47 protein-coding genes, 8 tRNA genes, 3 rRNA genes and 1 riboswitch (2 of these 59 only partly in view) are annotated in these 57671 nt (G+C 55.3%); of the genes, 44 read left to right on the top strand and 14 right to left on the bottom strand.

The genetic code is table 11. The features are described from left to right. Positions 1-278, bottom strand: partial view of a tRNA (uridine(54)-C5)-methyltransferase TrmA gene (gene trmA / locus FNY10_RS25125; protein WP_100685397.1) — the beginning only. The gene continues 823 nt to the left of window position 1, outside the view; 278 of the gene's 1101 nt are visible here — the first part of the coding sequence; the start codon lies at positions 276-278; the stop codon falls past the left edge of the window. Positions 279-393: 115 nt separating this feature from the next. Continuing rightward, positions 394-575: riboswitch (cobalamin riboswitch) on the top strand. A 65-nt stretch (positions 576-640) separates the two neighbouring features. On the opposite strand from trmA, the gene btuB reads away from it, so the two are divergent. From btuB to FNY10_RS25170, 9 genes are all read left to right on the top strand, one after another. Continuing rightward, positions 641-2497: a TonB-dependent vitamin B12 receptor BtuB gene (gene btuB / locus FNY10_RS25130; RefSeq protein WP_160704108.1), complete on the top strand. Its 1857-nt coding sequence runs from the start codon at positions 641-643 to the stop codon at positions 2495-2497. Next, positions 2442-3293 carry a glutamate racemase gene (gene murI / locus FNY10_RS25135; protein WP_160704106.1) on the top strand — a complete coding sequence of 284 codons (852 nt, stop codon included), beginning with the start codon at positions 2442-2444 and terminating at the stop codon, positions 3291-3293. The genes btuB and murI overlap by 56 nt, the downstream gene beginning before the upstream one ends. Before the next feature lie 382 nt (positions 3294-3675). After that, positions 3676-5215: ribosomal RNA gene (locus tag FNY10_RS25140) — 16S ribosomal RNA — on the top strand. A gap of 69 nt (positions 5216-5284) precedes the next feature. After that, positions 5285-5361 (top strand) — tRNA-Ile (locus FNY10_RS25145). A 109-nt stretch (positions 5362-5470) separates the two neighbouring features. Then, positions 5471-5546, top strand: a tRNA-Ala gene (locus FNY10_RS25150). A 206-nt stretch (positions 5547-5752) separates the two neighbouring features. Then, positions 5753-8658 (top strand): 23S ribosomal RNA (locus FNY10_RS25155). A 200-nt stretch (positions 8659-8858) separates the two neighbouring features. Beyond that, a 5S ribosomal RNA gene (rrf, locus tag FNY10_RS25160) occupies positions 8859-8974 on the top strand. Together the 16S, 23S and 5S rRNA genes with 4 tRNA genes alongside form the textbook arrangement of a ribosomal RNA operon. Positions 8975-9072: 98 nt before the next feature. Then, positions 9073-9149, top strand: a tRNA-Asp gene (locus tag FNY10_RS25165). Between the two features lie 55 nt (positions 9150-9204). After that, a tRNA-Trp gene (locus FNY10_RS25170) sits at positions 9205-9280 on the top strand. Between the two features lie 93 nt (positions 9281-9373). Here FNY10_RS25170 and hdfR read toward each other — a convergent pair. After that, positions 9374-10195, bottom strand: coding sequence for an HTH-type transcriptional regulator HdfR (gene hdfR, locus FNY10_RS25175; RefSeq protein WP_100686165.1), 822 nt, complete (start codon positions 10193-10195; stop codon positions 9374-9376). A 118-nt stretch (positions 10196-10313) separates the two neighbouring features. On the opposite strand from hdfR, the gene FNY10_RS25180 reads away from it, so the two are divergent. Next, positions 10314-10652 (top strand): DUF413 domain-containing protein, encoded by a 339-nt coding sequence (locus FNY10_RS25180; protein WP_004869479.1) that lies wholly within the window; start codon positions 10314-10316, stop codon positions 10650-10652. A gap of 23 nt (positions 10653-10675) precedes the next feature. Here the strand turns inward: FNY10_RS25180 and FNY10_RS25185 are convergent, their stop codons facing one another. Together FNY10_RS25185 and FNY10_RS25190 are read right to left on the bottom strand one after the other, a co-directional pair. Then, a complete protein-coding gene (locus FNY10_RS25185) occupies positions 10676-12196 on the bottom strand; it encodes a YifB family Mg chelatase-like AAA ATPase (protein WP_160704104.1) in 1521 nt (506 codons plus the stop codon). Positions 12197-12217: 21 nt separating this feature from the next. After that, the gene (locus tag FNY10_RS25190; protein ID WP_131050020.1) at positions 12218-12412 is read right to left on the bottom strand and encodes a hypothetical protein; all 195 of its coding nucleotides are present in this window, start codon (positions 12410-12412) and stop codon (positions 12218-12220) included. 148 nt (positions 12413-12560) lie between these two features. Here FNY10_RS25190 and ilvL point away from each other — a divergent pair, with 148 nt between their 5' ends. The 6 genes from ilvL (at position 12561) to ilvA (ending at position 19121) form a co-directional block, all read left to right on the top strand. Then, the gene (gene ilvL, locus FNY10_RS25195; protein WP_071996002.1) at positions 12561-12659 is read left to right on the top strand and encodes an ilv operon leader peptide; all 99 of its coding nucleotides are present in this window, start codon (positions 12561-12563) and stop codon (positions 12657-12659) included. A gap of 140 nt (positions 12660-12799) precedes the next feature. Further along, entirely contained in the window at positions 12800-14446 is a 1647-nt protein-coding gene (gene ilvG, locus FNY10_RS25200; protein WP_160704102.1) for an acetolactate synthase 2 catalytic subunit, read from the top strand. Further along, positions 14443-14700 (top strand): acetolactate synthase 2 small subunit, encoded by a 258-nt coding sequence (gene ilvM / locus FNY10_RS25205; RefSeq protein WP_100686169.1) that lies wholly within the window; start codon positions 14443-14445, stop codon positions 14698-14700. The genes ilvG and ilvM overlap by 4 nt, the downstream gene beginning before the upstream one ends. A gap of 16 nt (positions 14701-14716) precedes the next feature. Beyond that, positions 14717-15646: a branched-chain-amino-acid transaminase gene (gene ilvE / locus FNY10_RS25210; RefSeq protein ID WP_100686170.1), complete on the top strand. Its 930-nt coding sequence runs from the start codon at positions 14717-14719 to the stop codon at positions 15644-15646. Between the two features lie 77 nt (positions 15647-15723). Further along, positions 15724-17574: a dihydroxy-acid dehydratase gene (gene ilvD, locus FNY10_RS25215; RefSeq protein WP_100686171.1), complete on the top strand. Its 1851-nt coding sequence runs from the start codon at positions 15724-15726 to the stop codon at positions 17572-17574. Positions 17575-17576: 2 nt separating this feature from the next. Continuing rightward, positions 17577-19121, top strand: a complete 1545-nt coding sequence (gene ilvA, locus FNY10_RS25220; protein ID WP_100686190.1) for a threonine ammonia-lyase, biosynthetic — start codon at positions 17577-17579, stop codon at positions 19119-19121. 82 nt (positions 19122-19203) lie between these two features. Here the strand turns inward: ilvA and ilvY are convergent, their stop codons facing one another. Continuing rightward, positions 19204-20094: an HTH-type transcriptional activator IlvY gene (gene ilvY, locus FNY10_RS25225; protein WP_004869503.1), complete on the bottom strand. Its 891-nt coding sequence runs from the start codon at positions 20092-20094 to the stop codon at positions 19204-19206. A gap of 150 nt (positions 20095-20244) precedes the next feature. On the opposite strand from ilvY, the gene ilvC reads away from it, so the two are divergent. Then, entirely contained in the window at positions 20245-21720 is a 1476-nt protein-coding gene (gene ilvC, locus FNY10_RS25230) for a ketol-acid reductoisomerase (RefSeq protein WP_100686172.1), read from the top strand. 125 nt (positions 21721-21845) lie between these two features. Here ilvC and ppiC (FNY10_RS25235) read toward each other — a convergent pair whose 3' ends face one another. Further along, positions 21846-22127, bottom strand: a complete 282-nt coding sequence (gene ppiC, locus FNY10_RS25235; protein ID WP_004869510.1) for a peptidylprolyl isomerase PpiC — start codon at positions 22125-22127, stop codon at positions 21846-21848. A gap of 50 nt (positions 22128-22177) precedes the next feature. Beyond that, positions 22178-22459 (bottom strand): peptidylprolyl isomerase PpiC, encoded by a 282-nt coding sequence (gene ppiC, locus FNY10_RS25240; RefSeq protein ID WP_100686173.1) that lies wholly within the window; start codon positions 22457-22459, stop codon positions 22178-22180. A 112-nt stretch (positions 22460-22571) separates the two neighbouring features. Between ppiC (FNY10_RS25240) and rep the strand changes: the two genes are divergently transcribed. Then, positions 22572-24593: a DNA helicase Rep gene (gene rep / locus FNY10_RS25245; protein ID WP_160704100.1), complete on the top strand. Its 2022-nt coding sequence runs from the start codon at positions 22572-22574 to the stop codon at positions 24591-24593. A 62-nt stretch (positions 24594-24655) separates the two neighbouring features. On the opposite strand, the gene gppA is transcribed toward rep, so the two are convergent. Beyond that, the gene (gppA, locus tag FNY10_RS25250; protein ID WP_100686175.1) at positions 24656-26140 is read right to left on the bottom strand and encodes a guanosine-5'-triphosphate,3'-diphosphate diphosphatase; all 1485 of its coding nucleotides are present in this window, start codon (positions 26138-26140) and stop codon (positions 24656-24658) included. A gap of 8 nt (positions 26141-26148) precedes the next feature. Next, positions 26149-27414, bottom strand: coding sequence for an ATP-dependent RNA helicase RhlB (gene rhlB, locus FNY10_RS25255; protein ID WP_100686176.1), 1266 nt, complete (start codon positions 27412-27414; stop codon positions 26149-26151). A gap of 355 nt (positions 27415-27769) precedes the next feature. Here rhlB and trxA point away from each other — a divergent pair, with 355 nt between their 5' ends. The 17 genes from trxA to FNY10_RS25340 all read left to right on the top strand — a co-directional run bounded on the left by trxA (position 27770) and on the right by FNY10_RS25340 (position 43130). After that, the gene (gene trxA, locus FNY10_RS25260; RefSeq protein ID WP_004869525.1) at positions 27770-28099 is read left to right on the top strand and encodes a thioredoxin TrxA; all 330 of its coding nucleotides are present in this window, start codon (positions 27770-27772) and stop codon (positions 28097-28099) included. A 333-nt stretch (positions 28100-28432) separates the two neighbouring features. After that, positions 28433-29692, top strand: a complete 1260-nt coding sequence (gene rho / locus FNY10_RS25265) for a transcription termination factor Rho (RefSeq protein ID WP_002883293.1) — start codon at positions 28433-28435, stop codon at positions 29690-29692. Between the two features lie 240 nt (positions 29693-29932). After that, on the top strand, positions 29933-31036 hold the full coding sequence (gene wecA, locus FNY10_RS25270) for a UDP-N-acetylglucosamine--undecaprenyl-phosphate N-acetylglucosaminephosphotransferase (protein WP_100686178.1): 1104 nt from the start codon (positions 29933-29935) through the stop codon (positions 31034-31036). Positions 31037-31049: 13 nt separating this feature from the next. After that, positions 31050-32096 (top strand): ECA polysaccharide chain length modulation protein, encoded by a 1047-nt coding sequence (gene wzzE, locus FNY10_RS25275; protein WP_100686179.1) that lies wholly within the window; start codon positions 31050-31052, stop codon positions 32094-32096. Positions 32097-32152: 56 nt separating this feature from the next. Further along, positions 32153-33283: a non-hydrolyzing UDP-N-acetylglucosamine 2-epimerase gene (wecB, locus tag FNY10_RS25280; protein ID WP_100686180.1), complete on the top strand. Its 1131-nt coding sequence runs from the start codon at positions 32153-32155 to the stop codon at positions 33281-33283. Next, on the top strand, positions 33280-34542 hold the full coding sequence (gene wecC, locus FNY10_RS25285; RefSeq protein ID WP_160704097.1) for a UDP-N-acetyl-D-mannosamine dehydrogenase: 1263 nt from the start codon (positions 33280-33282) through the stop codon (positions 34540-34542). Before wecB ends, wecC begins: the two co-directional genes overlap by 4 nt. A 78-nt stretch (positions 34543-34620) precedes the next feature. Next, a complete protein-coding gene (gene rffC / locus FNY10_RS25290; RefSeq protein ID WP_160704095.1) occupies positions 34621-35295 on the top strand; it encodes a dTDP-4-amino-4,6-dideoxy-D-galactose acyltransferase in 675 nt (224 codons plus the stop codon). A gap of 4 nt (positions 35296-35299) precedes the next feature. Beyond that, a complete protein-coding gene (gene rffA / locus FNY10_RS25295; RefSeq protein ID WP_100686191.1) occupies positions 35300-36430 on the top strand; it encodes a dTDP-4-amino-4,6-dideoxygalactose transaminase in 1131 nt (376 codons plus the stop codon). Position 36431: 1 nt separating this feature from the next. After that, positions 36432-37682 carry a lipid III flippase WzxE gene (gene wzxE / locus FNY10_RS25300; RefSeq protein WP_142255784.1) on the top strand — a complete coding sequence of 417 codons (1251 nt, stop codon included), beginning with the start codon at positions 36432-36434 and terminating at the stop codon, positions 37680-37682. Further along, a complete protein-coding gene (locus tag FNY10_RS25305; protein WP_160704093.1) occupies positions 37679-38758 on the top strand; it encodes a TDP-N-acetylfucosamine:lipid II N-acetylfucosaminyltransferase in 1080 nt (359 codons plus the stop codon). The genes wzxE and FNY10_RS25305 overlap by 4 nt, the downstream gene beginning before the upstream one ends. Continuing rightward, the gene (gene wzyE, locus FNY10_RS25310) at positions 38755-40101 is read left to right on the top strand and encodes an ECA oligosaccharide polymerase (protein ID WP_160704091.1); all 1347 of its coding nucleotides are present in this window, start codon (positions 38755-38757) and stop codon (positions 40099-40101) included. The genes FNY10_RS25305 and wzyE overlap by 4 nt, the downstream gene beginning before the upstream one ends. 11 nt (positions 40102-40112) lie before the next feature. Next, a complete protein-coding gene (gene wecG / locus FNY10_RS25315) occupies positions 40113-40853 on the top strand; it encodes a lipopolysaccharide N-acetylmannosaminouronosyltransferase (RefSeq protein ID WP_131050029.1) in 741 nt (246 codons plus the stop codon). A 340-nt stretch (positions 40854-41193) separates the two neighbouring features. Continuing rightward, complete coding sequence (gene thrP, locus FNY10_RS25320; protein WP_100686189.1) at positions 41194-42579, top strand: bifunctional threonine/serine APC transporter ThrP; 1386 nt, start codon at positions 41194-41196, stop codon at positions 42577-42579. Positions 42580-42681: 102 nt separating this feature from the next. Continuing rightward, a tRNA-Arg gene (locus FNY10_RS25325) sits at positions 42682-42758 on the top strand. A 67-nt stretch (positions 42759-42825) separates the two neighbouring features. Next, a tRNA-His gene (locus FNY10_RS25330) sits at positions 42826-42901 on the top strand. Positions 42902-42922: 21 nt separating this feature from the next. Further along, positions 42923-43008: transfer RNA gene (locus FNY10_RS25335), tRNA-Leu, on the top strand. 45 nt (positions 43009-43053) lie between these two features. Then, positions 43054-43130 (top strand) — tRNA-Pro (locus FNY10_RS25340). Between the two features lie 528 nt (positions 43131-43658). Here FNY10_RS25340 and hemY read toward each other — a convergent pair. The 4 genes from hemY to hemC are packed head-to-tail and all read right to left on the bottom strand — an operon-like array spanning position 43659 to position 47746. Next, positions 43659-44855: a protoheme IX biogenesis protein HemY gene (gene hemY, locus FNY10_RS25345; RefSeq protein WP_100685948.1), complete on the bottom strand. Its 1197-nt coding sequence runs from the start codon at positions 44853-44855 to the stop codon at positions 43659-43661. A 3-nt stretch (positions 44856-44858) separates the two neighbouring features. Then, positions 44859-46046 (bottom strand): uroporphyrinogen-III C-methyltransferase, encoded by a 1188-nt coding sequence (gene hemX, locus FNY10_RS25350; RefSeq protein ID WP_160704089.1) that lies wholly within the window; start codon positions 46044-46046, stop codon positions 44859-44861. 21 nt (positions 46047-46067) lie between these two features. Next, positions 46068-46808, bottom strand: coding sequence for a uroporphyrinogen-III synthase (gene hemD, locus FNY10_RS25355; protein ID WP_142255779.1), 741 nt, complete (start codon positions 46806-46808; stop codon positions 46068-46070). Continuing rightward, positions 46805-47746 (bottom strand): hydroxymethylbilane synthase, encoded by a 942-nt coding sequence (gene hemC, locus FNY10_RS25360; protein ID WP_100685951.1) that lies wholly within the window; start codon positions 47744-47746, stop codon positions 46805-46807. The genes hemD and hemC overlap by 4 nt, the downstream gene beginning before the upstream one ends. Positions 47747-48093: 347 nt before the next feature. Between hemC and cyaA the strand changes: the two genes are divergently transcribed. Continuing rightward, on the top strand, positions 48094-50646 hold the full coding sequence (cyaA, locus tag FNY10_RS25365; protein WP_100685952.1) for a class I adenylate cyclase: 2553 nt from the start codon (positions 48094-48096) through the stop codon (positions 50644-50646). Between the two features lie 76 nt (positions 50647-50722). On the opposite strand, the gene cyaY is transcribed toward cyaA, so the two are convergent. Further along, entirely contained in the window at positions 50723-51043 is a 321-nt protein-coding gene (gene cyaY / locus FNY10_RS25370) for an iron donor protein CyaY (RefSeq protein WP_004869588.1), read from the bottom strand. A 138-nt stretch (positions 51044-51181) separates the two neighbouring features. Here cyaY and lptM point away from each other — a divergent pair, with 138 nt between their 5' ends. From lptM to corA, 8 genes are all read left to right on the top strand, one after another. Further along, complete coding sequence (gene lptM / locus FNY10_RS25375) at positions 51182-51385, top strand: LPS translocon maturation chaperone LptM (RefSeq protein ID WP_100685954.1); 204 nt, start codon at positions 51182-51184, stop codon at positions 51383-51385. A 35-nt stretch (positions 51386-51420) separates the two neighbouring features. Further along, on the top strand, positions 51421-52245 hold the full coding sequence (gene dapF / locus FNY10_RS25380) for a diaminopimelate epimerase (protein WP_100685955.1): 825 nt from the start codon (positions 51421-51423) through the stop codon (positions 52243-52245). Further along, positions 52242-52949 (top strand): DUF484 domain-containing protein, encoded by a 708-nt coding sequence (locus FNY10_RS25385; protein WP_004869595.1) that lies wholly within the window; start codon positions 52242-52244, stop codon positions 52947-52949. The genes dapF and FNY10_RS25385 overlap by 4 nt, the downstream gene beginning before the upstream one ends. Further along, on the top strand, positions 52946-53848 hold the full coding sequence (gene xerC, locus FNY10_RS25390) for a tyrosine recombinase XerC (protein ID WP_160704087.1): 903 nt from the start codon (positions 52946-52948) through the stop codon (positions 53846-53848). Before FNY10_RS25385 ends, xerC begins: the two co-directional genes overlap by 4 nt. Next, positions 53848-54564: a 5-amino-6-(5-phospho-D-ribitylamino)uracil phosphatase YigB gene (gene yigB, locus FNY10_RS25395; protein WP_160704085.1), complete on the top strand. Its 717-nt coding sequence runs from the start codon at positions 53848-53850 to the stop codon at positions 54562-54564. The genes xerC and yigB overlap by 1 nt, the downstream gene beginning before the upstream one ends. 78 nt (positions 54565-54642) lie before the next feature. After that, the gene (uvrD, locus tag FNY10_RS25400) at positions 54643-56805 is read left to right on the top strand and encodes a DNA helicase II (protein WP_131050035.1); all 2163 of its coding nucleotides are present in this window, start codon (positions 54643-54645) and stop codon (positions 56803-56805) included. A 148-nt stretch (positions 56806-56953) separates the two neighbouring features. Next, positions 56954-57010, top strand: a complete 57-nt coding sequence (gene ysgD / locus FNY10_RS27395; RefSeq protein WP_407081267.1) for a YsgD/CorL family protein — start codon at positions 56954-56956, stop codon at positions 57008-57010. A 148-nt stretch (positions 57011-57158) separates the two neighbouring features. Further along, positions 57159-57671, top strand: the 5' portion of a protein-coding gene (gene corA / locus FNY10_RS25405; RefSeq protein WP_100685959.1) for a magnesium/cobalt transporter CorA. 438 nt of this gene lie beyond the right edge of the window; 513 of the gene's 951 nt are visible here — the first part of the coding sequence; the start codon lies at positions 57159-57161; its stop codon lies off the right edge, out of view.

A 57671-nucleotide genomic window follows, 5' to 3' on the forward strand; every position in this document is an offset into this window, starting at 1 on the left:
TCAAGAATCTCGATCATCAGTTGATTGATGAGTTCGCTTGCCGCCGGGAAGCTATCGACGCGAATCCGGGATTTGGTCTGCTGGTCGAACATGATGTGGTACAGGTCGTCACCGTCATGCCACAAGCGGAATTCAGCACGCATACGATAATGACTCACCGGCGAACGAAACACCTCCGGAACCGGCGCGGCAAAAGGCACCATCATTTTTTGCAGACGGACGACTTTTTCTGCCAGCTGCGCTTCATATTGTTCGGTCGGAAGGTGTTCTGGGGTCATGATGCATCCTGAATAAAATAAGTACGCGGGGATTGTAGGGAAAGCGCAGGCGATGTCCAGCCCGGAGAAGAGATCAAATATAATTATAGAAGTCTGGACATCTATATGTTTCTAATTATAGCATTGTGTAACCGGTCCTGTGAGTTAAAAGGGAACCCAGTGTAAATCTGGGGCTGACGCGCAGCGGTAAGGAAGGTGGGATGAACGCATTGTGCAGACACTGCCGATATCTGGTGGGAAGTCCTCATCCATAACACGCCCCAAGCCCGAAGACCTGCCGGAATACGTCGCATTTGGTTTCTATCATCGCGTGCTACTGATGAAACCAGCGGCATCCTTTATATGTTACGGATGCTTTTACAATGATTAAAAAAGCTTCGCTGATGACGGCTCTCTCCGTCACGGCATTTTCTGGCTGGGCGCAAGACAGCAATTCAGACACGTTAGTGGTGACAGCAAATCGTTTTCAACAGCCGGTGAATACGGTTCTTGCACCGACCGATGTGGTAACCCGGGAAGATATCGATCGCTGGCAGGCGAAGGATTTAAATGACGTTATGCGTCGGCTGCCGGGGGTGGATATTTCGCAGACCGGTGGTATAGGGAAGAGTTCCTCCCTGTATGTGCGTGGTACCGAAGCGCGCCATGTGCTGGTGCTTATTGACGGTGTACCGATGGCGCGACCGGGAATTTCCAATGGTATTGATATTGGGCAGATTCCGGTATCGTTGGTTCAACGTGTCGAATATATCCGCGGACCACGCTCTGCGGTTTATGGTTCCGGTGCGATTGGCGGCGTGGTGAACATTATCACGATGAGTGACGACGAGCGTGCGCAGATTAATGCAGGGATAGGGACGGATAGTTACCAGACTTATGACGGTGCCATTAATAAACGTTTTGGCGATACGATGGTAACGGCCGCTGGCGCTTATCAAACGACTAAAGGCTTTAACGTTAAGCCTGATTCGACCTATCCTGGCGACAGCGATCGTGACGGTTATCGTAACAAGTTGTTCTGGGGCGGTGTGCAGCATAAGTTTGACGACAATCTCTCTGGTTTCTTCCGTGGCTACGGATATACCGCAAATACCGACTACGACCAGGGGTCGTATGGTTATGCTGGCGGTAATGATGAAGGTCAGAACTACACTCAGTCCTGGGATACTGGTTTGCGTTACAACTCTGGTATCTATTCCTCTCAGTTGATTGCTAACTATCAGCATCTTAAAAATTACAACTATAGCAACGATCTTGGCCGCTATGCGGGAGATGCTACGCTGGATAACATGGAACAGCGTTATATCCAGTGGGGTAATAACGTTGAAGTTGGGCATGGAGCGATTAGCGGCGGTGTTGACTGGAAACAGGAAAAGCTGACTTCCAGCAGCACGACAAAGGCGGATGCTTATAAGCGCGACACTACCGGGCTTTACCTGACAGGCCAGCAGCAGATCGACAGCGTAACGTTGGAAGCATCTGGTCGTGAAGACCATGATCAGCAGTTCGGCTGGCACGGCACGTGGCAGACTGCCGCAGGTTGGGAGTTTGTTGATGGCTATCAGGCAACGCTCTCCTACGGAACCGGTTTTCTGGCACCGTCTCTTGGCCAGCAGTTCGGTGCGACGCGTTATGCCTCAGCTTATTTCCCTGGGATCGCCGCCAACCCGAATCTGAAGCCGGAAGAGTCTAAACAGTGGGAAGCAGGGATTAATGGGCTTACGGGGTCGCTGGACTGGCGTCTCTCCGCTTATCGTTATGAGATTCAAAACCTGATTAGCTATAAAAATAGTCAGTATGTCAACGTGAAGTCGGCCACTATCAAAGGCCTGGAATGGACGGGGAATATCACGACCGGCCCGGTAGAACATCACCTGACGATGCAGTATGTCGATCCGCGGGATGATGAAACGGACAAAGTACTTTACCGCCGCGCCAAACAACAGGTGAAGTATGAACTGACCGGACAGGTCTATGATATCGGCTGGAACGTGATGTATCAGTACCTTGGTCAGCGTTACGATAACGATTATGACAACAATCGTGATGTAAAAATGGGTGGTCTGAGCTTGTGGGATGTCGGATTGTCATATCCGTTCACCTCGCACCTGACAGTTCGTGGTAAAATAGCCAACCTGTTCGATAAAGATTACGAGACAGCTTATGGCTACCCAACTGCAGGACGAGAATACACCTTGTCTGGCAGCTACACCTTCTGATCCACGTCCCACCGTGCTGGTGTTTGACTCCGGCGTCGGTGGGTTGTCGGTTTATCATGAGATTCGGCAGCTTCTGCCGAATCTGCATTACATCTACGCTTTCGATAACGTTGCTTTTCCTTACGGGGAGAAGAGTGAAGAATTTATCGTTGAACGCGTGCTCGAAATTATCACTGCCGTTCAACAACGTTATCCGCTGGCGCTGGCCGTCATCGCCTGCAACACCGCCAGCACGGTCTCTCTTCCCGCCCTTCGTGAAAAATTCGCCTTTCCTGTTGTGGGCGTCGTCCCGGCGATTAAACCTGCGGCGCGTTTGACGGCGAACGGTGTCGTTGGTCTGCTGGCGACGCGTGGAACGGTCAAACGTCCCTACACGCGCGAGTTGATAAGCCGCTTTGCGAATGAATGTAAGATAGAAATGCTGGGTTCCGCTGAACTCGTTGAACTGGCGGAAGCGAAGCTGCACGGCGAACCGGTCCCGCTGGAAGAGTTACGGCGTATTCTGCGCCCGTGGTTGCGAATGGCGGAGCCGCCGGATACGGTGGTGCTGGGCTGCACGCATTTCCCTCTCTTACAGGAAGAACTGCAACAGGTGCTGCCGGAAGGGACACGGATGATCGATTCAGGCGCTGCGATTGCTCGTCGTACCGTCTGGTTGCTGGAACATGAGGCACCAGATGCGAAATCCAGTGACCCAAATATTGCTTATTGCATGGCGCTGACGGCTGAAACTGAACAACTTTTGCCCGTTTTACGACGTTATGGCTTTGCGACGCTGGAAAAACTGCCACTTTAATCGCGTTTTGCACAAAAAAGAGACGGTTGAAAAGTTTTTTTAAAACAGGGCTTGTCAACGTCTCAGAACTCCCTATAATGCGCCTCCACTGACACGGAACAACGGCAGACAAGCCGCCGGGTCAGCAGGGTTTATGCGAAAATTCTGCCAGAGAAAAGCAAAAATAAATGCTTGACTCTGAATGAGGAAAACGTATTATACGGGACCTCGCGACAGAGCGCTAAGCGCCGTCGCAACTGCTCTTTAACAATTTATCAGACAATCTGTGTGGGCACTCAAAGTGACATGGATTCTTAACGTCCTCGGACGAAAAATGAATACCAAGTCTCAAAGAGTGAACACGTAATTCATTACGAAGTTTAATTCTAAGAGCATCAAACTTAAATTGAAGAGTTTGATCATGGCTCAGATTGAACGCTGGCGGCAGGCCTAACACATGCAAGTCGAACGGTAGCACAGAGAGCTTGCTCTCAGGTGACGAGTGGCGGACGGGTGAGTAATGTCTGGGAAACTGCCTGATGGAGGGGGATAACTACTGGAAACGGTAGCTAATACCGCATAACGTCGCAAGACCAAAGTGGGGGACCTTCGGGCCTCATGCCATCAGATGTGCCCAGATGGGATTAGCTAGTAGGTGGGGTAATGGCTCACCTAGGCGACGATCCCTAGCTGGTCTGAGAGGATGACCAGCCACACTGGAACTGAGACACGGTCCAGACTCCTACGGGAGGCAGCAGTGGGGAATATTGCACAATGGGCGCAAGCCTGATGCAGCCATGCCGCGTGTATGAAGAAGGCCTTCGGGTTGTAAAGTACTTTCAGCGAGGAGGAAGGCGGTGAGGTTAATAACCTCATCGATTGACGTTACTCGCAGAAGAAGCACCGGCTAACTCCGTGCCAGCAGCCGCGGTAATACGGAGGGTGCAAGCGTTAATCGGAATTACTGGGCGTAAAGCGCACGCAGGCGGTCTGTTAAGTCAGATGTGAAATCCCCGGGCTCAACCTGGGAACTGCATTTGAAACTGGCAGGCTTGAGTCTTGTAGAGGGGGGTAGAATTCCAGGTGTAGCGGTGAAATGCGTAGAGATCTGGAGGAATACCGGTGGCGAAGGCGGCCCCCTGGACAAAGACTGACGCTCAGGTGCGAAAGCGTGGGGAGCAAACAGGATTAGATACCCTGGTAGTCCACGCTGTAAACGATGTCGACTTGGAGGTTGTTCCCTTGAGGAGTGGCTTCCGGAGCTAACGCGTTAAGTCGACCGCCTGGGGAGTACGGCCGCAAGGTTAAAACTCAAATGAATTGACGGGGGCCCGCACAAGCGGTGGAGCATGTGGTTTAATTCGATGCAACGCGAAGAACCTTACCTACTCTTGACATCCAGAGAACTTAGCAGAGATGCTTTGGTGCCTTCGGGAACTCTGAGACAGGTGCTGCATGGCTGTCGTCAGCTCGTGTTGTGAAATGTTGGGTTAAGTCCCGCAACGAGCGCAACCCTTATCCTTTGTTGCCAGCGGTCCGGCCGGGAACTCAAAGGAGACTGCCAGTGATAAACTGGAGGAAGGTGGGGATGACGTCAAGTCATCATGGCCCTTACGAGTAGGGCTACACACGTGCTACAATGGCATATACAAAGAGAAGCGACCTCGCGAGAGCAAGCGGACCTCATAAAGTATGTCGTAGTCCGGATTGGAGTCTGCAACTCGACTCCATGAAGTCGGAATCGCTAGTAATCGTAGATCAGAATGCTACGGTGAATACGTTCCCGGGCCTTGTACACACCGCCCGTCACACCATGGGAGTGGGTTGCAAAAGAAGTAGGTAGCTTAACCTTCGGGAGGGCGCTTACCACTTTGTGATTCATGACTGGGGTGAAGTCGTAACAAGGTAACCGTAGGGGAACCTGCGGTTGGATCACCTCCTTACCTGAAGAACCTGCCTTTGTAGTGCTCACACAGATTGTCTGATGAAAAAGTAGCAGTAAAAATCTCTGCAGGCTTGTAGCTCAGGTGGTTAGAGCGCACCCCTGATAAGGGTGAGGTCGGTGGTTCAAGTCCACTCAGGCCTACCAAATTCACCTCCGTGCTGTGTTACGGCGATGCTCGCATACTTCAGTATGCTTCGCACCACCGCGCCTTGCCCGGAAACGAATTAGGATACAGAGATTAGCATTTTACGATGGGGTTATAGCTCAGCTGGGAGAGCGCCTGCCTTGCACGCAGGAGGTCTGCGGTTCGATCCCGCATAGCTCCACCATCCTTTACTGCTGCACAACAAGAAAACTTCAGAGTGTACCTGAAAAGGTATGCTGCGAAGTTTTGCTCTTTAAAAATCTGGATCAAGCTGAAAATTGAAACGACACACTGTTTCCTTTCTCCGTAATAAGAAAGGAAAAGCGGTGTGTCTGAGTCTCTCAAATTTTCGCAACACGAACCGTTTTACGAAACAGTTTCGGGTTGTGAGGTTAAGCGACTAAGCGTACACGGTGGATGCCCTGGCAGTCAGAGGCGATGAAGGACGTGCTAATCTGCGATAAGCGTCGGTAAGGTGATATGAACCGTTATAACCGGCGATTTCCGAATGGGGAAACCCAGTGTGTTTCGACACACTATCGTTAAGTGAATACATAGCTTAACGAAGCGAACCGGGGGAACTGAAACATCTAAGTACCCCGAGGAAAAGAAATCAACCGAGATTCCCCCAGTAGCGGCGAGCGAACGGGGAGCAGCCCAGAACCTGAATCAGTTTGTGTGTTAGTGGAAGCGTCTGGAAAGTCGCAGGGTACAGGGTGATACTCCCGTACACTAAAATGCACAGGCTGTGAGTTCGAAGAGTAGGGCGGGACACGTGGTATCCTGTCTGAATATGGGGGGACCATCCTCCAAGGCTAAATACTCCTGACTGACCGATAGTGAACCAGTACCGTGAGGGAAAGGCGAAAAGAACCCCGGCGAGGGGAGTGAAAAAGAACCTGAAACCGTGTACGTACAAGCAGTGGGAGCCTACTTGTTAGGTGACTGCGTACCTTTTGTATAATGGGTCAGCGACTTATATTCTGTAGCAAGGTTAACCGAATAGGGGAGCCGCAGGGAAACCGAGTCTTAACTGGGCGTTAAGTTGCAGGGTATAGACCCGAAACCCGGTGATCTAGCCATGGGCAGGTTGAAGGTTGGGTAACACTAACTGGAGGACCGAACCGACTAATGTTGAAAAATTAGCGGATGACTTGTGGCTGGGGGTGAAAGGCCAATCAAACCGGGAGATAGCTGGTTCTCCCCGAAAGCTATTTAGGTAGCGCCTCGTGAACTCATCTTCGGGGGTAGAGCACTGTTTCGGCTAGGGGGTCATCCCGACTTACCAACCCGATGCAAACTACGAATACCGAAGAATGTTATCACGGGAGACACACGGCGGGTGCTAACGTCCGTCGTGAAGAGGGAAACAACCCAGACCGCCAGCTAAGGTCCCAAAGTCATGGTTAAGTGGGAAACGATGTGGGAAGGCACAGACAGCCAGGATGTTGGCTTAGAAGCAGCCATCATTTAAAGAAAGCGTAATAGCTCACTGGTCGAGTCGGCCTGCGCGGAAGATGTAACGGGGCTAAACCATGCACCGAAGCTGCGGCAGCGACACGATGTGTTGTTGGGTAGGGGAGCGTTCTGTAAGCCGTTGAAGGTGGCCTGTGAGGGTTGCTGGAGGTATCAGAAGTGCGAATGCTGACATAAGTAACGATAAAGCGGGTGAAAAGCCCGCTCGCCGGAAGACCAAGGGTTCCTGTCCAACGTTAATCGGGGCAGGGTGAGTCGACCCCTAAGGCGAGGCCGAAAGGCGTAGTCGATGGGAAACAGGTTAATATTCCTGTACTCGGTGTTACTGCGAAGGGGGGACGGAGAAGGCTATGTTGGCCGGGCGACGGTTGTCCCGGTTTAAGCATGTAGGCGGAGGTTCCAGGTAAATCCGGTACCTTATTAACGCTGAGGTGTGATGACGAGGCACTACGGTGCTGAAGTGACAAATGCCCTGCTTCCAGGAAAAGCCTCTAAGCATCAGGTAACAACGAATCGTACCCCAAACCGACACAGGTGGTCAGGTAGAGAATACCAAGGCGCTTGAGAGAACTCGGGTGAAGGAACTAGGCAAAATGGTGCCGTAACTTCGGGAGAAGGCACGCTGATGGTAAGTGAAGCGACTTGCTCGTGGAGCTGAACTCAGTCGAAGATACCAGCTGGCTGCAACTGTTTATTAAAAACACAGCACTGTGCAAACACGAAAGTGGACGTATACGGTGTGACGCCTGCCCGGTGCCGGAAGGTTAATTGATGGGGTTATCCGTAAGGAGAAGCTCTTGATCGAAGCCCCGGTAAACGGCGGCCGTAACTATAACGGTCCTAAGGTAGCGAAATTCCTTGTCGGGTAAGTTCCGACCTGCACGAATGGCGTAATGATGGCCAGGCTGTCTCCACCCGAGACTCAGTGAAATTGAACTCGCTGTGAAGATGCAGTGTACCCGCGGCAAGACGGAAAGACCCCGTGAACCTTTACTATAGCTTGACACTGAACACTGGTCCTTGATGTGTAGGATAGGTGGGAGGCTTTGAAGTGTGGACGCCAGTCTGCATGGAGCCAACCTTGAAATACCACCCTTTAATGGCTGGTGTTCTAACGTAGACCCGTCATCCGGGTTGCGGACAGTGTCTGGTGGGTAGTTTGACTGGGGCGGTCTCCTCCCAAAGAGTAACGGAGGAGCACGAAGGTTAGCTAATCCTGGTCGGACATCAGGAGGTTAGTGCAATGGCATAAGCTAGCTTGACTGCGAGCGTGACGGCGCGAGCAGGTGCGAAAGCAGGTCATAGTGATCCGGTGGTTCTGAATGGAAGGGCCATCGCTCAACGGATAAAAGGTACTCCGGGGATAACAGGCTGATACCGCCCAAGAGTTCATATCGACGGCGGTGTTTGGCACCTCGATGTCGGCTCATCACATCCTGGGGCTGAAGTAGGTCCCAAGGGTATGGCTGTTCGCCATTTAAAGTGGTACGCGAGCTGGGTTTAGAACGTCGTGAGACAGTTCGGTCCCTATCTGCCGTGGGCGCTGGAGAATTGAGGGGGGCTGCTCCTAGTACGAGAGGACCGGAGTGGACGCATCACTGGTGTTCGGGTTGTCATGCCAATGGCATTGCCCGGTAGCTAAATGCGGAAGAGATAAGTGCTGAAAGCATCTAAGCACGAAACTTGCCCCGAGATGAGTTCTCCCTGACTCTTTGAGAGTCCTGAAGGAACGTTGAAGACGACGACGTTGATAGGTCGGGTGTGTAAGCGTAGCGATACGTTGAGCTAACCGATACTAATGAACCGTGAGGCTTAACCTTACAACGCCGAAGCTGTTTTGGCGGATTTGAGAGAAGATTTTCAGCTTAGATTCAGGGTTGAGTACGCAATAATTTGCGCAGCAGCAAGGCGACAAGCGAAGTAAAGGAAGGAGCATACTGAAGTATGTGACTGACTTTACGAGCGCAGCAGCAACACGGCTGATGCGATAAAGAATTGCGTACTGAGCACCAAGAATTTGCCTGGCGGCACTAGCGCGGTGGTCCCACCTGACCCCATGCCGAACTCAGAAGTGAAACGCCGTAGCGCCGATGGTAGTGTGGGGTCTCCCCATGTGAGAGTAGGGAACTGCCAGGCATCAAATTAAGAACGCAATCACAGCGATGTTGTGAGTGGTTCGACAGTTAAAGTAGTCAACCGGGGTGACAAGCGGTAGCAGTAAAACAGAATTCGGTGGAGCGGTAGTTCAGTCGGTTAGAATACCTGCCTGTCACGCAGGGGGTCGCGGGTTCGAGTCCCGTCCGTTCCGCCACTTATTAAAAGTTAAGCCTGCTAAGTCAATTAGCGGGCTTAATAGTAGGAAATTTAGGGGCGTAGCTCAGTTGGTAGAGCACCGGTCTCCAAAACCGGGTGTCGCGAGTTCGAGTCTCTCCGCCCCTGCCATATATAATCCTTTGCCCAGGCAAAGGATTTTTTTTTGTCCGTTATTTTCCATCTCCAGAATTTCCCGGCATCCTCCGTCCCCGGAGGCGTGCATTATTCCAGTATGTTTGTCTTCAGTATTTCGCGGATCTGTACCTGTTTATCGCTGTTTTGTAGCCAGATAGCGTACAGAGGCCGAGATAGCGTTGTACTGTCCGTCACCGTATGCAGGCCGCTTTTATCCTTCGCCCAGCGTGTCGGCAGCCATGTGCAGCCATTTAGCGCGGCGAGTTGCTGACAGGCCAGTTCAGCAGAACTGGTTGTCAGCAGCGGAACATCATCACCGCCAATCAGTCCGACTTCATTTTGTTGGAAATCCGGGCCCCATTCCAGGCGCAAATAATTCAATTCATTCTTCGTCTTAAATGGCGAGGCGCAGTAGAGTGCCAGGGTAAAATTACCGAGTAACTGGCTGCTTAATTCGTCCATTTTCGGCGATTCTGTTGTGATCAGTAGATCAAGCTGTCGTTCATGTAACTGTTTAACAAGCGATTGTCGCTGCGCAATCCGCGCTTCAAACTGCAGGTTACAGGGCTCTTTGTAGAGCTTCCCCAGCCATCCGTTAAGCATGCATTCCCACAAAGATGCGCTGCCGCCAATTGAGAATTCATTATGCCGGGAAGCGTTTGCAACCTCTTTTCGTGCCGCCTGCCAGGTGTTCATCAGGGTTTCGGCATACGGCAGGAGTTTATCGCCGGCTGACGTCAGGCGGATGTTATTGCGATGGCGGGTAAAAAGGTTAACGCCGAGCTGGTTTTCCAGCTGACGAATACGAAAGCTGACGGCCGACTGCGTCAGATAAAGCGCCTCTGCTGCTCGTCCAAAGTGGCGAGTTCTGCTCACCTCAAGGAAAGTTTTGAGCAATTCCGTATCCACACTCTTCTCCGCAAAATTATTTGTCGTAATGATTTAAATCTTTTGTTTTACACTCTGTCAAGCGTAACTAATACTCCGCGCCATAAATAGCTCGGCCAAAGAATCAGGAGCGTGTAGGATGGCGGAAAGCTTTATGACGACTAATCGTTTTTTCGATAATAAACATTATCCGCGCGGGTTTTCCCGTCATGGTGATTTCACCATCAAAGAGGCACAACTGCTGGAACAGCATGGTTATGCCCTGAACGAACTGGAACTGGGTAAACGCGAACCTGTCACCGAAGATGAAAAACAATTTGTTTCGGTATGTCGTGGTGAGCGTGAGCCAGCCACGGAAATGGAACGCGTCTGGATTAAGTATATGGCGCGTATTAAGCGGCCTAAGCGTTTTCATACGCTGTCCGGGGGGAAACCGCAGGTTGAAGGCGCTGAAGATTACACCGAAAGCGATGATTAAGAAAAAGGGCGTAAGCCCTTTTTTTACGCCATGAGTTTTTGCAGATGGTTCAGCATTCTGTCTATCGCTCGATAGCCAAGGGCCTCCTGCAGGTGGCGGCGCTCAATACGGGATTCACCTCCTATGTCGGCGATGGTCCGGGCGACTTTCAGCAGACGCTGCCAGGCGCGGATAGAAAGCCCCAGCTGCGATAGCACCTGTTCCAGCCAGATAGCATCCTCTTTACTGAGCGGACACCAGATTTTCATTTCATTACTCTCCAGGTCGGCATTGAGTTTCTCCTGCCGGGCCAGTTGTTTGTCTCGGGCGGCGAGAACCCGCTTCCTCACGCTGGCGCTATTTTCCACGCCAGCGACGGCCTGGCTGAGCACGCCTGGAGGCGGGAGCGGAATTTCCAGCGAGAGATCGAACCGGTCGAGAAACGGCCCGGACAGGCGCCCCAGATAGCGTAAGGTTTGTTCCGGTGATGCACGATTATGATGACCCTGGTAATGCCCGGTTGGGCTGGGATTCATGGCCGCGATAAGCTGAAAATGTGCCGGGTAGTCAATTTTCGCACGCGTTCGTGAAATATGTATTTTCCCGGACTCTATCGGCTCCCGCAAAGCATCCAACACCCGACGTTCAAACTCCGGTAGTTCATCCAGAAATAGCACCCCGTTGTGTGCCAGCGAGATCTCTCCGGGGATCGGGATTGAACCGCCTCCCACCATGGCTGCGAGAGACGCGCTGTGATGTGGGCTGCGAAACGGCCTCCTGCGCCACTGTTTAGTGGCATGATGGCGATTCAACAGACTAAGGATGGCGGCGCTTTCGAGCGCCTCCTGATTGCTTAATGGCGGCAGAAGACCTGGCAGTCGGCTGGCAAGCATGGTTTTTCCTGTACCGGGAGGGCCAATCAACAGCAGGTTGTGACCCCCTGCGGCAACGATTTCCAACGCACGTTTTCCTTGCTGCTGGCCAATAACATCGCTCAGGTCAGGCAGAGGGTCATCAGGATGTTCTTCCTCCGGCAGGGAAGGGGTGAGCGCATGGCGTCCCTCGAGAAAAGCACACACTTCCTGAAGATGCCTGGCGACAAGGCACTCATGGCCCTCAATGAGCCCCACTTCCGCGGCGTTATCCTCGGCGACGATAATTTGTCGTCCGGCTTTTATCGCCTCCATTGCGCTGGAGATAGCGCCAGGAACGCCACGTAGCGCCCCTGTGAGCGCGAGCTCGCCGATAAACTCATATTGATTCAACCTGGACGCATCTAGCTGCTCTGAGGCGACCAGAAGCGCGAGAGCGATGGGGAGATCATATCGCCCGCCTTCTTTTGGCAAATCGGCAGGAGCCAGATTGATGGTGATCTTTTTGGCCGGGAACGTATAGCCGCTGTTAATTATTGCGCTGCGTACCCGGTCGCGAGCCTCTCTTACCGTGGTTTCAGGAAGCCCTACCATGGTTAACCCGGGAAGCCCGTTGCTGATATGAATTTCGATCGTAATAAGCGGGGCACTGATACCGAAAGCAGCCCGTGTGTAAATAATCGCGAGTGACATAATGCCTCCTGAGTACGGGCATTATGTCGGTTGAATAATGGTCAGTAAGCAGTAAAAAATATATTCTGCGCGGCATGTTCCAGCGAATATCGCCGGATAGCGTGACATTTCACTCATGGTGGAATCGGCATCGCAGGCGGTCAACATAGTGAAATAGGGTATTGGGGAAACTGCCGCATCGCCATAAAAAAGATCGATAAATTGAATTTTTTTCATTTTATATTTTTTCTATTAAAAACAAATGTTTTACAAAAAATTGTTAGCGCGATCAGTAAGTAATGTATAAAAAAACCTTGTGTTTATTGTCATATCTGTGGTAACTCTTTAGGCATTCCTTCGAACAAGAAGCCAGAAAGTACAGAAAATGACAGCCCTTCTACGAGTGATTAGCCTGGTCGTGATTAGCGTGGTGGTGATTATTATCCCACCGTGCGGGGCTGCACTTGGACGAGAAAAGGCTTAGAAATCAAGCCTTAACGAACTAAGACCCCCGCACCGAAAGGTCCGGGGGTTTTTTTATAACTTAAAAATGATAAGCGAGGAGCAGAGAATGACGAGTAGCATAAAATTCTGTTTCTCCCGAACTATGACGGGGAACTAACTATGAATGGGGCGCAGTGGGTAGTACATGCTTTGCGGACACAGGGGGTCGACACGGTTTTTGGCTATCCTGGTGGCGCGATTATGCCGGTTTACGATGCATTGTATGACGGCGGCGTGGAACACCTGTTGTGCCGCCACGAGCAAGGGGCGGCGATGGCCGCCATCGGCTATGCTCGTGCCACCGGCAAAACCGGCGTGTGTATCGCCACATCAGGTCCAGGCGCGACGAACCTGATCACCGGCCTGGCTGACGCGTTACTGGACTCTATCCCGGTTGTCGCCATCACCGGTCAGGTCGCGGCGCCGTTTATCGGTACCGATGCTTTCCAGGAAGTGGACGTCCTTGGTTTGTCTCTGGCTTGTACGAAACATAGTTTCCTCGTGCAGTCGCTGGAAGAACTGCCGCAAGTGATCGCTGAAGCTTTCCAGGTCGCAAACTCTGGCCGCCCAGGCCCGGTTCTGGTTGATATCCCAAAAGATATCCAGCTGGCGAAGGGCGAACTTGAACCGTATTTCTCAACGGTTGATAACGATGTTGCCTTCCCTCACGCAGAAGTTGAGCAGGCGCTGCAGATGTTAGCCACCGCGCAAAAACCGATGCTGTACGTCGGCGGTGGTGTGGGCATGGCGCAGGCGGTTCCTGCTTTACGCGAATTTATCGCCGTGACACAAATGCCGGCTACCTGCACGCTGAAGGGTCTGGGGGCTGTTGATGCGGGCTATCCGTACTATCTGGGAATGCTGGGGATGCACGGCACCAAAGCGGCCAACCTGGCGGTACAGGAATGTGACCTGCTGATCGCCGTCGGCGCACGCTTCGATGACCGTGTCACCGGGAAACTGAACACCTTTGCTCCGCACGCCAGGGTTATCCATCTGGATATCGATCCGGCGGAGCTGAACAAGCTGCGTCAGGCGCATGTCGCCCTGGTGGGCGATCTGAATACGTTGCTGCCAGCGCTGCAGAAACCGCTGACTATCGACGCCTGGCGCCAGCATAATCAGGCGCTGCGTGACGAGCACGCATGGCGCTATGACCATCCGGGTGAGGGCATTTACGCGCCGCTGCTGCTCAAACAGCTCTCCGACCGTAAGCCGGTCGATAGCGTTGTCACAACCGACGTGGGTCAACATCAAATGTGGTCAGCGCAGCATATGACCTATACACGCCCTGAGAATTTTATTACCTCCAGCGGTTTGGGCACGATGGGTTTTGGCCTGCCTGCTGCGGTTGGCGCTCAGGTTGCCCGTCCGAACGATACCGTTATCTGCGTCTCCGGCGATGGCTCGTTCATGATGAACGTGCAGGAGCTGGGTACGGTGAAACGTAAACAGCTGCCGTTGAAGATCCTGTTACTGGATAACCAGCGTTTGGGCATGGTGCGTCAGTGGCAGCAGCTGTTTTTCGAGGAGCGCTATAGCGAAACCACCCTCACCGATAACCCCGATTTTGTCACGCTGGCCAGCGCCTTTGGCATTCCTGGTCAGCACATCACCCGTAAAGACCAGGTTGAAGCGGCTCTCGACACCATGCTTTCGAGCCAGGGGCCATACCTGCTTCATGTCTCAATCGATGAACTTGAGAACGTCTGGCCGTTGGTACCGCCCGGTGCCAGTAATGCAGAAATGCTGGAGAAATTATCATGATGCAACATCAGGTCGCTTTACAGGCTCGTTTCAACCCGGAAACCTTAGAACGCGTGCTGCGCGTGGTACGCCACCGCGGCTTTCAGGTTTGTTCCATGAATATGGAAACCACGGCAGATGCCGGCAACATAAATATTGAATTGACCGTTGCCAGTCAGCGGCCCGTCGAATTACTGTTTAGTCAATTAAGTAAGCTGGTCGACGTCGCCTGCGTCGAGATCCAGCAACCAACATCACAACAAATCCGCGCATAAGCGCAAGGGAAGAAAAATGACGACGAAAAAAGCTGATTACATTTGGTTCAACGGCGAGATGGTTCCGTGGGGAGAGGCGAAGGTTCACGTGATGTCTCACGCGCTTCACTACGGCACTTCCGTGTTTGAAGGCATCCGTTGCTACGACTCGCATAAAGGACCCGTGGTGTTCCGTCATCGCGAACATATGCAGCGTCTGCATGACTCAGCCAAAATCTATCGTTTCCCGGTCTCTCAAAGCATTGATGAGCTGATGGAAGCCTGCCGCGAAGTTATCCGCAAAAATAACCTGACCAGCGCTTATATTCGTCCACTGATCTTTGTTGGCGACGTCGGCATGGGCGTTAACCCGCCTGCGGGATACAGTACTGACGTGATCATCGCGGCGTTCCCGTGGGGAGCTTATCTTGGCGCTGAAGCGCTGGATCAGGGGATCGATGCGATGGTTTCTTCCTGGAACCGTGCCGCGCCCAACACCATCCCGACCGCCGCAAAAGCCGGTGGTAACTACCTCTCTTCCCTGCTGGTTGGCAGCGAAGCGCGCCGCCATGGTTATCAGGAAGGGATCGCGCTGGACGTCAACGGCTATATCTCCGAGGGCGCGGGTGAAAACCTGTTTGAAGTGAAAGATGGCGTGTTGTTCACTCCGCCATTTACCTCTTCTGCGCTGCCGGGCATTACCCGCGACGCGATCATTAAACTGGCAAAAGATCTGGATATTGAAGTCCGCGAGCAGGTGCTGTCCCGCGAATCTCTGTATCTGGCGGATGAAGTCTTTATGTCTGGTACTGCTGCGGAAATCACCCCGGTGCGCAGCGTTGACGGTATTCAGGTTGGCGAAGGTCGCTGCGGCCCGGTCACCAAACGTATTCAGCAAGCTTTCTTTGGCCTCTTCACCGGTGAAACCGAAGATAAATGGGGCTGGTTGGATCAGGTTAACCCGTAAATATATTCAAGCATAAGCATAAAAAAATGGGGCGGCACGCAGCGCCCCATGTCACAGAGACTGGGAGTAACTAAAGCATGCCTAAGTACCGTTCCGCCACCACCACTCATGGCCGTAATATGGCGGGTGCCCGCGCGCTGTGGCGCGCAACCGGGATGACCGATGCCGATTTCGGTAAGCCGATTATCGCCGTTGTTAACTCCTTCACCCAGTTCGTGCCGGGTCACGTACATCTGCGCGATCTGGGTAAGCTGGTTGCTGAGCAGATTGAAGCCTCAGGCGGCGTTGCCAAAGAATTCAACACCATCGCGGTGGATGATGGGATCGCTATGGGGCATGGGGGTATGCTTTATTCACTGCCATCCCGTGAACTGATCGCCGACTCGGTTGAGTACATGGTTAACGCGCACTGCGCCGATGCCATGGTCTGCATTTCCAACTGCGACAAAATCACCCCGGGGATGCTGATGGCGTCCTTACGCCTGAATATTCCGGTGATTTTTGTTTCCGGTGGCCCAATGGAAGCCGGGAAAACCAAGCTTTCTGACAAAATCATCAAACTCGACCTCGTCGATGCGATGATTCAGGGGGCGGATCCAAAAGTCTCCGACGAACAGAGCGATCGGGTCGAGCGTTCCGCATGTCCGACCTGCGGTTCCTGTTCGGGGATGTTTACCGCTAACTCAATGAACTGCCTGACCGAAGCGCTGGGTCTGTCCCAGCCGGGTAACGGCTCTCTGCTGGCGACTCACGCCGACCGTAAGGAGCTGTTCCTTAACGCAGGGAAACGCATCGTTGAGCTGACTAAACGCTATTACGAGCAGGATGATGCGTCAGCGTTGCCGCGCAACATCGCCAGCAAAGCGGCGTTTGAAAACGCCATGACCCTGGATATCGCCATGGGCGGTTCGACGAATACCGTTCTGCACCTGTTAGCCGCTGCGCAGGAAGCGGAAATCGACTTCACTATGAGTGATATCGATAAGCTGTCCCGCAAGGTTCCGCAGCTGTGTAAGGTGGCGCCGAGCACGCAGAAGTACCATATGGAAGATGTGCACCGTGCGGGCGGCGTGCTGGGGATTCTTGGCGAGCTCGATCGCGCCGGGCTGCTGAACCGCGATGTGAAAAACATTCTCGGCCTGACGCTGCCGCAAACGCTTGAGCAATATGATGTCATGCTGACCAAAGATGACGCGGTGAAAAAAATGTTCCGCGCTGGCCCGGCGGGTATCCGGACGACCCAGGCTTTCTCGCAAGACTGCCGCTGGGATACGCTGGATGACGATCGTGCCGAAGGGTGTATCCGTTCGCTGGAGCATGCTTACAGCAAAGACGGCGGCCTGGCGGTTCTGTACGGCAACTTTGCGGAAAACGGTTGTATCGTTAAAACCGCAGGGGTGGATGACAGTATTCTGAAATTCACCGGCCCGGCGAAAGTTTACGAAAGCCAGGACGATGCGGTTGAGGCTATCCTCGGCGGTAAAATCGTTGCAGGCGACGTGGTGGTGATTCGCTATGAGGGGCCGAAAGGCGGGCCGGGGATGCAGGAAATGCTTTATCCGACCAGCTTCCTGAAGTCGATGGGCCTGGGTAAAGCCTGTGCGCTGATAACAGACGGCCGTTTCTCCGGCGGCACCTCGGGCCTGTCGATTGGTCACGTCTCACCGGAAGCGGCCAGCGGCGGCAATATTGCGATCATTGAAGACGGCGATATGATTGCCATTGATATTCCGAACCGGGGTATTCATCTGCAGCTGAGCGATGCCGAAATCGCCGCGCGTCGCGAAGCACAAGAGGCCCGCGGCGATCGCGCCTGGACGCCGAAAGCGCGTGAACGTCAGGTTTCCTTTGCACTCCGTGCGTATGCCAGCCTGGCAACCAGCGCCGATAAAGGCGCGGTGCGCGATAAATCGAAACTGGGGGGTTAATGATGGCTGAATCGCAACCCCTGTCTGCCGCCCCCGAAGGGGCGGAATATCTCAGGGCGGTGCTACGCGCGCCGGTCTATGAAGCGGCGCAGATTACGCCGTTGCAAAAAATGGAAAAAATCTCGTCGCGTCTTGATAACGTGATTCTGGTGAAGCGCGAAGATCGCCAGCCGGTTCATAGCTTCAAGCTGCGCGGGGCCTACGCAATGATGGCAGGCCTGACGGAAGAGCAAAAAGCGCAGGGGGTGATTACCGCTTCTGCGGGCAACCACGCCCAGGGAGTGGCGTTCTCGGCATCGCGTCTTGGCGTGAAGGCGCTGATCGTGATGCCGGTTGCCACGGCGGATATCAAAGTGGATGCCGTGCGTAACTTTGGCGGCGAGGTACTGCTGCACGGCGCTAATTTCGATGAAGCGAAAGCGAAAGCTATCGAGCTGGCGCAACAGCAGAACTTCACCTGGGTCCCGCCGTTTGATCACCCGATGGTGATTGCCGGGCAAGGCACCCTGGCGCTGGAGCTGCTACAGCAGGATGCGCACCTGGATCGCGTGTTTGTCCCGGTGGGTGGCGGTGGGCTTGCCGCAGGCGTAGCGGTGTTGATCAAGCAGCTGATGCCGCAGATCAAAGTGATCGCGGTGGAAGCGGAGGACTCCGCCTGTCTGAAAGCGGCGCTGGACGCCGGGCACCCGGTCGATCTGCCCCGTGTCGGGCTGTTTGCCGAAGGCGTGGCGGTGAAACGTATCGGTGACGAGACCTTCCGCCTCTGCAAGGAGTATCTTGACGATATTATCACCGTCGACAGCGATGCGATTTGCGCGGCGATGAAAGACCTGTTCGAAGATGTTCGCGCCGTGGCTGAACCGTCTGGTGCGCTGGCGCTGGCAGGAATGAAAAAGTATATCGCGCAGCATAACATCCGTGGCGAACGTCTGGCGCATATCCTGTCCGGTGCTAACGTCAATTTCCACGGTCTGCGCTACGTTTCCGAACGCTGCGAGCTGGGAGAGCAACGTGAAGCGCTGCTGGCGGTGACCATTCCGGAGGAAAAAGGCAGCTTCCTGAAGTTCTGTCAGCTGCTGGGCGGCCGTTCAGTGACCGAGTTCAACTACCGTTTTGCTGATGCCAAAGATGCCTGTATTTTTGTCGGGGTTCGTCTGAGCCGCGGTGTGGAAGAACGTAAAGAGATTCTGAGCCTGCTGCACGAAGGCGGCTATAGCGTTGTCGATCTTTCCGATGACGAAATGGCGAAACTTCATGTGCGCTATATGGTCGGCGGGCGGCCGTCAAAACCGCTGCAGGAGCGCCTGTTCAGCTTCGAATTTCCCGAATCTCCGGGAGCGCTGCTCAAGTTCCTGCATACGTTAGGCACCCACTGGAACATCTCGCTGTTCCACTACCGTAGCCACGGAACCGATTATGGTCGCGTGCTGGCGGCGTTCGAACTTGGCGATCATGAGCCGGATTTCGAAACCCGACTCCATGAGCTGGGTTACGACTGCCACGATGAAACCAACAACCCGGCGTTCAGGTTCTTTCTCGCGGGTTAACGCCTGACGGCGCTGCACTTACCCGGTCTGCCATCAGATCACAGGCCGGGTAAGGCGTTTGCGCCGCCATCCGGCAAAAATATCAATGGTTCGGCAAAATAGACCAGAAAGCATCAATAAGCGGCTCATACAGCCGCTTTTTTTGTGCGCACACGCCCAGCTCAAACGGCGTTTTCTCATCGCTGCGCTCCAGAATCATTACGCGATTGCGTACCGGTTCCGGACTGTTCTCCAGTACCACTTCCGGAATTAAGGCCACGCCGCAGCCGAGCGCGACCATCGACACCATCGCTTCATGGCCGCCGACGGTGGCGTAAATCGAGGGATTGCTGATTTTATGGCGGCGAAACCACAGTTCGATACGGCGGCGCACCGGTCCCTGATCGGCCATGATAAACGGTACGGTTGACCAGTCGGGCTTCTCCTGGCTGACCTGGGTACGTACCGGGCAGGCTAATGCCGGGGCGATCAGCACCACCGCCAGGTTTTCCAGCATCGAAAATGCCACGGACCCCGGTAGCGTTTCCGGCTTGCCGGCAATCGCCAGATCGGCCTCGCCGGTGACGACTTTCTCCATCGCATCGGCGGCATCGCCGGTAGAAAGCTTAATCTCCACCGAAGGGTGGGCAGCGCGGAAGCGATCGAGAATTGGCGGCAGGTGGCTGTAGGCTGCCGTCACCGAGCAGAAGATATGCAGTTCGCCGGAAAGCGAAGGACCTTGCTGATCGATGGCATGACGAAGCTGCTGGTACTGTAGCAGCGTCTGCTGCGCGAACAGGCGTAGCTCTTCGCCAGCCTCGGTCAGGGTGACGGTGCGATTATCGCGAACAAACAGCGGCTGCCCGAGATCTTCTTCCAGGCGTTGGATCTGGCGTGAAAGGGTGGAAGGGCTGACGTGCATCGCCCGCGCGCTGCGGCCAAAATGGCGGCTTTCAGCCAGATGCAGGAAGGTTTTCAGATCGCGTAAATCCACAGGCCGTACTCCACGATTTTATATTGCATAAATTGCAACATGACGTTGTGAATATATCAATTTCCGCAATAAATTTCCTGTCATATAGTAAGTTCATTCTCGCAAAAGCGAACCGAACAATAAGACAGTACAACATCACGAGGTATCACCATGGCTAACTACTTTAATACACTGAATCTGCGCCAGCAGCTGGCGCAGCTGGGTAAATGTCGCTTTATGGGCCGCGATGAATTCGCCGATGGCGCGAGCTACCTTCAGGGTAAAAAAGTGGTCATTGTCGGCTGTGGCGCGCAGGGCCTGAACCAGGGTCTGAACATGCGTGATTCCGGCCTGGATATCTCCTATGCGCTGCGTAAAGAAGCGATTGCTGAAAAGCGCGCATCCTGGCGTAAAGCGACCGAAAACGGCTTCAAAGTCGGGACCTATGAAGAGCTGATCCCGCAGGCTGACCTGGTGGTTAACCTGACGCCGGACAAACAGCACTCCGACGTTGTGCGTTCCGTTCAGCCGCTGATGAAAGACGGCGCGGCGCTGGGCTATTCCCACGGCTTCAACATCGTCGAAGTGGGCGAGCAGATTCGTAAAGACATCACCGTGGTGATGGTGGCGCCGAAGTGCCCGGGTACCGAAGTCCGTGAAGAGTACAAACGTGGTTTCGGCGTACCGACGCTGATCGCGGTCCACCCGGAAAACGATCCGAAAGGCGAAGGCATGGCGATTGCTAAAGCCTGGGCCGCGGCAACCGGCGGTCACCGTGCGGGTGTTCTGGAGTCCTCTTTTGTTGCGGAAGTGAAATCTGACCTGATGGGCGAGCAGACTATCCTGTGCGGTATGCTGCAGGCTGGTTCTCTGCTGTGCTTTGACAAGCTGGTGGCTGAAGGTACCGATCCGGCTTACGCCGAAAAACTGATTCAGTTCGGCTGGGAAACCATTACCGAAGCGCTGAAACAGGGCGGTATCACCCTGATGATGGACCGTCTGTCCAACCCGGCGAAACTGCGTGCTTACGCGCTGTCCGAACAGCTGAAAGAGATCATGGCGCCGCTGTTCCAGAAACATATGGACGACATCATCTCCGGTGAATTCTCCTCCGGTATGATGGCTGACTGGGCCAACGACGATAAGAAACTGCTGACCTGGCGTGAAGAGACCGGTAAAACCGCGTTCGAAACCGCTCCGCAGTTTGAAGGTAAAATCGGCGAGCAGGAGTACTTCGATAAAGGCGTTCTGATGATCGCGATGGTGAAAGCGGGCGTTGAGCTGGCGTTTGAAACCATGGTGGATTCCGGCATCATCGAAGAGTCCGCTTACTACGAATCACTGCACGAACTGCCGCTGATCGCGAACACCATCGCGCGTAAGCGTCTGTACGAAATGAACGTGGTTATCTCCGATACCGCAGAATACGGTAACTACCTGTTCTCTTACGCTTGCGTACCGCTGCTGAAAGAGTTCATGACCACGCTGCAGACCGGCGACCTGGGTACAGCGATTGCCGAAGGCGCGGTAGATAACGCTCAGCTGCGTGACGTGAACGAAGCCGTTCGCAGCCACGCTATCGAGCAGGTTGGTAAGAAACTGCGCGGTTATATGACCGATATGAAACGTATTGCCGTAGCGGGTTAACCCGATTGTCGGGTGGCGCTCCGCTTACCCGACCTACAAAATACAAAACTGCAAGATGTAAGCCGGGTAAGGCGTAGCCGCCACCCGGCTTTTTATTGGTTCACGCTTAAGCGCGATGAACCTTTTTATTTGCGGTACAGGACTTTGATGATGTGGTAACCGAACTGCGTGTGCAGCGGGCCAGTCGGCTCCAGCTCAGGGCAGGAGAAGACGACCTTATCAAATGCCGGAACCATCTGGCCCTGTTTGAATTCGCCTAAATGACCGCCCTTTTTACCTGACGGACAGGTGGAGTGCTTCTTCGCCAGTTTCTCGAAGTCGGCGCCGTTTTTAATCTGCTCCAGCAGGTCGAGTGCCAGTTTCTCTTCTTTTACCAGAATGTGCATTGCTGCCGCTGTTTTAGCCATGATCGTGCCTTGATAGGTTGCGATAAATCAGGATGCAATATTAGCATGCGCTAGCGGCGATACAGCACCTTAATGATGTGGTAGCCGAACTTCGTTTTTACCGGCCCGTAGGGTTTCAGCAGCGGGCAGGTGAAGACCGCGTTATCAAACGGTCCGACCATCGTCCCCTGTTTGAACTCGCCTAAATCTCCGCCGTTACGCCCGGAGGGGCAGCGTGAATAACGCTTCGCCAGATGATCGAAGCTGATACCTCGCTCCAGTTTGGCGAGGATCTCCTGGGCCAGTTTTTCTTCTTTTACCAGGATATGCAGGGCGGCGGCTGACTTTGTCATTGTTTTGCTCTCTGGATTATCGGTGTTGCCAACACTTTACCATTAGCCGGTAAATCTCCCCCCGGCTTTCTGCTACAATCCCCACCCCGTTCGAAGATTGAGCAAAACTCCCATGCGTTTAAACCCTGGCCAACAACAAGCCGTCGAATTTGTAACCGGACCGTGCCTGGTGCTGGCGGGCGCCGGTTCCGGTAAGACCCGCGTTATCACCAATAAAATCGCGCACCTGATCCGCGGCTGCGGCTATCAGGCGCGCCATATTGCGGCGGTGACCTTTACCAACAAAGCGGCACGTGAAATGAAAGAACGTGTCGGGCAGACGCTGGGGCGTAAAGAGGCGCGGGGCCTGATGATTTCCACCTTCCATACTCTGGGACTGGATATTATTAAGCGTGAATACGCCGCGCTGGGGATGAAATCTAATTTTTCTCTGTTCGATGATACCGACCAGCTTGCGCTGCTCAAAGAGCTGACCGAAGGGCTGATCGACGACGATAAGGTCGTGTTGCAGCAGCTGATCTCGACGATCTCCAACTGGAAAAACGATCTGCAAACCCCGGCGCAGGCCGCGGCGGGCGCAAAGGGTGAACGGGATCGGATCTTTGCCCACTGCTACGGGCTTTATGATGCCCATATGAAAGCCTGCAACGTGCTGGATTTTGACGATCTTATCCTGTTGCCGACCCTGTTGTTGCAGCGCAACGCAGAGGTGCGTGAACGCTGGCAGAACAAGATTCGCTATCTGCTGGTGGATGAATACCAGGATACCAACACCAGCCAGTATGAGATGGTGAAGCTGCTGGTGGGGCAGCGCGCGCGCTTTACCGTCGTCGGCGATGATGACCAGTCGATCTACTCCTGGCGCGGGGCACGGCCGCAGAATCTGGTCCTGCTGAGCCAGGATTTCCCGGCGCTGCAGGTGATCAAACTGGAACAGAACTACCGTTCTTCCGGGCGCATACTGAAAGCCGCGAACATTCTGATCGCCAACAACCCGCACGTCTTCGAAAAACGTCTGTTTTCCGAGTTGGGGTATGGCGTAGAACTTAAAGTGCTTTCAGCGAACCACGAAGAGCATGAAGCGGAACGAGTGACCGGGGAACTGATCGCCCACCACTTTATCAATAAGACGCAATATAAAGATTACGCCATTCTCTATCGCGGCAACCATCAGTCGCGGGTCTTTGAAAAGATGCTGATGCAAAACCGCATCCCGTACAAAATTTCTGGCGGCACGTCGTTCTTCTCGCGGCCCGAGATTAAAGACCTGTTGGCCTATCTGCGCGTGCTGACCAACCCGGATGATGACAGCGCTTTCCTGCGTATCGTCAATACGCCAAAGCGCGAAATCGGCCCGGCTACCTTGCAAAAACTCGGCGAGTGGGCGATGACCCGGAACAAGAGTTTGTTCACCGCCAGCTTTGATATGGGTCTCAACCAGACGCTAACCGGTCGCGGCTATGATGCGCTTACCGGCTTTACACAATGGCTGGGTGAAATTCAGCGCCTGGCGGAGCACGAACCGGTCGCCGCAGTACGCGATCTGATTCGTGGGGTGGATTATGAATCCTGGCTGTATGAGACCTCCCCAAGCCCGAAGGCCGCAGAAATGCGCATGAAAAACGTCAATCAGCTGTTCAGCTGGATGACGGAGATGCTGGAAGGCAGCGACATAGACGAGCCGATGACCCTGACCCAGGTGGTCACCCGTTTTACCCTGCGCGATATGATGGAGCGCGGCGAGTCCGATGAAGAGTCGGATCAGGTGCAGTTGATGACCCTGCATGCCTCGAAGGGGCTGGAGTTTCCTTACGTCTACCTGGTGGGCATGGAAGAGGGGCTGCTGCCGCACCAGAGTAGCATCGATGAAGACAATGTGGATGAAGAGCGCCGCCTGGCGTACGTCGGAATTACCCGCGCGCAGAAAGAGCTGACCTTCACGCTGTGTAAAGAGCGCCGTCAGTACGGAGAGCTGGTGCGCCCGGAGCCCAGCCGTTTTCTGCTGGAACTGCCGCAGGATGATCTGATCTGGGAGCAGGAACGCAAAGTTATCTCACCGGAAGAGCGGATGCATAAAGGGCAGGCCAATGTCGCCAATATTCGGGCGATGCTGGCAAAAGCGAAAGGGAAATAGTTCGAGTGCGTATCCCCCCGGTGGCGCGCACCGGGGCGATTTTACAGAAATATCAGGCGGAATTAAGCCACCTCAAGGGTCCAGTGGACATAGCTTTGCCACTGGCACTCCTGCTCCACCAACTCCCGACCCAGCGGATGATCTTCCAGCCACCCCTCCGGCAGCGTCAGCACCAGTTTCTCGCCTGCGACAGTCAGTGAAATGGCCGGCAGCAGATCGTCGCGACGGCGGCTGGCAAAGAGGATCGCCAGACGCAGCAGCCGACACAGGTGTTCCGCAACCCGTGGTTTCACCGCATTTTGCTGATGAAGTGAGGAGAGATCGATGGTGTTAGTCTGGTTGAGCAGCAGGGTTGCGAGCAGCTTTTTCTGCGCCGGCGTGAAGCCGGGGAGATCGAGGTTGCTCACCAGATAGGCGGCGTGCTGCGGGGCGCGTTTAAAATCGACGCTCAGACCAATTTCGTGCAGCTCGCAGGCGCTGGCGAGCAGTTCGCGGCTGAGCGATTCCAGCTCCCAGGCACCGTCCAGCTGATTCACCAGATGCGCTGCGAGTTGGGTTACGCGCTGGGCCTGCTCGGTGTCTATCATAAAGCGGCGTTGAATATTGCGCAGCGTACGGCTACGGATATCCTGATCGACGGACAGATGCAGCATGCCGTAAACCAGGCCTTCGCGGAGCGCGCCGCCCGCAAGGGTCATACACTGAATTTTCAGTTCGCTGAAGATGGCGATAAGTATGGCCAGCCCGCTGGGGAAAACCAGCGCTCGCTCTAAGGTTAAGCCTTCGATTTCCAGCTCTTCCAGGCGCCCGCACTGAATCGCACGCTGCTTGAGCTGCTGCAATTTAGCCAGGGTGATTCGCTCGTCCATCCCCTGCGCCATCATAATTTCCTGCAGGGCCTGAACGGTACCGGATGCGCCGACGCAAACTTTCCAGCCGTGGTAATTCAGGGTGTCAGTAATCGGACGCAGGACTTCCCGAGCCGCATTTTCTGCCAGATCGAAGTTTTCTTTTGTCAGGTTACGATCGGCGAAGTAGCGCTCCAGCCAGGTGACGCACCCCATCGACAGGCTAAAAAGAGAGGTGGTCTGTGCCCCCGTGCCAGTCACCAGTTCGGTACTGGCACCGCCGATATCGACAACCAGGCGCCGGTCTTCGCCGCCGGTCGTATGAGCAACGCCTTGATAAATCAGGCGGGCTTCTTCTTCACCGCTGATCACCTGCACCGGACAGCCGAGGATTTCCCGGGCCTTTGCCAAAAACGCATCGGCATTGACGGCCAGGCGCAGCGTGGCGGTCGCCACAACGCGAATTTGAACGGGTGGGATATCCTGCAGGCGTTCGGCAAACAGACGCAGGCACTGCCACCCACGCTCCATCGCTTCCGCGGAGAGCGTGTTATCGCTGTTCAGGCCAGCGGCCAGACGTACTTTGCGCTTGATGCGGCTGAGCGTCTGGATGCTCCCGGCCACCTCGCGTACAACCAACATATGAAAGCTATTAGAACCAAGATCGATAGCTGCATAAAGCGAGGTGGAACTGAGCATAGATTTATTTAACCTGAACGACGACGATTACGAGGCGGACCGCTGCGACGCGGGCCATTGCCAGTGCGCGGGCGCGTCAGGCGCAGCGGCTTAGGCAAATCTGTCATAAGTGCATCTGGATTGTACTTGCTGACCGGAATAGAGTGACCGGTGTAGGTCTCAATCGCCGGAAGATTCAGCGCGTACTCTTCGCAGGCCAGACTGATGGAGTGGCCGCTGGCGCCCGCGCGACCGGTACGGCCGATGCGGTGAACGTAATCTTCGCAGTCGTCCGGCAGGTCATAGTTAAAGACGTGCGTGACGGCCGGGATATGCAGACCACGCGCAGCAACGTCAGTCGCCACCAGAATGTCGATATCGCCACGGGTGAACTCTTCAAGGATCCGCAGGCGTTTTTTCTGGGCGACGTCGCCGGTCAGCAAGCCGACGCGATGACCGTCCGCCGCCAGGTGTCCCCAGATATCTTCGCAACGATGTTTAGTGTTGGCGAAAATAATGGCGCGATCCGGCCACTCTTCTTCCAGAAGCGTCTGTAACAGGCGCATTTTTTCTTCGTTGGAAGGGTAGAACAGCTCTTCTTTAATCCGGTGACCCGTTTTCTGTTCCGGCTCGACTTCAACATATTCGGCGTTGTTCATCTGTTCAAACGCCAGTTCGCGAACACGGTAAGAAAGGGTTGCGGAGAACAGCATATTCAGACGCTGATTGGTCGGCGGCATGCGACGGAACAGCCAGCGGATATCTTTAATAAAGCCGAGATCGTACATGCGATCGGCTTCATCCAGCACGACGACCTGAATCGCGCCAAGGTTAATGTGATTCTGTTTGGCGTAATCAATCAGACGACCAGTGGTGCCAATCAGAATGTCGACGCCGCTTTCCAGCACTTTCAGCTGCTTATCGTAGCCATCGCCGCCGTACGCCAGACCCAGCTTCAGGCCGGTGGCCGCAGCCAGCGGTTCTGCATCAGCGTGAATTTGTACCGCCAGCTCGCGCGTAGGAGCCATGATCAGCGCCCGCGGTTGGTTTACCTGGCGGTCAGCGTTGGCCGGGTGAGAGAGAAGATAATGAAACGTTGACGTCAGGAACGCCATCGTTTTTCCGGTACCGGTTTGCGCCTGCCCGGCGACATCACGACCTTCCAGCGTTAGCGGAAGAGCGAGAGCCTGAATGGGCGTACAATTATGAAACCCTTTCTTTTCAAGGGCTTCAATCACTGCCGGGTGCAGGGCGAAGTCGGAAAACTTCTGTTCTGTTAAATGTGTTTTGCTCATAGTGTGGTAGAATATCAGCTAACTATTGCATTAAGAAAGCGTATCCGTTGAAATAACGTCAACCTTTCGTTGGCTATACGCGAAATGACTTAAGGTGCATCTACGGCAACCTGATGAATCCTCGAAAGCTTAGACTACTCAGCGCGTCGAGGTGGATTAATCTACCGGAAACGGTTTGAAGGCGGTTTGCTTTGGCTTCTGCAAGACGACATCCATGAGGGATCGGATCGCGCAGTGGCCAGTACATATGCCAGTACATAGAGGCATCCTGAACAATAACGTGTATAACGTAGCATCGGCACGTCGTTGATGTCTGCGACACCAACACACCAGGCTTATTCCTGTGGAGTTAAATATGAGCGATAAAATTATTCACCTGACTGACGACAGTTTTGACACGGACGTACTCAAGGCTGACGGGCTAACCCTCGTCGATTTCTGGGCAGAGTGGTGCGGTCCGTGCAAAATGATCGCCCCGATTCTGGATGAGATCGCTGAAGAGTATCAGGGCAAACTGACCGTTGCTAAACTGAACATCGATCAGAACCCAGGTACTGCGCCGAAATACGGCATTCGCGGCATCCCGACTCTGCTGCTGTTTAAGAACGGCGAAGTCGCGGCAACTAAGGTTGGCGCGCTGTCTAAAGGCCAGCTGAAAGATTTCCTCGACGCCAACCTGGCGTAAGCAGTTTGCCATTCCGGCGTCCGGGTTCCTATTTTTAGCGGAACTCTGGACGCCCGGCCAGAGTCGTGCTAAGTTAACTTCAGACTTCGTTTTAAACATACCTTATTGTTTGAATCTTGTTTTACCCGAAGCGTCCCGCAGCAAATGCGCGAGAGGCTACAAATTCCGGGCTTTTCACTCATTCCGTTTTGTCGTTCCAGCTCTGCGTTCTTTCCTGTGACCAGGCAACGTACAGGCACGAGATGAAGGCCGTTAACAGGCATGGATGTCCCTGCCATACCATTCACAACATTAAGTTCGAGTTCTACCCCGAGTTTAAGAACCCACACCATTATGAATCTTACCGAATTAAAGAATACGCCGGTTTCTGAGCTGATTACTCTCGGCGAAAATATGGGGCTGGAAAACCTGGCCCGTATGCGTAAGCAGGATATTATTTTTGCCATCCTCAAGCAGCATTCGAAGAGTGGCGAAGATATCTTTGGCGATGGCGTACTGGAGATACTGCAGGATGGATTTGGTTTCCTCCGTTCCGCAGACAGCTCCTACCTCGCCGGTCCCGATGACATCTACGTATCCCCAAGCCAAATCCGCCGTTTCAACCTCCGCACTGGTGACACCATTTCCGGTAAGATTCGTCCTCCTAAAGAGGGTGAGCGTTACTTTGCGCTGTTGAAAGTTAACGAAGTTAACTACGACAAGCCGGAAAACGCGCGTAATAAGATCCTGTTCGAGAACTTGACGCCGCTGCACGCGAACTCACGTCTGCGTATGGAACGTGGTAACGGTTCAACCGAAGACTTAACCGCTCGCGTGCTGGATCTGGCCTCGCCGATCGGCCGCGGTCAGCGTGGTCTGATTGTTGCGCCGCCGAAAGCCGGTAAAACCATGCTGCTGCAGAATATCGCGCAGAGCATCGCGTATAACCATCCTGACTGCGTGCTGATGGTGCTGCTGATCGACGAACGTCCGGAAGAAGTGACTGAGATGCAGCGTCTGGTTAAAGGCGAAGTGGTTGCTTCCACCTTTGACGAACCTGCTTCCCGTCACGTTCAGGTTGCCGAGATGGTTATCGAGAAGGCGAAACGCCTGGTTGAGCACAAGAAAGACGTTATCATTCTGCTCGACTCCATTACCCGTCTGGCGCGTGCCTACAACACCGTTGTGCCGGCTTCCGGTAAAGTGTTGACCGGTGGTGTGGACGCTAACGCCCTGCATCGTCCGAAGCGTTTCTTCGGTGCCGCGCGTAACGTGGAAGAGGGCGGTAGCCTGACCATTATCGCCACCGCGCTGATTGATACCGGCTCCAAAATGGATGAAGTTATCTACGAAGAGTTTAAAGGCACCGGTAACATGGAGCTGCATCTCTCGCGTAAGATCGCGGAAAAACGCGTCTTCCCGGCTATCGACTACAACCGTTCCGGTACCCGTAAAGAAGAGCTGCTTACCACCCAGGAAGAGCTGCAGAAGATGTGGATCCTGCGTAAAATCATCCATCCGATGGGCGAGATTGACGCGATGGAGTTCCTTATCAACAAACTGGCGATGACCAAAACGAACGATGACTTCTTCGATATGATGAAACGCTCGTAAGTTAAAAAAAGCCCAAAAACGCCACGCAATCGCGTGGCGTTTTGTTTTTTGGGTTTGTATGATCCAGAAAGGGAAAAGGAAGCAGGGATTATCGTATGATGAGCGCGCCACGCGAGGCAGTGATAATTTTAACAGACTAAAATCTATACAATAAATTTGTAATGTTCTGCTTTACCCCTTCAGGAGTTGAGACATCGTCGTTATACTTCCCGGATTAACCATGCTGAGAGCACATGTGTTGTGAATTTACTCACTGCTATTACTGAATTAATCAGTATTTTCTTATTCACTACCCTTTTTATATTTGTTGCCCGAAAAGCAGCAAAAAAAGTCGGGTTAGTGGATAAACCTAACTATCGAAAACGGCATCAGGGTTTGGTTCCGTTAGTGGGTGGCATCTCAGTTTATGCTGGCATTTGTTTTACTTTTGCCATCGCTGATTATTACATTCCCCATTCATTCTTATATCTGTCCTGCGCCGGCATCCTTGTGCTGGTCGGTGCGCTGGATGATCGGTTTGATATCAGTGTAAAAATTCGCGCGGTGATTCAGGCCGCCATTGCCATTGTCATGATGACGGCAGGGAACCTGCACCTGAGTAGCCTGGGCTATATTTTTGGTTCGTGGGAGCTGGTCCTCGGCCCCTTTGGCTTCTTCCTCACCCTTTTCGCCGTCTGGGCCGCGATTAACGCCTTTAATATGGTGGATGGTATCGACGGCCTGCTCGGCGGTCTGTCATCGGTCTCATTTGCGGCAACCGGCATTATTCTGTGGTTTGACGGTCAATACAGCCTGGCAATGTGGTGTTTTGCGATGATAGCCGCCATTCTGCCCTATATTTTACTTAACCTCGGCGTGCTTGGCCGTCGTTACAAAGTTTTTATGGGCGATGCCGGCAGTACCATGATTGGCTTCACCATCATCTGGATTCTGCTGGAAACGACCCAGGGCAAAACGCATCCCATTAGCCCGGTGACCGCCCTGTGGATTATTGCGATTCCGTTGATGGATATGGTGGCGATTATGTATCGTCGCCTGCGTAAAGGGATGAGCCCGTTCTCTCCGGATCGCCAGCATATTCATCATTTGATTATGCGTGCCGGGTTTACTTCCCGGCAGGCTTTCGTCCTGATCACGCTGGCGGCCGCGCTGCTGGCGCTGGTGGGCGTGGTGGCGGAATATACCCGTATCGTTCCTGAATGGGTGATGTTAATTCTCTTTTTGTTGGCCTTTTTCCTTTATGGCTACTGCATTAAACGCGCATGGAAAGTGGCGCGACTGGTTAAGCGCATCAGACGCAGAATACGGCGACACAGCGGCAATAAGCCAAAATTAACCAAGTAGAACTGGGGACGTGATGACTCAACCATTACCGGGAGCACAAGCAGTGAACGTTGAGAATGAACTGGATATTCGCGGGCTGTTTCGCGCCTTATGGGCAGGAAAAATCTGGATAGCCGGGATGGCCGTGCTATTTGCGCTGATCGTTCTGGTTTACGCCTTCTTTGCTCGCCAGGAGTGGAGCGCTACGGCGATAACCGATCGGCCAACCGTGAATATGCTGGGTGGTTACTATTCCCAACAGCAGTTCTTACGCAATCTGGATATTAAAGCCAATCTGGTTCCGGTCGACCAGCCGTCGGCGATGGAGCAAGCTTACAAAGAGTTCATCATGCAGCAGGGGTCCTGGGATACCCGTCGCGATTTTTGGTTGCAAACGGACTATTACAAACAGCGCCAGTCGGGCAATGCCCGTGCGGACGCTGCGCTGCTGGACGATTTGATTAACAACATTCAGTTCATGCCGGGCGACCCGGTAAAAAATGTTAACGACAGCGTGAAGCTGACGGCCGAGACCGCGCCGGATGCCAATAATCTGCTGCGTCAGTACGTGGCCTTCGCCAGCCAGCGTGCGGCAGGACATCTTAATGACGAGCTGAAAGGCGCCTGGGCGGCCCGCACCGTGCAGATGAAAGCGCAGGTGAAGCGCCAGGAAGAGGTGGCGCGCGAAATATTCAACCGTCGTACCCACAGCGTGGAAGAGGCGTTGAAAGTGGCGCAGCAGCACAACATCTCCCGCAGTGAAACCGATATCCCGGCCGATCAGCTGCCGGATTCCGAGCTGTTCTTGCTCGGCAGGCCAATGCTGCAGGCGCGACTGGAAAATTTGCAAGCGGTGGGGCCGGAATACGATCTCGACTATGACCAAAGCCGTGCCATGCTGAATACGCTCAACGTCGGACCGACATTAGATCCGCGTTTTCAGACTTACCGGTATTTGCGTACGCCGGAAGAACCGGTAAAACGCGATAGCCCGCGGCGCGTATTTCTGATGGTGATGTGGGGTATCGTGGGCGCGCTCATCGGCGCAGGCGTTGCATTATCGCGACGCAGAGTCCAGTGAATGCGGCCTGTGATGAAGAATTAATCAACTTCATCACCTAATCGAAGAGAATCGATGTGAAAGTACTAACGGTATTTGGCACCAGACCCGAAGCCATCAAAATGGCACCGCTGGTTCATGCGCTGGCAAAAGATCCTCACTTTGAGGCGAAAGTTTGCGTCACGGCGCAGCATCGGGAGATGCTCGACCAGGTGTTGAAGCTTTTTTCTATCGTGCCGGATTACGACCTCAATATTATGCAGCCAGGTCAGGGCCTGACGGAAATCACCTGTCGTATCCTCGAAGGGCTAAAACCGGTGCTGGAATCGTTTAAACCGGACGTTGTGCTGGTGCATGGCGATACCACAACGACGATGGCGGCAAGTCTGGCCGCGTTCTATCAGCGTATCCCGGTCGGGCACGTTGAAGCGGGGTTGCGAACCGGCGATCTGAGTTCGCCGTGGCCGGAAGAGGGGAACCGTACGCTGACCGGACATCTGGCAACGTACCATTTTGCCCCGACAGAAACCTCGCGGCAGAACCTGCTGCGCGAAAATATCGCCGCTGACCACATCACGGTCACCGGCAACACGGTCATTGATGCGTTGTTCTGGGTTCGCGATCGGGTGCTGGGCGATGAGGCTCTGCGTAGCGAACTGATGCAGCGTTATCCTTTCCTGGCGAACGGCAAGAAGATGATTCTGGTCACCGGCCACCGGCGGGAAAGCTTTGGCCGCGGGTTTGAGCAAATTTGCCACGCGCTGGCGGAAATCGCCGCCAGCAATCCCGATGTCCAGATTGTCTATCCGGTGCATCTGAACCCGAACGTCAGCGAGCCGGTGAAACGTATTCTCGGTCATGTCGATAACGTCATGTTGATTGAGCCGCAGGATTATCTGCCGTTTGTCTGGTTGATGGATCGCGCCTGGCTGATCCTCACCGACTCCGGCGGTATTCAGGAGGAGGCACCCTCGCTAGGGAAGCCGGTACTGGTGATGCGTGAAATGACGGAGCGCCCGGAGGCGATTGCCGCAGGCACCGTGCGTCTGGTCGGGACCGACAGCCAGCGTATCGTCGCTGAAGTCACGCATCTGCTGCAGGATGATGCCGCGTATCAGGCAATGAGCCGGGCGCATAATCCCTACGGTGATGGTCAGGCATGTCGCCGTATTTTGTCCGCACTTAAAAATAATCAGGTAACGCTATGAGTTTTTCTACCATTTCAGTGATTGGCCTTGGATATATTGGCCTGCCAACCGCTGCCGCGTTCGCCTCCCGGCAAAAGCGGGTGGTCGGCGTTGATATCAATCAACATGCCGTGGAGACCATTAACCGTGGCGAGATTCATATCGTAGAGCCGGATCTGGCGAGCGTGGTCAAAACGGCGGTTGAGCAGGGCTATTTACGTGCGACGACCGAGCCAGTCGCGGCGGATGCGTACCTGATTGCCGTACCCACCCCGTTCAAAGATCTGCATGAGCCGGATATGGTCTTCGTCGAGTCGGCGGCAAAATCCATTGCGCCGGTACTGAAAAAGGGGGCGCTGGTGATTCTGGAGTCCACTTCTCCGGTTGGTTCGACGGAGCAAATGGCCGCCTGGCTCGCTGAAATGCGTCCGGACCTGAGCTTCCCGCAGCAGGCTGGCGAAGCGGCGGATGTCAATATTGCCTACTGCCCGGAGCGCGTGTTGCCGGGTCAGGTGATGGTCGAGCTGATTAAGAATGACCGCGTCATCGGCGGTATGTCGCCGGTTTGCTCCGCCCGCGCCAGCGAGCTGTATAAAATTTTCCTCGAAGGCGAATGCGTGGTCACCAATTCTCGCACCGCCGAGATGTGTAAGCTGACCGAAAACAGCTTCCGCGACGTGAATATTGCGTTCGCGAACGAGCTGTCGCTGATCTGCGCGGAGCAGGACATTAACGTCTGGGAGCTGATTCGCCTGGCAAATCGTCATCCGCGCGTCAATATCCTGCAACCGGGACCGGGCGTCGGGGGGCACTGTATCGCAGTCGACCCGTGGTTCATCGTGGCGCAAAACCCGCGGCAGGCGCGGTTGATTCGTACCGCCCGTGAGGTTAACGATCATAAGCCTGACTGGGTTATCGAGCAGGTCAAAGCCCGGGTGGCCGATTGTCTGGCCGCCAGTAATAAGCGCGCCAGCGAGTTGAAAATCGCCTGCTTTGGCCTGGCTTTTAAGCCGAATATCGACGATCTGCGCGAAAGCCCGGCGATGTCGATCGCCATGCAAATCGCCCACTGGCACAGCGGTGAAACGCTGGTTGTGGAACCCAATATCCACCAGCTGCCGACCAAACTCAACGGTCTGTGCACGCTGGCCTTGCTGGATGACGCATTGGCGAACGCCGATGTGCTGGTGATGCTGGTTGACCATCGTCAGTTTAAAGCCATCAGCGGCGATAGCGTGACGCAGGATTATATTGTCGATACCAAAGGAGTGTGGCGGTGAGTACGGTTCTGGTCACCGGCGTAAACCTGTGTTTTATGCCAGCCTCTGGCCGTGACCAATCCAACCAGGACACCTTCCATGCCTCTCCACGCCAGTATTGAATCCCTGGAGTGGGAAAATCGTTTCTTCGGCATCCAGAGCGCGATTGTGCGCTTTCGCGATGACGCCCCGCCGCTGACCGCTCAGGCGCTGGCCGGCTGGTCGCGTTTGCAGGCGAAGATTGCGGCGGATGATAGCGTGCGGCTGGATGCACTGCAGCAGCTGGGCTTCCAGCTCGTGGAAGGCGAAGTCGATCTGGTGCTGCCGGTCGGTCAGCCTGCCGATACGGGCTGTGAAGTGGCCACGGCGGCAGAGATTCCACGCTTGCGCGAGCTGGCGGCGCAGGCCTTTGCGCAAAGTCGCTTCCGTGCGCCCTGGTATGCCGCAGATGCCAGCGGTCGTTTCTACGCCCAATGGATTGAAAACGCGGTGCGGGGGACCTTCGATAACCAGTGCCTGATTTTTCGCGCCGCGGATGGCGACATTCGCGCTTTTGTTTCTCTGCGACAGCTTAATGAAACGGATGCCCGAATCGGTCTGCTGGCCGGTCGCGGCGCGGGTGCTGAGCTGATGCAGGCCGCACGGCATTGGGCCGAACGTCGCGGACTTTCTACACTGCGGGTGGCAACCCAGATGGGGAACACTGCCGCGCTTAAACGTTATATTCTCAGCGGTGCGAATGTGGAAAACACCGCGTACTGGTTATACAGGTGACATGATGATTCCATTTAACGCACCGCCGGTGGTGGGAACCGAGCTTGATTATATGCAATCCGCGATGGACAGCGGAAAACTGTGCGGCGATGGCGGATTCACCCGCCGCTGCCAGCAGTGGATGGAGCAGCGGTTCGGGACGGCCAAAGCGCTGTTGACGCCTTCCTGCACCGCTTCGCTGGAAATGGCGGCGCTGCTGCTGGATATCCAGCCGGGCGATGAAGTGATTATGCCGAGCTATACCTTCGTCTCCACCGCCAACGCCTTTGTATTGCGCGGTGCGAAAATCGTCTTTGTCGATATTCGTCGCGATACGATGAACATTGATGAAACCAAAATTGAAGCGGCAATCACGGAGAAAACCCGCGCCATTGTGCCGGTACACTATGCTGGCGTGGCCTGCGAGATGGACACCATCATGGCCCTTGCCAGCGAGTACAATCTGTTCGTGGTGGAAGATGCCGCGCAGGGCGTGATGTCGACTTACAAAGGGCGAGCGCTGGGCACGATCGGCCATATCGGCTGTTTCAGTTTCCATGAAACCAAAAACTATACCGCCGGCGGTGAAGGTGGTGCGACGCTGATTAACGATCGCACGCTGATCGAGCGCGCGGAAATTATCCGTGAAAAAGGCACCAACCGTAGCCAGTTCTTCCGCGGGCTGGTGGATAAATACACCTGGCGCGATATCGGTTCCAGCTATCTGATGTCTGACCTGCAGGCGGCATACCTGTGGGCGCAGCTGGAAGCGGCGGAACAGATTAACCAGCAACGCTTAACGCTCTGGCAGCGCTATTACGATGCGCTGCTGCCGCTGGCACGGGCTGGTCGCATCGATTTGCCGGTGATTCCGGCCGACTGCGGACACAACGCGCATATGTTTTATATTAAGCTGCGCGATATTGACGATCGCAGTAACCTGATAGCCTGGCTAAAAGAGGCGGAAATTCTGGCGGTGTTCCACTACATTCCGCTGCATAGCTGCCCGGCAGGGGAGCACTTTGGCCAATTCCACGGCGACGATCGTCATACCACCCAGGAGAGCGAACGCCTGCTGCGCCTGCCGTTGTTCTATAACCTGTCGTCAGCCAATCAGCGTACGGTGATTAATTCGCTGCTGAGCTATTTCTCCTGATATGTCGCTGGCTAAAGCTTCACTGTGGACCGCCGCGTCCACGCTGGTCAAAATTGGCGCCGGACTGTTGGTGGTTAAACTGCTGGCGGTCTCCTTTGGCCCGGCAGGGGTGGGTCAGGCCGGTAACTTTCGCCAACTGGTGACCGTGCTTGGCGTGCTGGCGGGCGCCGGTATTTTCAACGGCGTCACCAAACTGGTCGCGCAGCATCATGACGATCGCCCGCAGCTGAATAAGGTCGTCGGTACCTCCTCTGCGATGGTGCTTGGCTTCTCAACGCTACTGGCGCTTATTTTTCTGCTGGCGGCCGCGCCGATAAGCCAGGGGCTGTTTGGTCATACGCACTATCAGGGGCTGGTGCGCCTTGTGGCGCTGGTGCAGATGGGCATCGCCTGGGCAAACCTGCTGCTGGCCTTGATGAAAGGTTTTCGCGATGCGGCGGGCAATGCCTTGTCGCTTATCGCCGGTAGCCTGATTGGCGTCGTGGCCTATTACGCCTGCTATCATTTCGCGGGCTACCAGGGGGCACTGCTCGGGCTGGCGCTGGTGCCGGCGCTGGTGGTGATCCCGGCGGCAATCGTGCTATGGCGGTGCGGGACGATCCCACTCAGCGCGCTGCGTCCGCGCTGGGATAACGCTCTCGCCGGGCAGCTTTCTAAGTTTACCCTGATGGCGCTGATTACCTCGGTGACGCTGCCGGTGGCTTACGTGATGATGCGTAACCTGCTGGCGGATCATTATGGCTGGGAGGCGGTAGGGATCTGGCAAGGGGTCAGCAGTATTTCCGATGCCTACCTGCAGTTTATCACCGCATCGTTTAGCGTGTACCTGCTGCCTACGCTCTCCCGATTGACGGCCAAACCGGACATTACCCGCGAGATCGGCAAATCATTAAAATTTGTCCTGCCGGCGGTGGCGGCGGCGAGCTTAACCGTCTGGCTACTGCGCGACTTCGCCATCTGGCTGCTGTTTTCCGACCGCTTTACGGCGATGCGCGACCTGTTTGCCTGGCAACTGGTGGGCGATGTGCTGAAGGTCGGCGCCTATGTTTATGGCTATCTGGTGATTGCAAAAGCGTCACTGCGTTTTTATATACTCACGGAAATCAGCCAGTTCACGCTGTTGACCGCATTCTCGCACTGGCTGATCCCGGCGCATGGCGCGATTGGCGCAGCGCAGGCGTATATGGCTACGTATATTGTTTATTTCGCCCTTTGTAGTGGCGTGTTTTTACTCTGGCGTAAACGGGCATGACAGCACTGATACATGTACTGGGATCGGATATCCCACACCACAACCAGACCGTTTTGCGGTTCTTTAACGACGAGCTGGCCGCCGATGACGAGCAGGCGCGTCGGTTTATGGTCGTCGGTGATGCAACAGGCGTCCGCGAAGCCTACCCGGCATTGTCTGTCACCTGTTATCCCGGGAAAAAATCCCTGGCGCAGGCGGCGATCGCGCTGGCAAAAGCCGATCGCCGACAGCGCTTTTTCTTCCACGGCCAGTTTAATACCGGGCTGTGGCTGGCGTTGCTGAGCGGGGGGATCCGTCCTGCCCAGTTTAACTGGCATATCTGGGGCGCCGATCTGTATGAAAATTCGTCCAGCCTGAAGTTTCGCCTGTTCTATCCGCTGCGACGGCTTGCCCAGAGTCGGGTCGGGCGCGTTTTTGCCACCCGGGGAGATCTCAGCTGGTTCGCCCGCCGCCATCCGCGTGTGCCCGGCGAGCTGCTCTATTTTCCGACGCGCATGGACCCGGCGCTCAATTCGCTGGCCGATAGCGCACCGCGCGCCGAGACGCTGACGATTCTGGTCGGGAACTCGGGCGATCGCAGCAATGAGCATATTGCGGCGCTGCGTGCTATCCATCAGCAATTTGGCGATACGGTAAACGTGATCGTGCCGATGGGGTATCCGGAAAACAATACGGATTATATTAACGAGGTCCGTGACGCGGGTGCGGCGCTCTTTAGCGCCGCACACCTGCAGATTCTCAGCGAGAAGCTGGCGTTTCATGATTATCTGAATCTGCTGCGCCGCTGCGATCTGGGCTATTTCCTGTTTGCTCGCCAGCAGGGCATCGGGACGCTGTGCTTATTAATTAAGGCGGGTATACCCTGTGTGTTGAACCGGGAAAATCCGTTCTGGCAGGATATGACGGAGCAGCATATTCCGGTACTTTTTACCGGCGATGCGCTGGATGTTGCCGTGGTGCGTGAAGCCCAGCGCCAGCTGGCAAGCGTGGATAAGAACCAGATTGCTTTCTTCCGGCCGAACTACCTGGCGGGCTGGCAGCGGGCATTGCAGATTGCCGCGGGGGTCAATGCATGACATTAATGCAATTTTGCGGGCTGCTGGTGGTCTGGCTGCTGTCAACGCTGTTTATCGCCACCGCGACATACTTTGAGTTTCGCCGCGTGCGCTTTAACTTCAATGTGTTCTTCTCATTGTTGTTTCTGCTGACCTTCTTCTTTGGCTTCCCGCTGACCAGTATCCTGGTGTTCCGCTTTGATGTCAGCGTTGCTCCGCCGGATGTGCTGTTGCAAACCCTGCTTATCTCAGTCTGTTTCTATGCGGTCTATTACGTGACCTATAAAACGCGCCTGCGCTCGGCCACGCACGACCGCCAGCGGCGGCCGCTATTTACGATGAACCGCGTGGAAACGCATCTGACATGGATCATTCTGCTGGGCGTGGCGCTGCTGTGCGTCGGGATTTTCTTTGCCCACAATGGCTTCCTGCTGTTTAAGCTCAACTCTTACAGCCAGATCTTCTCGGCCGAAGTCTCCGGCGTGGCGTTGAAGCGCTTTTTCTATTTCTTTATCCCGGCGATGCTGGTGGTCTATTTCCTGCGCCAGGATTATAAGGCGTGGATATTCTTCCTGCTCAGCACCGTGGCGTTTGGGCTGCTGACCTATGCCATCGTCGGCGGCACCCGAGCGAATATCATTATCGCTTTCGCCATTTTCCTGTTTATCGGCATTATTCGCGGCTGGATCAGTCTGTGGATGCTGGCGGCGGCGGGCGTTCTTGGCATCGTGGGAATGTTCTGGCTGGCGCTTAAGCGCTATGGCATGAACGTCAGCGGCGATGAAGCGTTTTATACCTTCCTCTATCTGACCCGCGATACGTTTTCGCCGTGGGAGAATCTGGCGCTGCTGCTGCAAAACTACGACAAGATCGCCTTCCAGGGGCTGGCGCCGATGATCCGCGACTTCTACGTTTTTATCCCCAGCTGGATGTGGCACGGCCGCCCGACGATGGTGCTCAATACCGCCAACTACTTCACCTGGGAGGTGTTAAACAACCACTCGGGGCTGGCGATTTCACCGACGCTAATCGGTTCGCTGGTGGTGATGGGCGGCATTTGGTTTGTTCCTCTGGGCGCTGTCGCGGTAGGGCTTATTATTAAATGGTTCGACTGGCTGTACGACCTTGGCAATCGGGAAAGCAATCGCTACAAAGCGGCTATCCTGCATAGTTTCTGTTTCGGCGCTATCTTCAACATGATAGTGCTGGCGCGCGAGGGACTGGACTCGTTCGGCTCCCGCGTGGTGTTTTTCCTCGTGATCTTTGGTATCTGCTTGTTAGCGGCGAAATTGCTGTACTGGCTCCTGGACAGCGCAGGATTGATTCATAAGCGGGCTAAACCGCTTTCGCAACCGCAGGTCTGATAAGGATGAACATGACTGAGAACACTTCCGCGCCGCAGTACGCGTTGCGAGGGCTGCAACTCATTGGCTGGCGCGACATGCAGCATGCGCTCAATTACCTTTTTGCCGACGGCGAACTGCGCCAGGGAACGCTGGTGGCGATTAACGCCGAGAAAATGCTGGCGGTAGAAGATAACCCGGAAGTCCGCGCGCTGATTGAAGCCGCCGAGTTTAAATATGCCGATGGCATCAGCGTTGTGCGCTCGATACGCAAAAAATATCCGCGCGCCGAGGTATCCCGCGTTGCCGGTGCCGACCTCTGGGAAGCATTAATGGAGCGCGCTGGCGCTCAGGGGACGCCGGTATTCCTGATTGGCGGCAAGCCGGAAGTGCTGGCGGAAACGCAAGCGAAGCTGCGCGCGCGCTGGAACGTGAATATCGTTGGCAGCCAGGACGGCTATTTTACCCCTGACCAGCGCCAGCCGCTGTTTGAGCGGGTGCGAGAGAGCGGAGCGAAAATCGTCACCGTGGCGATGGGATCGCCGCGTCAGGAGATTCTGATGCGCGACTGTCGACGGGTTTATCCCGATGCGCTGTATATGGGCGTCGGCGGCACTTATGACGTCTTTACCGGCCACGTTCATCGGGCGCCGAAGTTCTGGCAGAACCTCGGCCTGGAGTGGTTTTACCGTCTGCTGTTGCAGCCGAGCCGGATTAAACGACAGCTCCACCTGCTGCGCTATTTACGTTGGCATTATTCCGGCAAGCTCTAATATTCCACTGCAATCAGGCGAGATTGCATACATATTCTGTGTAATGTCTTCATTCGCCTGATACTTTATTTGCCATTTCCGTAAAATTCATTAACCATTCGCATGCTTAATGCATGGCGGGCAGTATGTGCCGTCGTGCAAGCAGGGACATTTCCTTTCATTCATTAATAAAAATAACCGGTATATGGGCAAGACCATTCGCGGGTCGCGCCATGGCAAACCCGTCACTCTCCGGCGGCATGAAGCGCTGTGCTACGGCAAGGGGTGAGGTTAGCCATCAGGCGCGCCGTTCGAAGGACGAGGAACAAAAACCGGAAGCAGGGCAAACACAAGAGGTTATATGACAGAGAAAAAAGTGGAACTTCAGCGCGGACTGGAGGCCAGACATATTGAGCTCATCGCCCTTGGCGGGACGATTGGCGTGGGGTTGTTTATGGGGGCGGCGAGTACGCTGAAGTGGGCCGGTCCTTCGGTCCTGCTGGCGTATATTATTGCCGGTTTATTTGTCTTCTTTATCATGCGCTCAATGGGCGAAATGCTGTTCCTTGAGCCGGTGACCGGTTCGTTCGCCGTTTATGCGCACCGTTATATGAGCCCGTTTTTCGGCTATCTTACCGCCTGGTCATACTGGTTTATGTGGATGGCGGTCGGGATCTCGGAGATTACGGCCATTGGGGTGTACGTGCAGTTCTGGTTCCCGGATATGGCGCAGTGGATACCGGCGCTTATTGCCGTCGGGCTGGTGGCGCTGGCAAACCTGGCCGCAGTACGCCTGTATGGTGAGATAGAATTCTGGTTCGCGATGATTAAAGTCACCACCATTATTGTGATGATCGTCGTCGGGCTGGGCGTCATCTTCTTTGGTTTTGGCAATGGCGGGCACTCCATCGGATTTGGCAACCTGACCGAACATGGGGGCTTCTTCGCCGGCGGCTGGAAGGGGTTCCTGACGGCACTGTGTATCGTCGTGGCCTCCTATCAGGGCGTTGAACTTATCGGCATCACCGCCGGTGAAGCGAAGAACCCGCAGATCACGCTGCGCAGTGCGGTGGGCAAGGTCCTGTGGCGTATCCTGATTTTTTATGTGGGCGCAATTTTTGTGATTGTCACGATTTTCCCGTGGAATCAAATTGGCTCCGGCGGCAGTCCGTTCGTCCTGACCTTTGCGAAAATCGGTATTACGGCGGCAGCGGGTATTATCAACTTTGTGGTGCTGACGGCGGCGCTTTCCGGCTGTAATAGCGGGATGTACAGCTGCGGTCGTATGCTCTACGCGCTGGCGCGCAACCGGCAGCTGCCTGCGGCGATGGCAAAAGTTTCGCGCAATGGCGTACCGGCCGTGGGCGTCGCGCTGTCGATTCTGATTCTGCTGATTGGCTCCTGTCTGAACTATATTATTCCCAACCCGCAGCGAGTCTTCGTCTATGTCTACAGTGCCAGCGTACTGCCGGGCATGGTGCCGTGGTTTGTGATCCTGATTAGTCAGCTGCGTTTTCGCCGTGCGCATCAGGCGCAGATGGCCAGCCACCCGTTCCGCTCGCTGTTGTTCCCGTGGGCTAACTATTTTACGATGGCGTTTCTGGTTTGTGTGCTGATCGGCATGGGCTTCAATGACGACACCCGTATGTCACTGTTCGTCGGGATACTTTTCCTGGCCCTCGTGACGCTTATTTATAAGGTGTTTGGTCTGGGTCGGCATGGAAATGTCGATAAAACGACGGAATAAACGCCAAAGTGCACAAAGCGTGAGCAAACAGAAATTTTATTTAAAAAGGCACTAGACAGCGGGGGGGGAAGTCCGTATTATCCGACCCCGCAACGGCGCTAAGCGCCCGTAGCTCAGCTGGATAGAGCGCTGCCCTCCGGAGGCAGAGGTCTCAGGTTCGAATCCTGTCGGGCGCACCATTTAACCCGGTGCTTGAGCTGCGGTGGACTGTGAATTTAACAGTGCCGCGTGAAAAGATTTGCAGTGGTGGCTATAGCTCAGTTGGTAGAGCCCTGGATTGTGATTCCAGTTGTCGTGGGTTCGAATCCCATTAGCCACCCCATTATTGAAAGAGTTGTGAATTGCGAAGGTGGCGGAATTGGTAGACGCGCTAGCTTCAGGTGTTAGTGTCCTTAGGATGTGGGGGTTCGAGTCCCCCCCCTCGCACCACGACTTTTAAAATGAATTGAACTAAAAATTCAAAAAGCAGTACATCGGCGAGTAGCGCAGCTTGGTAGCGCAACTGGTTTGGGACCAGTGGGTCGGAGGTTCGAATCCTCTCTCGCCGACCAATTTTGAACCCCGCTTCGGCGGGGTTTTTTGTTTTCTGCCGCGCCACGACTATCTTATATCTCCCTGATCTTCCGAATAAAAAACCGCTATCCGCGCACACTGCGAACGCGTAATTTCGTACCCGGAATCCTCCCAATTTACTGTTGTGACAGATGCAATTTCCACGCAACCTGTGCGATAATAAACGGGTAGATGCTCATTCCATCTCTTATGTTCGCTTTCGGGCCTCATAAACTCCGGAATGATGCAGAGCCGTTTACGGTGCTTATCGTCCACTGACAGATGTCGCGCTTTTACGCACGATCTTCACGCTGCTGCGAAGCCGCTTGAGAGATACAGCGTATCGCCTCATCAAACACCATGGACATAACGTTGAGTGAAGCACCCAATTTGTTGTCAAACAGACCTGTTTTAACGCCTGCCCTGGTTTCAGTGCAGGCGTTTTTTTATGTCCGAGACGGGATGAGCAGAAGAGAGCTCAGAGAAGCGCGCTATCGCCTCTTGAAGAGACGATAGCGGGAGGGAAGTTACGGCTGAGGATTGTTCTGTAGCGTTAACAGCAGGCCGTCACGGCGCATTAACGCCGCTTCTTCCGGCTGATGCATACGGTCAAGCGTATCGGCCAGCCATGCGTAATCAAAGGCATCCGGACGCTGTTTCAGCGCAGCGCGAAACGCGATACTGGCCTCCTGCCATTCGCCGTGGCGCATCAGGGATTGCCCCAGGGTGCTCCACAGTAAAGGCCTGTCGCCGACCGATTTAATCTGCTGACGCAGCACTTTTTCCAGCTGCTCCGGATTATTGGTCTTCAGGCGCGGAATCAGCGTCACCAGGCGGTCATCATACTGCTTCTTCAGTCCGTCGATAATAATCTGCTGCGCGGTATCGTGATCGTCGCTCTCGATGAGCAGACTGGCCATCGCCACCTGCAGGGACACCTGGCTGCGAGTTTTGCGGTTCTGGTTTTGCCACCACTCACGTAATCCATCGCTTCCACGGTCGGCCAGGGTTTGATCCATCAAGCCAATCCAGGCCTGCTGCTCCAGCGCGGCGCGGTGCTCTTCATCACTGACGTTGGCTTTTGCCATTGACGGCAGAATATCCAGCAGCGAATTCCACGCGCCGGTGCGGGTATAGGCCTGCTCGGCCAGGCGCAACACTTCCGGATGCCGCGGGGTAATCTCCAGCAGCTTATCAATCCCGTGGCGGGCCGCATGGTTTTCATTGCGGGCCAGCTGCAGGCGCACGCGCGCGATCTCGACCGGGATCAGGTCGTCTCCGGCCAGCTCCGTTGCGCGCTCCAGATGCTGATTCGCCCGGGCTTCATCACCACGCTGCTGGGCTGCTTCCGCCGCCAGCAGATAGTTCACCACCGGCTGCTCGGCGTGATCGGCGTTCTTCGCCATCAGCTTTTCAACCTGCTGATAGTCGCCTTCCGCCAGCTTCAGCAATGCCTGTTCGGTTTGCTTACGTGCGCGACGGCGTTTGCGGCCCACGAACCAGCCACGGGTATGGGCGCCGGTACGGAAAATACGGCGCAGCAGCCATTCAATCGCAAACAGTACCACCATGGTGAGGATCATGATGATCACCAGCCCGGTGACGCTGGTTTCGATGTTGTAGTTATCGGTCTGGATCAGAACGTAGCCCTGGTGTCCGGAGATAATCGGGCCGACAACGATCCCGGCGATCAGCAGTGCGAAGAGTAAGAGAATTTTCAGCATGCGTTACTCTCCTTGTGGCGCAGGGGCAGGGGCAGGGGCAGGTGCGGGAGCAGGGGGCGTCGGCGCGCTGCTCTGGGTGACGGCTGGCTGGGCCATCAGGTTGCGTACCCGCGTTTGCATCAGCTTCTCGAGAATGGCCTGACTTTGCAGATTTTCCGGCACGTTCATCGTGATGCTTTGCTGACTCAGTTTATCGACATCTTCCAGGAACGCCCTGGTCGTGGCATCTTCCGTGTCGTAATACGCGCGAACCCAGGTGGAAACATTATCCAGCGCTTGTTTGTATGTCTCTTCCTGATGGCGCGGTACCGCTTGCGCCGCAACCAGCAGACGGGAGCGAATATTTTCGCGCAGGTAGATATCCTGGTTTGGCGCCAGCAGCGGGACAGCGGTTTCGTCGCGGCGACGAATGGTAATAAAGCTGTCCATAAAGCTCTGCCAGCTCTTTTGCAGATTCACGCGCCATTCGCCGATGGAGCTGGACAGCTCTTCGCTGTCGGAATCCATCGGCGAGTCGTCGCTGTTATTGTCGGCGAGGCGCAGATTATCAATCTGGTTAGCAAGCTGGTTGACCTTGAGGATAATACCGTCGTAGTCGACCTGGCTGACGGCCGACAGCGACGCGATATCGTCGGTAATGGCGCGGCGGGCGCTAATCAGACTGGGATCGTTCATATCGGCGAGGCTGGCATCGGCGCTTTTTAACAGCGCCGCGGCGGTGGTGACATCCCGATCGCTCCACAGCTTACGCCCGGCCGATTTAACCAGAAAATCGGCCTGCGCCAGCAGCCAGGTTTTGGCATCGCTGCCGGAAATGACGGCCACTTTTTGCTGCACGTCTTCCAGCTGCTTCGCCAGCGTCTCCTGCTGATGTTTCGCTGCGGTTAGCTGGTCCGCCTGCTGCCTGATAATCCCTTCAAGCTCATTTTTTTGGCTTTCTTGCGCTTTTTGCAGCTCCGCCAGCCGATCGGCGAGCGCCGTGCTGGTCTCGTTCTGGCGCGATACTTGCTGTTTATTTAAACCAAACAGGCCGACGCCTGCGGCGAGGGCAATGGCGATAGCAACCGCACTCAGAACGAGGCTGGTTTTATTGCCGCCGTTTTTCTTTCCGGTCTTCTCTGGCTGTGGCGCCTTGTCCACGGCCTCCCTGGTCTCTTCAACCACGGCGGATTGGTTTTGTTGTTCCGTCATTATGGCTTCCAATGTTGAGAGTTATTGTAATGCGCGTAGCAGCGCATCGTTGTCGGCGCTATCGGCAACCTGGATATCCTGCCAGCCCAATTCACGGGCCTGCCGGGCCAGGCGTTCACTGACAACTAAAATGCGACAGCGAAGGAGCCACCGTTCGCGATACCATTGGGGTATCAGCGCCCAAAGCTGTTGCAGCATCTCGCCGCTGGTCACGACCAGCGTAGTGACGCCGCTGGACTGCCAGCGCATTGCTTCTTCTGCGCCATCGTAATGCTTCGCACTACGTTGATAGCATTCACAAAAAGTAACGTCAGCGCCACGCTCGCGGAGCGTTTCGCCTAATAATTCCCGCCCGCCGTTACCGCGAAGAAGAAGGGCTTTCTTCCCGGCAATGTTTTGTAATTCAGGTAATTGTAGCAAGACTTCGCTAATTTCCCGATCTAATGGGTAGCGAATGTTCTGCCCACTGACCGTATGCAGGGCCAGCGCCGTAGTGCGGCCAATCGCAAAATAGCCGGGTGCTTTCGGCCAGCGTTGGCCCAGTTGATGCAAGCGAGCATGGGCAAACTCTACCGCATGCTGCGAGAGCGCAAACAAAAGATCGCCTGCGGACAAGGCGGCCAGCTGGCCGCCTAGCGCAGGCAGTTCGCGTCCGGGCGTAAACTCAATGAGTGGAAAACTCCAGGCCACATGTCCTAACGCGCGCAGGCGGCTGACCAGTTCTTCACTTTTGGGCAACGGACGGGTGACCAGGATGCTCATCGCGGGGCTTCTCCTGCATAAACGGCGGCGAGAATGCCGCGGGCGCCGTTATCCAGCAGCTCTTCCGCCAGCGAGACGCCGAGACGCTCGGCATCTTCCGGCTGGCCGCGTCGTTCGCCGCGTACCACCTGCGAACCGTCCGGCGCGCCGACCAGCGCGCGCAGCCACAGCTCACCGTTAATCAACTCAGCATAGCTGCCGATCGGAACCTGACAGCCGCCTTCCAGCCGGGTATTCATCGCCCGTTCCGCGCGGACGCGAATGGCGGTTTCCGTATGATTCAGCGGTGCTAACAGCGTTTGCGTCCATTGATCGTCCAGGCGACATTCAATGCCGACCGCGCCCTGGCCGACCGCAGGCAGCGACTGCTCCGGCGTTAACGGCTGACGAATGCGCGACTCGAGGCCCAGACGCTTCAGCCCGGCGGCCGCAAGGATAATGGCGTCGTATTCGCCGCTATCGAGCTTGCCGAGGCGGGTGCCCACGTTACCGCGCAGAGAGCGGATCTCCAGATCGGGACGTTGGGCTGCCAGCTGGCACTGGCGACGTAAGCTTGAAGTGCCAACGATGCTGCCGTGCGGCAGCGCATCGATTGACGCATAGTGGTTAGACACGAAGGCATCGCGCGGATCTTCGCGCTCGCAAATCGTGACCAGCCCCAGTCCCTCGGGAAACTCGACGGGAACATCTTTCATGGAGTGCACGGCGATATCCGCGCGCCCTTGCATAATGGCCAGTTCTAACTCTTTGACAAACAAGCCCTTGCCGCCCACTTTGGCCAGCGGGGTATCAAGGAGCACGTCGCCGCGAGTGACCATCGGCACCAGTTCCACCGCCAGTCCAGGATGGCAGGACTCAAGGCGCTCTTTCACATAATGCGCCTGCCATAGCGCAAGTGGGCTTTGCCGTGTGGCAATTCTCAAAACTTTGTCTAACATGCTTGTTACCGTCATTGTCGACCACAAACTATCCTAACATTGTTGCCTTATGGATGTTAGTTTTGTGGGATTTGGGGGGCGGCTCTTTCTTTATTTGCGTTTGGTGCCATTGCGGTTGCCACAACCGTAGTGAGGAATTTACACGCAGTAAACGGTGCTACACTGGTATGTAGCGCATCTTTCTTTACGGTCAATGAGCAAGGTGTTAGATTGATCACGTTTTAAACCATTTGTCCGTCAGCAGCTCATCACAACCACACCGACGACAAATGGTGACGGTTTTTGTTGAAATACTGAAATCCTCCGTACTATTGTACGACGGGTTTTTGAACATCAGGCGATATGTCTTGTACCTCTATATTGAGACACTGAAACAGAGACTGGATGCCATCAACCAACTGCGCGTGGATCGCGCGCTTGCTGCCATGGGACCCGCTTTCCAGCAGGTTTACAGTCTACTGCCGACATTACTACATTATCATCACCCGTTGATGCCGGGTTACCTTGACGGTAACGTTCCCCGTGGCATTTGCCTCTACACGCCTGATGAAACCCAACGCCACTACCTTGACGAGTTAGAACTGCACCGCGGCATGCTGGCGCAAGAGCCGCCGAAAGGCGAACTGCCGATTACCGGCGTCTACTCGATGGGCAGTACCTCCTCCGTTGGCCAAAGCTGCTCTTCCGACCTGGATATCTGGGTTTGTCATCAGGCATGGCTTGATACCGAAGAGCGCCAGCTGTTGCAGCGCAAATGTAGCCTGCTGGAGAGCTGGGCGGCATCGCTGGGCGTTGAAGTCAGCTTCTTCCTCATTGACGAAAACCGCTTCCGCCATAACGAAAGCGGTAGCCTGGGCGGCGAAGACTGCGGGTCGACCCAGCATATTTTACTGCTCGATGAGTTCTACCGTACCGCCGTGCGTCTCGCCGGAAAACGTATTCTGTGGAATATGGTGCCGTGCGACGAAGAAGATCATTACGACGATTACGTGATGGGGCTCTACGCGCAGGGCGTACTGACGCCAAACGAGTGGCTCGATCTGGGCGGCCTGAGTTCGCTGTCGGCGGAAGAGTACTTTGGTGCCAGCCTGTGGCAGCTGTATAAAAGTATCGATTCGCCGTATAAAGCGGTGCTGAAAACGCTGCTGCTGGAAGCCTACTCCTGGGAGTACCCGAACAACCGCCTGCTGGCGAAAGACATAAAACAGCGTCTGCACGACGGAGAAATCGTCTCGTTTGGTCTCGACCCCTACTGCATGATGCTGGAGCGCGTGACCGCCTACCTGCAGGCGATTGAAGACGACACGCGCCTCGATCTGGTGCGGCGCTGTTTCTATCTCAAAGTGTGCGAAAAACTCAGCCGCGAGCGCGCCTGCGTGGGCTGGCGTCGCGAGGTGGTAAGCCACCTGGTGAAAGAGTGGGGCTGGGATGAAAAGCGCCTGATGATGCTCGACAACCGGGCGAACTGGAAGATCGACGAAGTACGCAAAGCGCACAACGAGCTGCTGGATGCGATGATGCAAAGCTATCGCAACCTGATCCGCTTTGCGCGGCGCAACAACCTCAGCGTGTCCGCCAGTCCGCAGGATATCGGCGTGCTGACCCGTAAGCTGTATGCGGCGTTTGAAGCGCTGCCGGGCAAGGTGACGCTGGTGAACCCGCAGATCTCTCCGGACCTCTCCGAGCCGAATCTGACCTTTATCCACGTGCCGCCTGGCCGTGCCAACCGTACCGGCTGGTATGTGTATAACCGCGCGCCGGATATGGAATCGATCATCAGCCATCAGCCGCTGGAATATAACCGTTATCTTAATAAGCTGGTGGCCTGGGCCTGGTTTAACGGCCTGCTGACGTCACGTACTCGCCTGTTTATTAAGGGCAACGGTATCGTCGATCTGGCGAAGCTACAGGAGATGGTCGCCGACGTTTCGCACCATTTCCCGCTGCGCCTGCCGTCGCCCACGCCGAAAGCGCTGTATAGTCCCTGCGAAATCCGCCACCTGGCGATTATCGTCAACCTCGAATATGACCCGACGGCGGCGTTCCGCAATCAGGTCGTGCATTTTGACTTCCGCAAGCTGGACGTCTTTAGCTTCGGCGAAGCGCAGAAGTGCTTAATCGGCAGCGTTGATCTGCTGTACCGCAACTCGTGGAACGAAGTGCGAACCCTGCACTTTAACGGCGAGCAGGCGATGATCGAAGCGCTGAAGACCATTCTGGGTAAAATGCACCAGGACGCCGCGCCGCCGGATAGCGTTGAAGTGTTCTGCTACAGTCAGCACCTGCGCGGACTTATCCGCACCCGCGTGCAGCAACTGGTCTCCGAATGCATTGAGCTGCGCCTCTCCAGTACCCGTCAGGATACCGGGCGCTTTAAGGCGCTGCGCGTGTCCGGGCAGACCTGGGGGCTGTTCTTCGAGCGGCTTAACGTGTCGGTGCAGAAGCTGGAGAACGCCATTGAATTCTACGGCGCTATCTCGCATAACAAGCTGCACGGTCTGTCGGTCCAGGTAGAAACCAACCATGTTAAGCTGCCGCCGGTAGTGGACGGATTTGCCAGCGAAGGGATTATTCAGTTCTTCTTTGAAGAGGCGGATAACGAGAGCGGATTTAATATCTATATTCTCGATGAGAGCAACCGCGCCGAGGTTTATCATCACTGTGAAGGCAGTAAAGAGGAGCTGGTGCGCGACGTGAGCCGCTTCTACTCTTCATCCCACGATCGTTTCACCTACGGCTCCAGTTTTATCAACTTTAACCTGCCGCAGTTCTATCAGATTGTCGACGTTGATGGCCGACACCAGGTGATTCCCTTCCGTAGCCAGGCGATTGGCGCCGTGACGGCGCCGGTGAATCAGGATGCCGCGGTGTCACCGATGCTGCAGCAGCACTATTCCTGATCGACATGCCTGAGTCGCCATTTCCCCCGGCGATGTGGCGCTTTCGCCGGGGCTTTGCTTTCCCGGTTACGCTGGCTTAGCGAAAACTCACCGCTTCACCGGCCTGCCGGGTCGCCGCCTGTTCCAGCAGATCCCAGAAAGTTTCACCGCTGCGATCGCACACCCACTCATCACCTTTAAGATCAAAATGGTAGCCGCCTTGTTTCGTGGCCAGCCACACCTGGTGCAGCGGCTCCTGACGGTTGATAATAATTTTGCTGCCGTTCTCGAAACTGAGGGTTAGCACGCCGCCGTTGATTTCACAGTCGATATCGCTATCGCCGTCCCGCTCGTCCAGACGCTCTTCGATGGTCATCCACAGGCTATCAGCCAGGCGATGGAATTCACTGTCGTTCATGGTTCTACCCTGCTTTTTTGAAGATGGCGGCAGTATAGCGCGAAACAAAAGCGCGCGCAGTCGGATGCTAAACGCTTGCTTTTACGTCTTCTCCTGCGATGATAGAAAGCAGAAAGAGTGAATCACGGGCAACTATCAATGAAAAACGTTTTTCCAGCGCTTGCCGTTTTATTGGCGATCTTCAGCCTGACCGGCTGTGGTCTGAAGGGACCGCTTTATTTCCCTCCGGCAGAAAAGACGGCGGCTCCGCCGACCAAACCGGTCAATAGCGGTATCCAGAGCTCGACGCCGGATCGTAACGATCGCGGCGATAGCGGCGGCCCGACCCAGGTAAACTATTAACGATAACGTTCTGTTCCGCGCAACTGGAGTAGATGATGCAGTTCTCTAAAATGCATGGCCTTGGCAACGACTTTATGGTCGTTGACGCGGTAACGCAGAATGTTTTTTTCTCACCGGAGCTGATTCGCCGCCTGGCGGATCGGCATCTGGGCGTCGGTTTCGATCAGCTGCTGGTTGTTGAACCGCCTTACGATCCGGATCTGGATTTCCATTATCGTATCTTCAACGCCGACGGCAGCGAAGTGTCGCAGTGCGGCAACGGCGCGCGCTGCTTTGCCCGATTTGTCCGCTTGAAAGGCCTGACCAATAAACGTGACATCCGCGTGAGCACGGCGAACGGTCGTATGGTATTAAGCGTAACGGAAGACGATCTGGTGCGCGTCAACATGGGGGAGCCGAACTTCGAGCCCTCTCAGGTGCCATTCCGCGCCAACAAAGCGGAAAAGACCTATATTATGCGCGCCGCCGAGCAGACAGTATTGTGCGGCGTGGTGTCGATGGGGAACCCGCACTGCGTCATTCAGGTCGATAATGTTGAAACCGCGACGGTGGAAACGCTTGGCCCGGTGATGGAAAGCCACGAACGCTTCCCGGAGCGCGCCAACATCGGCTTTATGCAGGTGGTCGAGCGCGATCGTATTCGTCTGCGCGTTTATGAGCGCGGCGCCGGCGAAACTCAGGCCTGCGGCAGCGGCGCCTGTGCGGCGGTAGCCGTTGGTATCCAACAGGGACTGCTGGCCGAAGAAGTACGCGTGGAATTGCCAGGCGGGCGTCTTGATATCGCCTGGAAAGGCCCGGGCCAACCGTTGTTTATGACTGGCCCGGCGGCACATGTCTACGACGGATTTATTCACTTATGAAACAAGTCGGGGAAGAACAGCAGGAAATCACCGGCGCGCTGAATGACCGCGCGGTGGTGGACTATCTGTTGCAACATCCTGAATTTTTTATTCGTAATGCTGCACTGGTTGAGCACATGCGCGTTCCGCACCCGGTGCGCGGCTCGATCTCGCTGGTGGAATGGCACATGGTGCGGGCGCGTAACCATATCAACGTGCTGGAAGAGAACATGATGCTGTTGATGGAGCAGGCCACGGCGAATGAGAGCCTGTTCCAGCGTCTGCTGCATCTGCAGACGCGGCTGGCGGCGGCGGAAAGCCTTGATGAGATGCTGAACCGTTTTCATCGCTGGGCGCGCGAGATAGGGCTGGCGGGCGCGACAGTGCGTCTGTTTCCCGATAGCTGGCGGCTGGGCGCGCCGTCGAAATTCACTCATCTGGCGCTAAGCAGGCAGGCATTTGAGCCCATCCGCATTCAGCGTCTTGGGCAGGCTCGTCATTATCTCGGGCCGCTGCACGGGCCGGAACTGCTGGTGGTACTGCCGGAAGCGAAAGCTATCGGTTCGGTGGCGATGTCGCTGCTGGGCGGCGATGACGCCCCTGGCGTGATGCTGTTCAGCAGCCGCGATGCCCAGCATTATCAACAAGGCCAGGGAACGCAACTGCTGCAGGAAATTGCGTTAATGCTGCCGGGTCTGTTGGAGCGCTGGGTTGAACGCGCATGACCGACTCTCCCTTATTCGCCGCCGTTGACCGCTTTCTACGCTATCTGGGCGTGGAGCGTCAGCTGAGCCCGATTACGCTTCTGAACTACCGGCGTCAGCTTGATGCGCTGATAGCGCTCGCTGAACAGGCGGGGCTCAAAAGCTGGCTGCAGTGCGATGCCGCTCAGGTTCGTGGTCTGGCGGTTCGTAGCCGCAAACAGGGCCTGGGGCCGGCAAGCCTTGCGCTGCGACTTTCCGCGTTGCGCAGTTTCTTTGACTGGCTGGTGGCGCAGGGCGAGCTGGCGGCGAACCCGGCGAAAGGCATCCCGGCGCCGAAAATTCCCCGTCACTTACCGAAAAATATCGATGTCGATGACGTCAACCGGTTGCTGGATATCGATCTTAACGATCCGCTGGCGGTACGCGACCGGGCGATGCTGGAGGTGATGTATGGCGCGGGTCTGCGTCTCTCCGAGCTGGTCAATCTTGATATTAAACACCTCGATCTGGAATCCGGGGAGGTGTGGGTGATGGGCAAAGGCAGCAAAGAACGCCGCCTGCCGATTGGGCGCAGCGCGGTGGCGTGGATCGAACACTGGCTCGATTTACGCGGTCTGTTTGGCACGGATGACGATGCGCTGTTTTTATCTAAACTGGGGAAACGTATTTCCGCGCGAAATGTGCAGAAGCGCTTTGCCGAATGGGGCATTAAGCAGGGGCTGAATAGCCACGTGCATCCGCATAAACTGCGCCACTCCTTTGCCACTCATATGCTGGAGTCGAGCGGCGATCTGCGCGGTGTACAGGAGCTGCTGGGTCATGCCAATCTCTCGACGACTCAAATCTATACCCATCTTGATTTTCAACACCTTGCCTCGGTGTATGATGCGGCGCATCCGCGCGCCAAACGGGGGAAATAATGCGTTTTTACCGACCGCTGGGCCAAATTTCTGCACTGACGTTTGACCTGGACGATACCCTTTACGATAACCGCCCGGTCATCGACCGGACGCTGCAGGAGTCGCTGGCCTTTGTGCGCAGCTACCATCCGTCACTGAGCCGGTTTGATGCGAACGAGCTGCAACAGCTGCGTCAGACGCTGCTCGAAACAGAACCGGAGATTTACCACGACGTGACCGAATGGCGGCGACGTGCGCTGGTGCTGGGGATGATGAATGCCGGGCTCTCTGCCGGGCAGGCTGCCGCGGGCGCGGATGCGGCAATGGCGAATTTTGCCCACTGGAGGAGTCTTATCGAGGTGCCGCAGGAAACCCACGAGACGCTGGCCGCGCTGGCGGAGAAATGGCCGCTGGTGGCGGTGACCAACGGCAACGCGCAGCCGGAACTCTTTGGTTTGAGCGACTATTTCCGTTTTGTTCTGCGTGCCGGCCCGGACGGGCGTTCGAAACCCTTTGCCGATATGTATCACCTGGCGGCGGAGCGTCTTGATTTGCCGTTGGGACAGATACTTCACGTGGGCGATGATCTGACCACCGATGTGGCGGGCGCTATTCGCTGCGGCATGCAGGCCTGCTGGATCAAGCCGCAGGGGGCCGATCTGCTGCGCGCAACCGACAGCCGCCTGCTGCCGCACATTGAAATTTCACGGTTGGCATCTCTGACCTCGCTGATATAATCACCACTAGTTCTGTATATATTAACAGTATGCCCGGTAGACGATGCGTTGCCGGGCAGCTCATTTCCGGCGGTGCCAATGGACGTTTCTTACCTGCTCGACAGCCTCAATGATAAACAGCGCGAAGCCGTAGCCGCTTCACGCACCAATATGCTGGTTCTGGCGGGAGCGGGCAGCGGTAAGACGCGCGTTCTGGTACACCGTATTGCCTGGCTGCTGAGCGTGGAAAACTGCTCGCCGTATTCCATCATGGCGGTGACCTTTACCAACAAAGCGGCAGCGGAGATGCGCCATCGTATTGGCCAGCTGATGGGAACAACCCAGGGCGGCATGTGGGTCGGGACATTCCACGGGCTGGCGCATCGCCTGCTGCGGGCCCACCATCTGGATGCTAACCTGCCGCAAGATTTTCAAATCCTCGATAGCGAAGACCAGCTGCGTCTGCTGAAGCGTCTGATTAAGGCGATGAACCTCGACGAGAAGCAGTGGCCGCCGCGCCAGGCGATGTGGTACATCAACAGCCAGAAAGATGAAGGGCTGCGCCCGCACCATATTCAGAGCTACGGCAACCCGGTGGAACAGACCTGGCAGAAAGTGTATCAGGCCTATCAGGAAGCCTGCGATCGCGCCGGTCTGGTGGACTTTGCCGAACTGCTGCTGCGTGCGCACGAGCTGTGGCTTAATAAACCGCATATTCTCCAGCACTACCGCGAACGCTTCACCAACATCCTCGTGGATGAATTTCAGGATACCAACAACATCCAGTATGCCTGGATTCGCCTGCTGGCGGGCGATAGCGGCAAGGTGATGATTGTGGGGGATGATGACCAGTCGATCTACGGCTGGCGCGGCGCCCAGGTGGAGAATATTCAGCGTTTTCTCACCGATTTCCCCGGCGCGCAGACCATTCGCCTGGAGCAGAACTATCGCTCGACCAGCAACATCCTCAGCGCGGCCAACGCCCTGATTGAAAACAACAGCGGGCGTCTGGGCAAAAAACTGTGGACCGATGGTGCCGACGGCGAGCCTATCTCCCTCTACTGCGCGTTTAACGATCTTGATGAAGCGCGCTTTGTCGTCAATCGCATCAAAACCTGGCAGGAGAACGGCGGGGCGCTGGAGCAGTGCGCCATTCTCTACCGCAGCAACGCCCAGTCGCGCGTGCTGGAAGAGGCGCTGCTGCAGGCCAGCATGCCGTATCGTATCTATGGCGGCATGCGCTTCTTCGAACGCCAGGAGATTAAAGACGCGCTCTCTTACCTGCGCCTGATTGCCAATCGCAACGATGACGCGGCGTTTGAGCGCGTGGTCAATACGCCGACCCGCGGCATCGGCGATCGCACGCTGGACGTGGTTCGTCAAACGTCGCGCGACCGTCAGCTCACGCTGTGGCAGGCGTGCCGCGAACTGTTAAAAGACAAAGTCCTTGCCGGGCGCGCCGCCAGCGCGCTGCAACGCTTTATGGAGCTGATTGACGCCCTGGCGCAGGAAACGGCGGATATGCCGCTGCACGTGCAGACTGACCGGGTGATTAACGACTCCGGTCTGCGGATGATGTACGAGCAGGAAAAGGGCGAAAAAGGTCAAACCCGAATCGAAAACTTAGAGGAGCTGGTAACCGCAACGCGCCAGTTCAGCTACAACGATGAAGATGAAGATTTAATGCCGCTGCAGGCCTTCCTCTCTCACGCCGCGCTGGAAGCGGGTGAAGGGCAGGCGGATACCTGGCAGGATGCGGTGCAGCTGATGACCCTGCACTCGGCGAAAGGTCTGGAGTTCCCGCAGGTGTTTATCGTTGGCGTGGAAGAGGGGATGTTCCCGAGCCAGATGGCGCTGGATGAAGGTGGCCGGCTGGAGGAGGAGCGTCGTCTGGCTTACGTCGGCGTGACGCGCGCGATGCAGAAACTGACTCTCACCTATGCGGAAACCCGCCGTCTGTACGGCAAAGAGGTTTACCACCGCCCGTCGCGCTTTATCGGCGAGCTGCCGGAAGCCTGTGTGGAAGAGGTGCGCCTGCGCGCGACGGTGAGCCGTCCGGTCAGCCATCAGCGGATGGGCACGCCGCTGGCGGAAAACGATACCGGCTACAAACTGGGGCAGCGCGTACGCCATCCGAAGTTTGGCGAAGGCACCATTGTGAATCTGGAGGGCAGCGGCGAGCATAGCCGTTTGCAGGTCGCCTTCCAGGGGCAGGGTATTAAATGGTTAGTGGCGGCCTACGCTCGATTAGAAACAGTGTAACAGTAAGAAAAGTATCGTTTTTTTGTAATAATCTGCTAGCCTTATATGCTAAAGGGCAGGATTTGCTCTTTAGCGTTCCGTTGCGTGTTGACGCCGTTTTTGTGCTGGCGTAACATGCGCGCACGATTACGCTAAGAGGACATTCGCCTTGGACACACCCAGTAGACGCTGGCTCAACTTCCTGTCTGTCAGGAACAACTCCTAAGGCTATCCTCTTATGCTGATAGCCTTAGCGGTTGTCAGCGACCCGTCATACCCGTCGCTCTGAGTCAGGCTTAATGGTCTGAAACCCAAATTGTTTCTGTGTGCCCACCGAACTGTCCGATAATTTTTTTGCATTGGGAGTCCCGGTCATGCTGAGCGCATTTCAACTGGAAAATAATCGTTTAACACGCCTTGAAGCTGATGAGATCAAGCATCTTGCCAGTTCGGTGTGGGTCGATCTGGTCGAGCCCGACGACGACGAACGAAGCCGCGTGCAGACGGAATTGGGTCAGAACCTGGCAACGCGCCCGGAACTGGAAGATATCGAAGCATCGGCGCGTTTCTTCGAAGATGAAGACGGTTTACACATTCACTCCTTTTTCTTTTTTGAAGATGCGGAGGATCACGCCGGTAACTCCACCGTGGCATTTACGATTCGCGAAGGGCGCCTGTTTACCCTGCGCGAGCGTGAATTGCCGGCATTTCGCCTCTATCGCATGCGCGTTCGCAATCAGTCAATGGTTGATGGCAACGCCTATGAGCTGCTGCTGGATCTGTTCGAAACCAAAATTGAGCAGCTGGCGGATGAAATCGAAAATATCTACAGCGATCTGGAAAAACTCAGCCGCGTGATCATGGAAGGTCGTCAGGGCGATGAGTAC

The organism is Klebsiella sp. Lac1 (genome assembly GCF_009825425.1).
Classification (GTDB): domain Bacteria; phylum Pseudomonadota; class Gammaproteobacteria; order Enterobacterales; family Enterobacteriaceae; genus Klebsiella; species Klebsiella electrica.

What these genes read in the sequence shown, in the direction of transcription:
- lptM (WP_100685954.1), top strand. Translation starts at nt 51,182, where the DNA reads ATGAAAAACGTTTTTCCAGCGCTTGCCGTTTTATTGGCGATCTTCAGC.
- rffC (WP_160704095.1), top strand. Translation starts at nt 34,621, where the DNA reads ATGCCTCTCCACGCCAGTATTGAATCCCTGGAGTGGGAAAATCGTTTC.
- yigB (WP_160704085.1), top strand. Translation starts at nt 53,848, where the DNA reads ATGCGTTTTTACCGACCGCTGGGCCAAATTTCTGCACTGACGTTTGAC.
- hemY (WP_100685948.1), bottom strand. Translation starts at nt 44,855, where the DNA reads ATGCTGAAAATTCTCTTACTCTTCGCACTGCTGATCGCCGGGATCGTT.
- wecG (WP_131050029.1), top strand. Translation starts at nt 40,113, where the DNA reads ATGACTGAGAACACTTCCGCGCCGCAGTACGCGTTGCGAGGGCTGCAA.
- cyaY (WP_004869588.1), bottom strand. Translation starts at nt 51,043, where the DNA reads ATGAACGACAGTGAATTCCATCGCCTGGCTGATAGCCTGTGGATGACC.
- ppiC (WP_100686173.1), bottom strand. Translation starts at nt 22,459, where the DNA reads ATGACAAAGTCAGCCGCCGCCCTGCATATCCTGGTAAAAGAAGAAAAA.
- hemD (WP_142255779.1), bottom strand. Translation starts at nt 46,808, where the DNA reads ATGAGCATCCTGGTCACCCGTCCGTTGCCCAAAAGTGAAGAACTGGTC.
- rep (WP_160704100.1), top strand. Translation starts at nt 22,572, where the DNA reads ATGCGTTTAAACCCTGGCCAACAACAAGCCGTCGAATTTGTAACCGGA.
- hemX (WP_160704089.1), bottom strand. Translation starts at nt 46,046, where the DNA reads ATGACGGAACAACAAAACCAATCCGCCGTGGTTGAAGAGACCAGGGAG.
- rho (WP_002883293.1), top strand. Translation starts at nt 28,433, where the DNA reads ATGAATCTTACCGAATTAAAGAATACGCCGGTTTCTGAGCTGATTACT.
- btuB (WP_160704108.1), top strand. Translation starts at nt 641, where the DNA reads ATGATTAAAAAAGCTTCGCTGATGACGGCTCTCTCCGTCACGGCATTT.
- wzyE (WP_160704091.1), top strand. Translation starts at nt 38,755, where the DNA reads ATGACATTAATGCAATTTTGCGGGCTGCTGGTGGTCTGGCTGCTGTCA.
- wecC (WP_160704097.1), top strand. Translation starts at nt 33,280, where the DNA reads ATGAGTTTTTCTACCATTTCAGTGATTGGCCTTGGATATATTGGCCTG.
- FNY10_RS25180 (WP_004869479.1), top strand. Translation starts at nt 10,314, where the DNA reads ATGGCGGAAAGCTTTATGACGACTAATCGTTTTTTCGATAATAAACAT.
- gppA (WP_100686175.1), bottom strand. Translation starts at nt 26,140, where the DNA reads ATGCTCAGTTCCACCTCGCTTTATGCAGCTATCGATCTTGGTTCTAAT.
- wzxE (WP_142255784.1), top strand. Translation starts at nt 36,432, where the DNA reads ATGTCGCTGGCTAAAGCTTCACTGTGGACCGCCGCGTCCACGCTGGTC.
- rffA (WP_100686191.1), top strand. Translation starts at nt 35,300, where the DNA reads ATGATTCCATTTAACGCACCGCCGGTGGTGGGAACCGAGCTTGATTAT.
- ilvA (WP_100686190.1), top strand. Translation starts at nt 17,577, where the DNA reads ATGGCTGAATCGCAACCCCTGTCTGCCGCCCCCGAAGGGGCGGAATAT.
- ilvG (WP_160704102.1), top strand. Translation starts at nt 12,800, where the DNA reads ATGAATGGGGCGCAGTGGGTAGTACATGCTTTGCGGACACAGGGGGTC.
- ppiC (WP_004869510.1), bottom strand. Translation starts at nt 22,127, where the DNA reads ATGGCTAAAACAGCGGCAGCAATGCACATTCTGGTAAAAGAAGAGAAA.
- ilvD (WP_100686171.1), top strand. Translation starts at nt 15,724, where the DNA reads ATGCCTAAGTACCGTTCCGCCACCACCACTCATGGCCGTAATATGGCG.
- ilvM (WP_100686169.1), top strand. Translation starts at nt 14,443, where the DNA reads ATGATGCAACATCAGGTCGCTTTACAGGCTCGTTTCAACCCGGAAACC.
- FNY10_RS25185 (WP_160704104.1), bottom strand. Translation starts at nt 12,196, where the DNA reads ATGTCACTCGCGATTATTTACACACGGGCTGCTTTCGGTATCAGTGCC.
- ilvC (WP_100686172.1), top strand. Translation starts at nt 20,245, where the DNA reads ATGGCTAACTACTTTAATACACTGAATCTGCGCCAGCAGCTGGCGCAG.
- hemC (WP_100685951.1), bottom strand. Translation starts at nt 47,746, where the DNA reads ATGTTAGACAAAGTTTTGAGAATTGCCACACGGCAAAGCCCACTTGCG.
- FNY10_RS25385 (WP_004869595.1), top strand. Translation starts at nt 52,242, where the DNA reads ATGAAACAAGTCGGGGAAGAACAGCAGGAAATCACCGGCGCGCTGAAT.
- uvrD (WP_131050035.1), top strand. Translation starts at nt 54,643, where the DNA reads ATGGACGTTTCTTACCTGCTCGACAGCCTCAATGATAAACAGCGCGAA.
- FNY10_RS25190 (WP_131050020.1), bottom strand. Translation starts at nt 12,412, where the DNA reads ATGAAAAAAATTCAATTTATCGATCTTTTTTATGGCGATGCGGCAGTT.
- thrP (WP_100686189.1), top strand. Translation starts at nt 41,194, where the DNA reads ATGACAGAGAAAAAAGTGGAACTTCAGCGCGGACTGGAGGCCAGACAT.
- xerC (WP_160704087.1), top strand. Translation starts at nt 52,946, where the DNA reads ATGACCGACTCTCCCTTATTCGCCGCCGTTGACCGCTTTCTACGCTAT.
- trxA (WP_004869525.1), top strand. Translation starts at nt 27,770, where the DNA reads ATGAGCGATAAAATTATTCACCTGACTGACGACAGTTTTGACACGGAC.
- murI (WP_160704106.1), top strand. Translation starts at nt 2,442, where the DNA reads ATGGCTACCCAACTGCAGGACGAGAATACACCTTGTCTGGCAGCTACA.
- ilvL (WP_071996002.1), top strand. Translation starts at nt 12,561, where the DNA reads ATGACAGCCCTTCTACGAGTGATTAGCCTGGTCGTGATTAGCGTGGTG.
- wzzE (WP_100686179.1), top strand. Translation starts at nt 31,050, where the DNA reads ATGACTCAACCATTACCGGGAGCACAAGCAGTGAACGTTGAGAATGAA.
- FNY10_RS25305 (WP_160704093.1), top strand. Translation starts at nt 37,679, where the DNA reads ATGACAGCACTGATACATGTACTGGGATCGGATATCCCACACCACAAC.
- ilvE (WP_100686170.1), top strand. Translation starts at nt 14,717, where the DNA reads ATGACGACGAAAAAAGCTGATTACATTTGGTTCAACGGCGAGATGGTT.
- rhlB (WP_100686176.1), bottom strand. Translation starts at nt 27,414, where the DNA reads ATGAGCAAAACACATTTAACAGAACAGAAGTTTTCCGACTTCGCCCTG.
- dapF (WP_100685955.1), top strand. Translation starts at nt 51,421, where the DNA reads ATGCAGTTCTCTAAAATGCATGGCCTTGGCAACGACTTTATGGTCGTT.